Consider the following 57,671-nt stretch of genomic DNA (forward strand, 5'->3'; position numbering starts at 1 on the left):
ACAGAAGCAGCAGGTGGGCAAGTCGCTCGAAAGACACACAGGTCAGTCATGAGTCGGGCCACACCCGCCGCCTCTGTCACCAGCCCATCATCTTTGGACCGGCCCATCCACCCTCACAGTCATGAGTGGGGCGCCGGGGTGGAGCCGGTGGGGCGGATGGTGCGGGTGTTACGGGAGGGGGCCGCCCGCGGCGATCGCGGAGAGCTTCGCGAACTCCTCGGCGTCCAGGCTCGCGCCACCGACCAGCGCTCCGTCCACATCGGACTGCGCGACGATCTCTCCCACGTTCGACGACTTCACCGAGCCGCCGTAGAGGATCCGGATCCCGCCGGCGACCTCGTCGCCGTACAGGTCCCGCAGGGTCTCGCGCAGTGCGGCGCAGACCTCCTGGGCGTCCGAGGCGCCGGCGACCTTGCCGGTGCCGATCGCCCAGACCGGCTCGTAGGCGAGCACGAGCCCCGCGGCCTGATCCGCGGTGACCTTCTTCAGCGCCGCGCGGAGCTGGTCGGTGCAGTGCTGCACGTGCGTGCCGGCCTCGCGGACCTCCAGACCCTCGCCGACGCACAGGATCGGGGTGATCCCGTGCTTCAGCGCGGCGAGCACCTTCCTGTTGACGACGGCGTCGTCCTCGCCGTGGATCTCCCGGCGCTCCGAGTGCCCGACGGCCACGTAGCGGCAGCCCAGCTTGGCCAGCATCGACCCGGACACGTCACCGGTGTAGGCACCGGAGTCGTGCGGGGACAGGTCCTGCGCGCCGTGGACGATCCGCAGCTTGTCCCCGTCGATCAGGGTCTGGACGCTGCGGATGTCGGTGAACGGCGGCAGGACCGCGACCTCGACCTTGTCGAAGTACTTGCCGGGCAACGAGAAGGCGAGCTTCTGCACCACCGCGATGGCCTCGAGGTGGTTGAGGTTCATCTTCCAGTTACCGGCGATCAGCGGCATGCGCGCCATCAGGCGTCACCTTCCAGCACCGCGACGCCGGGGAGCGTCGCACCTTCCAGGAACTCGAGCGAGGCGCCGCCGCCGGTGGAGATGTGCGAGAAGCCGTCCTCGGCGATCCCCAACGCCCGCACCGCGGCGGCGGAGTCACCCCCGCCGACGACGGAGAACGCGTCCCCGTCCGCGATGGCCTGCGCCACCCCGCGGGTACCTGACGCGAACGGGGCCATCTCGAACACGCCCATCGGGCCGTTCCAGAAGATCGTCTTCGCGGCGCCGATCTTCTCGGCGAACTCGGAGACCGCCACCGGGCCGATGTCGAGGCCCAGCCAGCCGTCCTCGATCTCCTGGACCGGGACCGTCTTCGTGTTCGCGTCCGCGGCGAACGCGTCGGCGACCACCACGTCGGCCGGCAGGACGATCTTGCCGGACTCCAGGAGCTTGCGGCAGGTGTCGACCTGGTCCTGTTCGAGCAGCGACGAGCCGACACCGAGGCCCTGCGCGGCGAGGAAGGTGAAGCACATCCCGCCGCCGACCAGCAGCGTGTCGACGGTCGGCAGCAGCGCCTCGATCACGGCCAGCTTGTCCGAGACCTTGGAGCCGCCGAGCACGACCGCGTACGGCCGCTCCGGCGAACCGGTCAGGGTCCGGAGCACCTCGACCTCGGACAGCACCAGCCCGCCGGCGTAGGCCGGGAGCTTCTGCGCGATGTCGTAGACCGAGGCCTGCTCGCGGTGGACCACGCCGAAGCCGTCGGAGACGAACGCGCCGTTCTCCCCGGCCAGCGCCGCGAGCTCCGTCGCGAACGCGTCCCGCTCGCCGGCGTCCTTGCTGGTCTCCCGCGGGTCGAAGCGGATGTTCTCCAGCAGCAGGACGTCGCCGTCGGCGAGCCCGGCGACGGCCACGCCGTCCCCGTGCTCGGCCAGGGACACCGTCGTGCCGACGAGCTCGCCGAGGCGGGCCGCGACAGGAGCGAGCGAGAACTTCGCGTTGTCCTGGTCCGGCTTCGGCCGCCCCAGGTGAGCCATGACGACGACCCGTGCCCCGGCGTCGCGCAGGGTCTGGATCGTCGGCACCGAGGCCCGGATGCGGCCGTCGTCGGTGATCTTCTCGCCGTCGAGGGGAACGTTCAGGTCGGAGCGGACCAGCACGGTCCGCCCCCGCACGCCCTCGGCGACGAGGTCGTCGAGGGTCCTCACAGCTTCGACGCCACCAGCGCGGTGATGTCGACCAGGCGGTTCGAGTAGCCCCACTCGTTGTCGTACCAGCCGACGATCTTGACCTGGTTGCCGATGACCTTGGTCAGGCCCGAGTCGAAGATGCACGAGTGCGGGTCGGTCACGATGTCGGAGGAGACGATCGGGTCCTCGGTGTACTTCAGGACACCGGCCAGCGGGCCCTCGGCGGCCGCCTTCATCGCGGCGTCGATCTGCTCCTTGGTGACCTCGTCGCGGACCTCGACGGTCAGGTCGGTAGCCGAGCCGGTGGGGATCGGCACCCGCAGCGCGTAGCCGTCGAGCTTGCCCTTGAGGTGCGGCATGACCAGCGAGATCGCCTTGGCGGCGCCGGTCGAGGTCGGGACGATGTTCAGCGCGGCGGCGCGGGCCCGGCGCAGGTCCTTGTGCGGGCCGTCCTGCAGGTTCTGGTCCGCGGTGTAGGCGTGGATCGTGGTCATCAGACCCTTCTCGATCCCGGCTAGGTCGTCGAGCACCTTCGCCATCGGCGCGAGGCAGTTCGTGGTGCACGACGCGTTCGAGACGATGTTCTGCGAACCGTCGTAGTCGGCGTCGTTGACGCCCTTGACGATGGTGATGTCCTCGTCGCTCGCCGGGGCGGAGATGACGACCTTCTTGGCGCCCGCGTCGAGGTGCTTGGACGCGGCGTCACGCTTGGTGAACAGGCCGGTGGACTCGACGACGACGTCGACGCCCAGATCCTTCCACGGCAGCTCGGCGGGGTCGCGGACGGCGAGGCCCTTGAAGCCCTTGCCGTCGACGACGATCTCGTCGCCGGACGTGGTGACCTCGTAGGGCAGCCGGCCGAGGATCGAGTCGTACTTCAGCAGGTGCGCCAGCGTCGCGTTGTCGGTGATGTCGTTCACCGCGACGATCTCGATGTCCGTGGTGCCGGCGGCGCGCTGGGCGTCCACCGCCCGCCAGAAGTTCCGGCCGATGCGGCCGAACCCGTTGACTCCTACGCGGACCGTCACTGTGCCTCCAGGGCTCGTCGTGCGTGTCGTCTCGTCCCACGCCGTCCCATGTCCCGGCGGCGGGGGTGGCAGGTCGAGCGCGGCGGGTCCGGGGACCGGTCCGCGCCGCGTGCCGTGCTCGGCCGCCACCCTATCGGCGACGCCCGGGCTCGCACCCGCCACGCGGTGCGTGACCTGCGCCGCGCTCGCACGCGGGTCTGCTCCGGCGGCTGGGCGCCGGTCAGGGCAGGCGCAGGATGCGGCGCCAGGCCGGGCGGGTGTCGGCGACGTCCGCGGCGGCGCGCTCGTTGTCGGTGAACCCGACGACCGGCTCCCGGGACGGGGTCGCGAGCGCGCGCCGGACGAAGCCCGATGCGGCGGTCATCGCCGCGGCGACGCCGTCGACCCCGGGACCGGCGGTGATCGTCGCGCCGGCCGGGATGCCGAAGCGAGCGGCTGCAGCCGGCGCGTCCGGGCGCTCGGCCACCGCGACGGGCGCGGCACCGTCGGCCGGCGCGTCCGTCGCGGCGGCGGTTCCCACCGGTGCTGTCACGCGAGCGGCGGGGATGGTCCCGGTCGTGACGTCGACCAGTGCGAACTCCCAGTCGTAGGTCGTGCGCTGGTGCTCGATGCGCTCCCGCAGCGCGGTGGTGTCCCCGACGCCGGCCTCGCCGACCAGCAGCACGACGACGCGCTCGGGCCGCTCGGACTCCGGGCGGCCGGCGAGCTCCTCACCGACCGCGTCCAGCAGCCGGGTCGCCCCGATCCGCAGGTCCGGGCCGGTCCGGGTACGCAGCCGGTCGGGCAGCATGGCGACGGCGGCGCTCGGCACGACCTGCACCGCGGGCGGGTGCGAGCCGTCGGACAGCGAGCGGGTCAGGTCGTCCCCGGTGGAGACGACGACCGACAGGCCGTCGGTGGGCTGCGCGTCGAGCAGCTCCACCAGGCCCGCGCGGATCGCGGGGAGCACCGGACGCAGGGTGCTGGATCGATCGAGATGGACGGCGAGGAGCGTCGAACCCGGCTTGGTCACGGCGGCGATCATGCACCACCGCCGATCCGCGCATGCTCCGGGGTGTGATCGCCGGGATCAGCTGCCCTCTTCCTCCAGCATGTCCGCGGTCACCGCGGACTCGGTGTCGGGAATGCCCAGCTCGGCAGCCTTCTTGTCGGCCGTCTGGAGCAGGCGACGGATCCGGCCGGCGACCGCGTCCTTGGTCATGGGGGGATCGGCGAGCTGGCCCAGCTCCTCCAAGGAGGCCTGGGTGTGCTCGGCGCGGAGCTTTCCGGCGGCGCGGAGGTGGTCGGGGACGTCGTCGCCGAGGATCTCCAGGGCGCGGCTGACCCTCGCCGACGCGGCCACCGCCGCGCGGGCGGAGCGGCGCAGGTTCGCGTCGTCGAAGTTCGCGAGCCGGTTCGCGGTGGCCCGGACCTCGCGGCGCATCCGCCGCTCCTCCCAGGACAGCACGCTCTGGTGCGCGCCCATCCGGGTCAGCAGGGCGCCGATGGCGTCGCCGTCGCGGACCACGACCCGGTCGGCACCGCGGACCTCCCGCGCCTTCGCCGCGACCCCGAGCCGACGCGCCGCGCCGACCAGGGCCAACGCGGCCTCCGGGCCGGGGCAGGTGACCTCCAGCGCGGAGCTGCGGCCGGGCTCGGTCAGCGACCCGTGGGCCAGGAACGCGCCGCGCCAGGCGGCCTCGGCGTCGGCCAGGTCACCGGAGACGACGGGCGGTGGCAGGCCCCGCACCGGACGGCCGCGGTTGTCCAGCAGGCCGGTCTGGCGGGCCAGCCCCTCGCCGTCGCGGATCACCCGGATCACGTACCGGGCACCGCGGCGCAACCCACCGGCGGTGATGACGTGCGCGTCGGCGGTGTGCCCGTAGAGCTCGTGGATCTCGCGGCGCAGCCGGCGGGCCACCGAGCCGGTGTCCACCTCGGCCTCGATCACGACGCGGCCACCGACGATGTGCAGCCCGCCCGCGAAGCGCAGCAGCGACGCGACCTCGGCGCGCCGCGACGACTGCTTCGTGACGGTCAGCCGGCTCAGCTCGTCCTTCACCGTGGCGGTCATGGCCATTGCGGGCTCCTTCCACGCGGCGAGCTGTCTCGTTCCGTCACTGCTCCGCCGTACGCCCCATTCGGCTCGTCCCCCGGCGCGACGGCGTCGAACACCTCGCGCAGGGCGCCGGCGAGGGCGTCCGGGTCGTGCCTCGGGGTCGCGGCGCAGGCGTCGGCGACCTCGGCCAACCACACCCGTCCGCCGGGAGCCAGCAGATCGGCCGCGGCCGCGTGCAGGCGGTCCGGCAGGCTGACCGACCCCACGTCGGCCAGGACGGCGTGCGCCCGCAGCGAGGGCGCGTGTCCGGACAGTACTTCAAGGTGCTGCTCCGGGGAGAAGCCGGCCGTCTCCCCCGGCTCGGGGGCGAGGTTGAGCAGCACGACCCGGGCCGCCGACGTCGTCAGCAACGCGTCGCGCAGACCCGGGACGAGCAGGTGCGGCAGCACGCTGGTGAACCACGACCCGGGCCCGAGCAGGACGACATCCGCGTCGAGCACGGCGCGGACGGCCTCGTCGCAGGCCGGCGGGTCCGGGGGACGCAACCACACCCGGTGCACCCGGCCCGGGGTCGAGGCCACCGCGACCTGGCCCCGGATGCGGTGCAGACCGGCCACGCCGTCGAGCGCCACCTCGGCCTCGATCTCCAGCGGGACCCGGGCCATCGGCAGCACCCGGCCGTCGCAGCCGAGCAACCCGCCGATCGTCTCGAGTGCGCTGACCGGGTCGTTCTCGCGTTCGAGCAGCGCGGCGAGCAGCAGGTTGCCCACCGCGTGCCCGGCCAGGGCGCCGGTGCCGCCGAAGCGGTGCTGGACCAGTCCCGACCAGAACCGGCCCCGCTCGTCGTCGGCGGCCAGTGCGGCGAGCGCCATCCTCAGGTCGCCGGGCGGTAGCAGGCCGAGCTCGCGGCGCAGCCGGCCGGACGAGCCGCCGTCGTCGGCGACCGTGACGACGGCGGTGATCCCGGCGACGTCCGGGCAGCGCCGCAGCGCCGTCAGCGTCGCGTGCAGACCGTGCCCGCCGCCGAGGGCGACGACACGGAGCCCACCGCTCACTCGCGACCCATGTCGCGGTGCTCGACGTTGACCTGGATGCCGGGCCGGTCGGCCAGGCGCCGCCCGATCTCCTCGGAGATCGCCACGGAGCGGTGCTTGCCGCCGGTGCAGCCGACCGCGACGGTCAGGTAGCGCTTGCCCTCGCGCCGGTAGCCGGCACCGACCAGGTCGAGCAGCTCCAGGTAGCGGTCGACGAACTCGGCGGCGCCGGTCTGGGACAGCACATAGTCGCTGACCTCGCGGTCGCGGCCGGTGTGCTCGCGCAGCTCCGGGATCCAGTGCGGGTTCGGCAGGAACCGCACGTCGACGACGAGGTCGGAGTCCAGCGGCAGGCCGTACTTGTAGCCGAAGGACAGCACCGTGATCCGGGTGGCGGCGTGCGCGCTCTCCCCCGCGAACGACGCCTCGATCCGGGCCCGCAGGTCGTGCACGGACAGGTTCGAGGTGTCGACGACGAGGTCGGCGTCCTCACGCAGCGGGCGCAGCACCTCGCGCTCGGCGTTCAGCCCGTCGGTGATCCGGCCGGTGCCCTGCAGCGGGTGCGAGCGGCGGTTGTTCTCGAACCGGCGGACCAGCACCGCGTCCGAGGCCTCCAGGAACAGCAGCCGGGGCCGGTAGCCGCGCCCGTCGAGATCCTTGAGAACGGCACCGAGGTCGTCGGTGAAGGCGCGGCTGCGGACGTCCATCACCACCGCGATCCGGGTGACCTCGCCGCGGGCCCGCGAGCCCAGCTCGACCATGGTCGCGATCAGCTCGGGCGGCAGGTTGTCGACCACGAACCAGCCCAGGTCCTCCAGCACCTTCGCGGCGGTGCTGCGGCCGGCCCCGGACAGGCCGCTGACCACGGCGACCTCGATCCCCGGGCCGCCGCCCTCCTCGGTCACATCGGCCGTCATGCCTGCCGTCCCCCCTCGTTCCCGTCCCCGCCGTGCAGCGCGGCCACCACCGTCTCGGCCGTGCGCTTCCCGAAGCCGGGCAGTCCGGCGATCTCCTCGATCCCGGCGGCGCGCAACTTGCGCACCGACCCGAAGTGCTTGAGCAGGGCCTGCTTGCGCGCCGGGCCGAGCCCGGGCACCCCGTCCAGCGCCGAGACGGTCATGCCCTGCGAACGACGCTGCCGGTGATAGGTGATGGCGAACCGGTGGGCCTCGTCCCGAACCCGCTGGAGGAGGTACAGACCTTCACTCGTCCGGGACAGGATGACCGGGTCGTCGTCGTCGGGCAGCCAGACCTCCTCGAGGCGCTTGGCCAGCCCGCAGACCGCGACGTCGGTGATGCCCAGCTCGGTGAGCTCGGCGGCGGCCGCGTCGACCTGTGGCTTGGCGCCGTCGACGACGAGGAGGTTCGGCGGGTAGGCGAACTTCTTCGGCCGGCCGGTCTCCGGGTCGATGCCGGTGCGGACGGTGTCCCCGGGCTCCACCTCGCCGGACCCCGCCGTGGGCTCCGGCTCGTCGGCCGTCTCGGCCAGGTAGCGCCGGAACCGTCGCCGCACCACCTCGGCGATCGACGCGACGTCGCCCTGATCGGAGGCGTCCTTGATCTCGAAGCGCCGGTACTCGGACTTGCGCGCCAGGCCGTCCTCGAACACGACCAGCGAGGCGACCACGTTGGTGCCCTGCACGTGACTGACGTCGATGCACTCGATCCGCAGCGGGGCCTGGTCGAGCTCCAGGTTCTCCTGCAGCTCCTGCAGGGCCGCCGATCGGGCGGTGAGGTCCCCGGCGCGGCGCAGCTTGTGCTGGGCGAAGGCCTCCTTCGCGTTGCGCGCGACGGTCTCGGCCAGCGCCTTCTTGTCGCCGCGCTGCGGCACCCGCAGCCCGACCTTCGACCCGCGCAGCCCGGTCAGCCAGCGCTCCAGCGCGGGCGCCTCGGCCGGCAGCACCGGGACGAGGATCTCCTTCGGCACCGGCTGGGTGGCGTCGTCGGCGGACCCTGCCAGGGCGTGCTGCTCGCCGTAGAACTGCGAGACGAAACGCTCGACGAGCTGCTCGGTGTCGGTCGGCTCGACCTTGTCGACCACCCAGCCGCGCTGGCCGCGGACCCGGCCGCCGCGGACGTGGAAGACCTGCACCGCGGCCTCCAGCTCGTCCTCGGCGAAGGCGACGACGTCGGCGTCGGTCCCGTCCCCCAGCACGACGGCCTGCTTCTCCAGCGCCCGGCGCAGCGCCCCGAGGTCGTCGCGCATCCGGGCCGCGCGCTCGAACTCCAGGTTCTCCGACGCCTCGGCCATCTCCCGCTCGAGCCGCTTGACCATCCGGTCGGTGCGGCCGGAGAGGAAGTCGGAGAAGCCCTCGACGATGTCGCGGTGCTCGTCGGCGTCGACCTTCCCGACGCACGGCGCCGAACACTTGTCGATGTAGCCGAGCAGGCACGGGCGGCCGATCTGGCCGTGCCGCTTGAACACCCCGGCCGAGCAGGTCCGGGCCGGGAACACCCGCAACAACAGGTCGAGGGTCTCCCGGATGGCCCAGGCGTGCGCGTACGGGCCGAAGTAGCGGACGCCCTTGCGGCGCGGGCCGCGGTAGACGTGCAGCCGCGGGTACTCCTCGTTCATCGTCACCGCGAGCACCGGATAGGTCTTGTCGTCCCGGTAGCGGACGTTGAACCGCGGGTCGTACTCCTTGATCCAGTTGTACTCGAGCTGGAGCGCCTCGACCTCGGTCCCGACGACGGTCCACTCCACCTTCGCGGCGGTGGTGACCATCTGCCGGGTCCGCGGGTGCAGGCCGGACAGGTCGGCGAAGTAGGAGTTGAGCCGCTGGCGCAGGCTCTTGGCCTTGCCGACGTAGATCACCCGGCCGCGGGCGTCGGAGAACCGGTAGACGCCGGGCGACTCCGGGATCGTCCCGGTCGCCGGACGGTAGGTGCTCGGGTCGGCCATGGTGGGTTCCAGGGTAGTTCCGCCCCCCGACACCCGGCGCCCGGGACCCGCGCCCGCCGGTCGTCACGACCGGGTGTAGGACGGGCGCGGCACCGATTCTGTCGGGGCCGTCCGGTAGACCATGCCTCGAACGCGAGTTCGATCCGCCCGCGACCCGAGGAGACCCCGATGAGCACCGAGACCCCCGCGCCCCCGGTGGCCGGCCAGGAACGGACCCTGGACCGGATCCGCAAGCTGCTCGCCAAGGCCGAACGCGCCGGCACCCCGGACGAGGCGGAGATCTACACCGCCAAGGCGGTCGAGATGATGGCCCGGCACGGGGTGGACGAGGTGCTGCTCGCTGCCTCCGGCCCGCCCCGGAACGACCCGGTCGGTGGCGTGCGGATCGAGATCGAGGACCCGTACAGCGGCGCGAAGGCCCGGCTGCTGGGCTGGACGGCCGCGGCGCTGCGCTGCCGGTGGGTGATGCACGACGTGCGGGGCACCCGGGTGGGGGCGGTGACGGTGTTCGGGTTCGCCTCGGACCGGGAGCGGGTGGAGCTGCTCTACACCTCGCTGCTCCTGCAGGCCGCCCGACAGCTCACCCGGGTGCGTCCGGAGCATCCGGGCGAGTCCGTGACGGCCTACCGGCGGTCCTGGATCTACGGGTTCGCCTACCGGGTGCACGAGCGGCTGCGGCAGGCCGAGGAGGCGGCGGTGGCCGAGGCGCCCCCGGCGGGGACGACGTCGGCGGCGCTGGTGCTGGCCGACCGCGGCGACCGGGTCGACCGGGCCTACGCCGAGGAGTTCGGGGACCTGCGACGGGCGCGCCGGCCCCAGGTGTCGGGGACCGGCTACGGGCACGGGGCGGCGGCCGCCGACCGGGCCGATCTCGGCGGGCCCCGGCTCGACGGCCGGGAACGCCGGGAGCTGGACCACCGGTAGGACCGGGCCACCGGGTGGGGTGGGGCCGGGGCTACCGGCGGGGCCGCGCCACCGGGGCGCTCAGCCGGCTCAGCCGCCGGTGACGGCGGTGCGGTGCAGGTCTCGCAGCGTCCGGATCCCGCGGACGGCCAGCCCGCGGTCGACGGCCTGGACGGCGAGCACCGAGTGGTACTCGTCGTCGGGGAGCTCCAGGCGGGCCGAGGAGGCGCCGTCCGGGAACGAGATGCCCAGGACCTCGGTCCACGGGAACCAGCGGCTGGTCAGCACGTTGCGGACCTCGATGCCGTGCGCGTCGGCCCGGACCCGCGGGCGGGCCATCAGCAGCAGACCGCCGGCGACGAAGGCGCCGATCACCATCATCGACACCTGGTCGGCCGGCCGGAAGATCACTCCGGTGTCCTCGGAGGGCATGAGGTAGGCGACGATCGCGAAGAAGACCATGATCCCGACCGCGCAGACCCACGCGGTGATCGTGATCGCCCGGGGGCGCAGCGTGACCGCGTCCGGGCCGGGGCCGGTCGGCGGGTGCTCCCGCTGCGGCGTCGAGGCACCCCCGGACCGCGCCGATGTCCCGCCCGGCCGCGTCGCGTCCTGCTGGGTCGCGTCCTGCTGGGTCGCGTTCGGCTGCGTCGCGTTCTGCTGCTCGGTCACGGGGTGCTCCTCTCGCTCGCGCCGGCGCGCAGCTCGCGCAGCACCAGCGCCGATTCCAGGGCGGCGGTACAGGCCTCGGTGCCCTTGTCCTCGGGCGCGCCCGGGGCACCCGAGCGGTCGATCGCCTGCTGCACGGTCTCGGTGGTCAGCACGCCGTTGCCGACCGGGGTGGCCTCGTCGAGCGCCACCCGGGTCAGCCCGGCCGTGACCGCGTCGCACACGTACTCGAAGTGCGGGGTGCCGCCGCGCACCACCACACCCAGGGCCACTACGGCGTCGTGCGTGCGGGCCAGCTCCTGGGCCACCACGGGAAGCTCCACGGTGCCGGGGACGCGGACGACCGTCGGCTCGGCACCGGCCGCGCGGGCGGTCGCGACCGCCCGGTCCAGCAGGGCGTCGACGATCTCGGCGTGCCACCGCGCGGCCACCACGCCGACCCGCAGTCCGCTCGCGTCCAGCTCCCCGGCCCCCTCGGGCCGCCCCTCACCGCTCATGGGTGCGATTCTCGCCCGTCCCGGCCGCGCGCGGGCGGCCGGGGTGGGCGGATCGGCGACCTGGTCCCCTCAGACGCCCGGGTCGGCGACGCCCCCCAGGTCGGGCAGGTCGTGACCCATCCGGTCCCGCTTGGTCTGCAGGTACCGCAGGTTGTGCGGGGTGGCCCGGACCGGCATCCCCTCGCGGCCGGTGATGCGCAGGCCGTAGCCCTCCAGCCCGGCCCGCTTGTCCGGATTGTTGGTGAGCAGCCGCATCGACCGCACCCCGAGGTCGACCAGGATCTGCGCGCCGATGCCGTAGTCACGGGCGTCGGCGGGCAGGCCCATGGCCAGGTTCGCGTCGACCGTGTCGGCGCCCGCCTCCTGCAGCTGGTAGGCCTGCAGCTTGTGCATCAGGCCGATCCCCCGGCCCTCGTGCCCGCGCATGTAGAGCACGATGCCGCGGCCCTCCTTGGCGACCGCCTCGAGCGCCGCGTCGAGCTGCGGCCCGCAGTCGCAGCGCAGCGAGCCCATCACGTCACCGGTGAGGCACTCGGAGTGCACCCGGACCAGGACGTCCTCGCCGTCGTCGGCGGGGGTCCCGACCTCGCCCATGACCATCGCGATGTGCTCGACGCCGTCGAGCAGCGAGTCGTAGCCGTAGGCCAGGAAGTCACCGTGGCCGGTCGGGATCCGGGCGGCGGCCATCCGCTCGACGTGCTTCTCGTAGCGCCGCCGGTAGGCGATGAGGTCGGCGATGGTGATCAGTGTGAGGTCGTGGTCGGCGGCGAAGACCGCGAGCTCGTCACCGCGGGCCATGTCGCCCTCGACCTTCTCCGAGACGATCTCGCAGAGCGCGCCGGCCGCGGGCAGGCCGGCCATCCGGGCCAGGTCGACGGCGGCCTCGGTGTGTCCGGGACGGCGCAACACCCCGCCCTCGCGGGCCTGCAGCGGGAGCACGTGCCCGGGCCGGATCAGGTCCCCCGCGAGGGTGTCCGGCTCGGCCAGCAGCCGGATCGTGTGCGCCCGGTCGACCGCGGAGATGCCGGTGCTGATGCCCTCCTTGGCGTCCACGGTGACCGTGTACGCGGTGCGGAAGGAGTCCCGGTTCGTGTGGTGCATCGGCGGCAGGTCCAGCCGCTCGCACGCCTCCTCGGTGATCGCCACGCAGACGTAGCCCGAGGTGTAGCGCACGGTGAACGCCAGCAGCTCGGGCGTCGCCTTGGACGCGGCGAAGATGAGGTCGCCCTCGTTCTCCCGGTCCTCGTCGTCCATCACGACGACCGCCTTGCCCTCGGCGAGGTCGGCGATGGCCTTCTCGATCTGGGCGAACCGGTGCGCCCGCTCGCTCGGGCTCATCGCGGTGTGCGGGTTCTCCGGCAGCTTGCCGGGCTCGGACGGCTCGCTCACCGGGCGTCCCCTTCCTGTGCCGACCCGGGGAGGTACCCCGCGGTCATTCGTTCCACGTACTTGGCGATCACGTCGACCTCCAGATTGACCGGGTCGCCCGGTCGGCGCGCGCCGAGGGTCGTGTCGGCGAGCGTCGTGGGGATCAGCGCGACGCCGAAACCGTCCGGGTACCGGGCGGCGACGGTCAGCGACACCCCGTCGACGGCGATCGACCCCTTCTCCACCACGTACCGGTCCAGCTCGGCGGGCAGCGCGAACCGCACCTCGTCGCTGCGTTCGCCGGGGGTGCGGGAGACCAGCGTGCCCACACCGTCGACGTGCCCCTGCACGATGTGCCCGTCGAGCCGCCCGCCGGCGGGTACCGCTCGCTCCAGGTTCACCGCCGACCCACCACCGACTGCTCCCAACGAGGTCCGTTTCATGGTCTCGGGCACGAGCTCGAGAGTGAGGACATCCGCGCCCTCATGATCGACTACGGCGGTGAGGCAGCAGCCGTTCACCGCGATCGACTCGCCGTGCCGGACCTCTGCGGCCAGCGCGGCGCGCACGGTCAGCACCACGACGTCGCCGTCGGACCGGACGTCGGCGATCTCGCCGACCTCCTCCACGATGCCGGTGAACATTCCTGTCGCCTCCTGCTACCCGACCGGCGTGCCCGGTCCGTGCTGTGTATCCGATCCGTGCTGTGTATCCGATCCGTGCTGTGTATCCGATCCGTGCCGTGTCTCCGGCCCGTCCTGTGTGACCGGTCGCGCGTCGAGCACGACGTCCGCGCCGGCGCGCCGCACCTCGTCCACGTGCAACCGCACGATGTCGGCGATCGTTCCCACCCCCGCCTCCCCCAGCGCGTGCGGCCCGGCCCCGAGCAGGGCCGGCGCCAGGTGCACCAGCACCCGGTCGACGGCACCGGCGGCAACGAACGCACCCGCGAGAGTCGGGCCGCCCTCGAGCAGTACGTCCACCGCGCCACGGCGGGCGAGGTCGTCGAGCACCTCGTCCGGGTCCCGCGTACGCAGGTGCACCGTCCCGGCGCAGTCGGTGTCGGTGAGCCGGGCACCGGGCGGGATGTCGCGGTGTCCGACGACCACGCGCAGCGGCTGGTGGCCGAGCAGGGTGCCGTCCGGCCGGCGCGCGGTCAGCGCCGGGTCGTCGGCGAGGACGGTACCCGTACCGGCGACGATCGCGTCCATCCTGCGTCGCAGGTCGTGCACCTCGGCGCGGGCGGTCTCCCCGGTGATCCAGCGGCTGGTCCCGTCCGCGGCGGCGACCCGGCCGTCCAGCGTCGTGGCGACCTTCCAGGTCACGTGGGGGCGGCCGGTGTGCTGGCGGTGCAGCCAGCCGCGCAGCGGACCGCGGGCCACCTCCTCCGCGAGTGTGCCGAGTGTCACCTCCACCCCGGCCGCGCGCAGGCGCGCCAGACCGCCGCCGGCCCGCGGGGTCGGGTCGGCGACCGCGGCGTGCACCCGGACCACCCCGGCCGCCAGCAGTGCGTCCACGCAGGGCGGGGTGCGGCCGTGGTGGTTGCACGGCTCGAGGGTGACGACGACCGTCCCGCCCGCGGCCCGGTCACCCGCGTCGGCCAGCGCCGCGACCTCCGCGTGCGCGCCCCCGGGCGGCGCGGTCGCGCCGACGCCGACGATCCGGCCGTCCCGGTCCAGCACCACGGCGCCGACCGACGGGTTGGGACTGGTGGTGCCGTGCACGACGTCGGAGGCCGCCAGGGCGCGGCGCATCGCCTCCGCCACCGTGACCGTCGTGCCCACCGCGCGCCGGCCGCCTCAGCCGTTCCAGCGGTGCGGGTTCGCCCGGGTCACGGTGTCCCGCAGGGCGGCGACGGCGCGTCCGGGGTCCTCGGCTCCGTAGACGGCCGAGCCGGCGACGAAGCAGTCGACGCCGGCCTCGGCGGCCTGGGAGATGGTGTCGGCGTTGATACCGCCGTCGATCTCGACGATCAGCTTCAGGTGCCCGGTGTCGACCAGCCGGCGCGCGGTGCGGACCTTGTCCAGCACCTCGGGGATGAAGCTCTGCCCGCCGAAACCGGGCTCGACGCTCATCACCAGCAGCGTGTCGTACTCGCGCAGCAGCTCGACATAGGGCTCGAGCGGGGTGTTCGGCTTGACCGAGAGACCGGCCAGCGACCCGGCGGCGCGCAGGTTGCGGGCCAGCATCACCGGGTCCTTCGCCGCCTCGACGTGCACCGTGACGTTGTGCGCGCCGGCCTCGGCGTATCCGGGGGCCCACCGGTCCGGGTCGGAGATCATGAGGTGGCAGTCGAGCGGGATGTCGGTGGCGGCGCGCAGGCTCTCCACCACCGGCAGGCCGAGGGTCAGGTTCGGGACGAAGTGCGCGTCCATGACGTCGACGTGCAGCCAGTCCGCCCCTGACGGCCCGCCGGCCGCGTCACCGCCCGGATCACCGGCGACGGCGGCGGCCTCGTCCGCGAGGCGCGCGAAGTCGGCCGAGAGGATGCTGGGCGCGATCATCGGGTGCACGAGGGGCAGGCTATCCCCGCCGACGGAGCGTGGCGGCACCCCGTGCCCGAGTCCGGTGTCACACCGGCAGGCCTCCGGGCGGACCGCTCCGGCGTCGCCGGCAGCGCCGATCCCGCACCCCGGCAACGGGCCCGCACGGCCTTCAGCCGGTGCGGGACCACCGTCCGGGGTGCGACGGCCCGCGTCGGGTGTGACGGGTGCGGGCTCGGGCGGCGGGTTGCGACGGCGACGGCCGCTACGCGGGGTCGGCGGGGCGGCGCAGGATCGCGAGGTACATCGCGTCGGTGCCGTGCCGGTGCGGCCACAGCTGGACGGCCGGGCCGTCCCCGAGCGCCGGGACGCCGTCGGGCAGGCAGGCCCGCGCGTCGAGCTGCTCGACCGGCCCGGCCGGCCCCGGGCGGTCCGCGCGTCCGACGATCCGGCCGACCACACCCGCGGTCTCCGACACGTGTGGCGAGCAGGTGACGTAGGCGACGACACCGCCGGGCCGGACGTGCCGCAGCGCGGCGACCAGCAGCTCACGCTGGAGCCGGGTCAGCGCCGCGGTGTCCTCGGGCTTGCGCCGCCACCGCGCCTCGGGCCGCCGGCGCAGCGCACCGAGCCCGGTGCAGGGGGCGTCGACGAGCACCCGGTCGAACCCGCCGTCGGGCAGCGGGGCCTCCCGGCCGTCGGCGACGTGCACCGTGACGGGCAGCTCCCCCACCGCGTTCCGGACCAGCCCGGCCCGGGACTCGCTCACCTCGACCGCGTCGAGGGTCCCGCCGACGGCCGAGACCAGCCCGCCGAGCAGCGCGGACTTCCCGCCCGGGCCGGCGCACAGGTCGAGCCACCGGCCTCCGTCGTCGCCGATCAGCTCGGCGCGTGTGAGCGCGGCGGCCACGAGCTGGCTGCCCTCGTCCTGCACGATCGCGAGGCCCTCGGCGACGGCGTCGAGCTCGCCGACGTCGCCGCTGCCCGGCTCCAGGTGCACCCCGTACGGCGAGTACGGCGCCTCCTCGCCGCCGGTGGCCAGCGCCAGTTCCTCGGCGGTGATCTCCCCCGGGCGGGCGAGCAGGTGCACCTGCGGACGGGCGTCGTCGGCGGCGAGCGCGGCGGTCAGTTCCTCGCCGGTCTCGCCGAGTGCGTCGGCGAAGGCCTGCGCGATCCAGCGCGGGTGGGAGTGGCGGAGCGCGGCGGCGCCGACCGGGTCCTCGGTCGCGTCCGGGGCGAGCCGGTCGAGCCACTCGGCCTCGTCGTGCTCGGAGATCCGGCGCAGGACGGCGTTGACGAAGCCCGCCGACTGCGAGCCGTGGTCGGCCCGCACGAGCTCCACGCAGGTGGAGACGGCGGCGTGCGACGGCACCCGGGTGCGCAGCAGCTGGTAGGCGCCCAGACGCAGTGCGTCGAGCAGCGGGTGCTCGATCTTGCTCAGCGGGCGGTCGGTGCAGGCGTCGATGACGGCGTCGAGCAGGCCCTGCGCGCGCAGCGTGCCGTAGCCGAGCTCGGTGGCCAGGGCGGCGTCGCGGTCCCGGAGCCGGTACCGGCGCAGGATCCCGGGCAGCGCGAGGTTGGCGTAGGCGTCGCGCTCGCGGACGGCGGTCAGCAGGTCGTACGCCGCCTGCCGGGACGGATCGGTCGCCGGCGGGCGGCCGGGGCCGACGCGGCCACGCGGCGGGCCGGCGTTGCGCGGTCCGGCGGTGCGCTCGCGGCGGCCGCCGTCACGGTCCTCGCGGCGCGGGCCGCGGCCGGTCTCCTGGCGCGGGCCGCGGCCGGTCTCCTGGCGCGGGCCGCGGCCGGTCTCCTGGCGCGGGCCGCGGCCGGTGTCCCGGTCGCGGCGGGGCCGGTCGCCGCGGTCGGGGCGGTCGCCACGGTCGGGGCGGTCGGCGCGGAACCCGCGGTCGCGGTCGGTCCGGTCGCGATCGCCGCCGTCGCGGCGCGGGCCGCCGCGCACCACGTCGCCGCCGGAACGGGAGTGGCTGGGCCGCCGGTCGTCGCGGTCCCGGCGGTCGTCGCCGCGCCCGCGATCGTCCCTGGGGCGGGAGTCGCGGCCCCGGTCGTCGCCGCCACGCTGGTCACGTCCGCGGTCGTCTCCCCGGCCACGGTCGCGGTCGTCCCGGCCACGGAAGCCGCCACCACGGTCGTCCCGGCCGCGCGAACCACCGCCACGGTCGTCACGCCCGCGGAACCCGCCACCGCGATCGTCACGCCCGCGGAACCCGCCACCGCGATCGTCACGCCCGTGGAACCCGCCACCGCGATCGTCGCGGTCGCGGGAACCGCGCCCGCCGGCGGAGCCACCGCGCGCACCGGGGCCACCCCGGCCGGGGCCGCCGGAGCGGCCGCGGTCTCCGTCCGGGCGTCCACCGCCCCAGCCGGAGCCGGTACGGCCCTCGCGTCCGCGTCCCTCGTCGCCCGGTCGGTCCCCGGAGCCCTGCTCGCTCACGTCGTCTCCTCGGCGACCGGCACGCGCCGGCCGTCCTCGCTCGTCATCGGTCCCACCGCGGGCGGAACCGCCGCCCGCAGAGTGGTCACGTCAGCTGCTCGCCCGGCTCGATCCGCGCCCCGCGGGCCCAGTCCGACGCCGCCATCAGGCGCTTGCCCACCGGCTTCACCTCGCCCAGCTCCACCGGGACCGTCGCCGTGCCCACCAGTACCCGCTTGCGCTCGACGGCCAGCTCACCGGGGGCCAGCTCGAACTCGCCGGTCCGCACCGGCCGCACCGGGCCGAGGCCGAGCCGGTCGTCACGGAACCCGCACCAGGCCCCCGGCTCGGGGGTCACCGAGCGGATCAGCCGGTCGATCGCGGCGGCCGGCGACCCGAGGTCGACCCGGGCGTCGGCCGTGGTCACCTTCGGCGCCAGCGAGACGCCGTCGGCGGGCTGCGGCACGGCCTGCACCGTCCCGTCCTCGATGCCGTCGAGGGTCGCGGCCAGCAACGCCGCCCCGGACTCGGCCAGCCGGCCGAGCAGCGCGCCCGCGGTGTCCCCCGCGCCGACCTGCTCGGTGACGACGCCGAACGTCGGACCGGTGTCCATCCCCTCCTCCAGCCGGAAGGTGGTGGCGCCGGTGACGTCGTCGCCGTGCCGGATCGCAGCCTGCACCGGTGCGGCGCCCCGCCAGGCGGGCAGCAGCGAGAAGTGCAGGTTCACCCAGCCGTGCGCGGGCACGTCGAGCACCGGACGCGGCAGCAGCGCGCCGTAGGCGACGACCGGGGCGCAGTCCGGCGCGAGCTCGCGCAGGGCCTTCTCGAACTCTTCTCCGGACGGCTTCGCCGGGGTCAGGACGGGGATCCCGGCCTCGTCGGCCAGTGCCCCGACCGGGGACCGGGTCAGCTTCCGTCCCCGCCCGGACGGCGCGTCGGGCCGGGTCAGCACCGCCACGACGTCGTGCCGGCCGGACTCCAGCAGCCTCCGCAGCGACGGGACGGCGGGCTCGGGGGTCCCGGCGAAGACCAGCCTCATCGGAGCTTGCCGAACATCGGGTGCGGGCTGACCTTCACCATGGGCTCGGGCTCGCCGAACCACTCCGCGGACCGGATCTCGCGCATGGCCTGCTTGCGGGTCTCGGCGTCGAGCCGGTCGACGAACAACACGCCGTCGAGATGGTCGGTCTCGTGCTGGATGCAGCGGGCCAGCAGCTCGGAGCCCTCGATCTCCTTCGGCTCGCCGTGCATGTCCCAGCCGCGGGCCACGACCGACAGCTTCCGCCGGCAGTCCCAGCCCAGGCCCGGGATCGACAGGCAGCCCTCGGGTCCGATCTGATCCTCCTCGCCCACCGCCTCCCAGGTGGGGTTGACCAGGTGCCCGGTGAAGCCGTCGCAGTCGTAGACGAACACCCGCATGCCCACACCGATCTGCGGTGCGGCCAGCCCGGCGCCGCCCTCGTCGTGCATGGTGTCGGTGAGGTCGGCGACCAGCTTGCGGAGCTCGGCGTCGAAGTCGGTGACCTCGGTGGCGCGGGTGCGGAGGACGGGGTCGCCGAACAGCCGGACGGGCTGGATGGGCACGGGTCTCCTCGCAGACGTCGGGACGGTGGAACGGCCGACGGTCGGGGCCGCGGCAGCAGCTCACCATTCTGCCACTCCGCACCGCCGTGGCCGGTCGCCGGTAAAGCGTCCGGCAGACGCGCGCGGCTTCGGTGAACGCGCTCCCGATCGGGCGCGCGTTCTCCGATCCGGATCGCGTACCGGTCCGGTGGGGTGCGACGGACGGCGGGCGGTCAGTCGATCTCGTCGGGGTCGAGGCAGATCCGGACCGGGTCGGTCGCCTTGCGGGCGGTCCGCAGGGCCTGCGCGTCGTGCAGGGCGGCGGCCAGCCGGCGTCCGGCCGCGCGGGGTACCCGCAGCAGCGCGCGTTCCCGGATCGCGTCCCGGTCCACGCCCGGCCGGTCCGGCGGATCGATCTCGACCGGCCCCAGCAGCTCGACGCCCTCGGGCGGTTCCCTCTCGGTGCCGACGCGCGTTCCGCGTCCGCTGCTCTCGGTGCCGATGCCCGTTCCGCGTCCGCTGCTCTCGGTGCCGAGCACGACATCGCAGATCTCGGCGACGGCGGCGGGTGAGCCCTCCACCGCGGCCATCCGCATCGCCGGCGGGAACCCCACCTCGGCGCGGGCGGCGAGCTCCTGCTCGGCGTGCCAGGCCGGGTCCCACCGGACCAGCGCCTGCACCGTCGGGATCGCGGCCTCGGCGATCACCACGACCCGGCCGCCCTCGGTGTGCGGCACGACCCCCGCGGCGGCGGCGAACCAGCGCCGCAGGGTCTCCTCGGCCACCCGCAGGTCGGGCCGGGACAGCATCGCCCAGCCGTCCAGCAGCAGCGCGGCGCCGTAGCCGCCCTCGACGACCGGCTCCGCCCCCGGCGTCGCGACGACGAGCGCCGGCCCGGGCTCGACGGCGTCGAGCACCTTGGCGCCGCCCCCGGAGCTCCGCACGGGCACCCCGGGGAACGCCCGCCCCAGCTCCTCGGCGGTCCGCCCGGCCCCGACGACGCCGGCCCGCAGCCGCCGCGAACCGCAGCCGCCACACCGGAACCCGGGTTCGGCCCGTCCGCACCAGCGGCAGGCCGGGAGGGTCGCCGACTCGCCGGACGCGGCGCCACGCGGGAGCCCCAGCGGCCCGGCACAGTGCCGGCACCGGGACGCCTCCCGGCACGACGCGCACGCCAGGAACGGCAGGTAACCGGCGCGCGGGACCTGCACCAGGACCGGGCGCCCGGCCTTCAATGCCTCCCGGGCCGCCTCGAACGCCACGCCCGGCACCCGGGCGGCGCGGGCCGACGGGTCCCGGACCAGCTGGCTGTCGCTCTCGCCGATCGCGGTCACCCGCGGCGCGCGGGCGCGCACGGTCGCCCGGTCGGCGACCACCGGGCTGGCCCAGCCGGACTCCACCAGCACCTGGGCCTCCGCGGTCCGGGCGAACCCGCCGACCAGCAGCGCGGCGCCTTCGCGATGGGCACGCAGCATCAGCACGTCCCGGACCTGCGGGTAAGGCGCGCGGGGTTCGGAGTGCGAGTCGTCGCCGTCGTCCCAGACGGCGAGCAGCCCGAGCGCACCGAGCGGCGCGAACGCCGCCGACCGGGTCCCGACGACCACCCGGGCACTCCCCCGCCGCACCGCCAGCCAGCGGCGGTAGCGCTCGGCCGGTCCGAGGTCCGCGGTCAGCGCGACGACGGCGTCCGGCCCGAGCAGCGCGGCGCACGCGGCGTGCAGCCGGTCGACGTCGCGCTGGTCGGGCACCACCAGCAGCGCGGACCGCCCGGCGGTCCGGGTCGCGGCGGCGGCCTCGGCCAGCCGCTCCGGCCAGCGCTCGCCGGGCAGTGCCTGCCAGACCGCGTGCGCGGCACGACCGCCCGCGAGCGCGTCGAGCAGCGCGGTGCCCCGCGGGTAGGCCGACCAGCCGGTGCGGTCCGGCGCCGTGGGGGTCTCCGCTGCCCGCTCGCGCGGGGTCTCCGACTCGACCCGGGCGTGCCGGGCCGGCACGGCCAGGCGCAGGACGTCGGCCATCACACCCGCGTACCGGTCGGCGACGGCGCGGGCGAGCCCGGCCACCTCCGGTGTCAGGACGGGCTCGGCGGAGACCACCTTCTCCACCCAGGCGAGCTTGCCGCCGTGCGCGGAGTCGTCGGCCCGCTCGAGCAGGAACCCGTCGACCATCCGCCCGGCGAATCGCACCCGCACCCGCGCGCCGGCCACCGCGGCCTCGTCGAGGTGCCCGGGCACCCGGTAGTCGAAGGGCCGGTCCAGGTGCGGCAGCGGGACGTCGACGACGACCCGAGCCACCGGCAGCACCGCGGCGGGCTTCCACTCGCCGCGGTCCCGGGGCGCGCGCCGGGGACGCGGCGCGGCGCGGGGGGCGGAGGTGGTCACGCCCAGGGTCTATCAGACGGCACCGACACCGCCCCGCGCCGAGGTACCGACACCCTCGGCTCCACGCGCCGATCACCCGCCGAGATGCAGACCCGGGTCGTCCGGAGATCAGGACCCGACCCTGAGCCGCATCTCGACGGGGAAAAGCGCCGCGGCACACGGACGTCGAGCGAACGCCGATGGCCGGGCACGTCGCGGAGGACGTACCCGGCCATCAGTGGGTCGAGCGGGAGGATCAGCCTCCGGCGAGGGACTTCAGCGCGTCCGCCCGGGAGGTGTCCTCCCAGGGCAGGTCGACGTCGGTCCGGCCGAAGTGACCGTAGGCGGCGGTCGGCGCGTAGATCGGCCGCAGCAGCTTGAGGTCGCGGATGATCGCGGCCGGGCGGAGGTCGAAGACCTCCTCGATCGCGGCCTGGATCTTCGCCGGGTCGACGTTCTCGGTGCCGAACGTCTCGACGAACAGGCCCACCGGGGCCGCCTTGCCGATCGCGTAGGCGACCTGGACCTCGATGCGGGTGGCCAGGCCGGCGGCGACGGCGTTCTTCGCGACCCAGCGCATGGCGTACGCCGCGGAGCGGTCGACCTTCGACGGGTCCTTGCCGGAGAAGGCGCCGCCACCGTGGCGGGCCATCCCGCCGTAGGTGTCGACGATGATCTTCCGGCCGGTCAGGCCGGCGTCACCCATCGGGCCGCCGAGGACGAAGCGGCCGGTCGGGTTGACCAGCAGCCGCGGCTCGGACGGGTTCCAGCCCAGCGCCTCGACCTCGGGGGTCACGACGTGCTTGAGGATGTCCGGGGCGAGCATGCCGTCGAGGTCGACGTCTGCGGCGTGCTGGGTGGACAGCACGACGGTGTCGAGGCGGGCCGGCTTGTCGCCGTCGTAGTCGATGGTGACCTGGGTCTTCCCGTCGGGCCGCAGGTACGGCAGCGTGCCGTTCTTGCGGACCTCGGTCAGCCGCCGGGCCAGCCGGTGCGACAGGGCGATCGGCAGCGGCATGAGCTCGGGGGTGTCGTCGCAGGCGTAGCCGAACATCAGGCCCTGGTCGCCGGCGCCCTGCTTGGCGATCTCGTCCTCGGCGGACTCGACGCGCTTCTCGTAGGCGGTGTCGACGCCCTGCGCGATGTCCGGGGACTGGGCGCCGATGGCGATGTTGACGCCGCAGGACTCGCCGTCGAAGCCCTTGGCCGACGAGTCGTAGCCGATCTCGAGGATCCGGTCGCGGACGATCTTGGGGATCTCCACGTACGCGTTCGTCGTGACCTCGCCGGCGACGTGCACCTGACCGGTGGTGACCATCGTCTCGACGGCGACGCGGCTGCTCGGATCCTGCTCGAGCATCGCGTCGAGGATCGAGTCGCTGATCGCGTCACAGATCTTGTCGGGATGACCTTCGGTCACCGATTCGCTCGTGAACAGGCGGCGGCTCGTGTTCGACACGCGCTGATTCTCCATCCGATCGCTTGTACTGCAGGCACTGGCTCGACTGCCCGCCGCGGTCGTACTGACCGCGGCCCGTCAGGGCGCCCCGGAGGGCCGGAGCGACCTCTTCGAAGCACCCTAGTGCAGATCGCCGCTCCGTCGGGAGTAGCGGAGGGCGCAACTCACACACGGAGCGTCACGTTCGTTGAGTTTGCGACTACTCAGTGTCGCTGGATGGGGTGATTGTGCCGTCCGATCGCGAATCGGGCCCGGCACCGCTCGTTGATCCGGTCGACGCCCCCGCCGACGGCCCGTGCGGCACCCCGCCCGGTCCCGGTTCCGCCCGCTCACCAGGGGCGTCGCGGCCCCGCGCCGCTGCCGGTTCGGAGGTTGTGCCCATGGGTTCGAAGCCACGACGGATCGTCGCCGTCGCCGGTGCGCTGGCCGTCGCCGGGCTCGCCGCCACCGGTGTGATCGCCGGCACTGCGACGGCCGCCGGGACCGCAACCTGCACCGCGAACGTCAACGTGCGGTCCGAGGCGAGCGCCTCCGCGCCGATCGTCGGCGTCTGCGAGCGCGGCGACAACACCTCGGCCGGGGCGGAACGGGACGGTTTCGTCGAGCTGGTCGAGTACGGCGGGTGGGCGTCGGCGGAGTACGTGGCGACCCGCACCCCGTCGCCGCAGCGCACACCCGGCCCCGGGAGCGCGGACGACTCGCTCACCGCACCGCGCAGCGGCGACCCGGCCGAGCCGGTGTCGCGGTCGACGTCGTACGGGGCCTCGCCCGAGGCCGCTCCGGCGTCGGCGTCGGTGACCACCACGGCCGTCGAACCCACCCGCAGCCCGGCCGACCGCTCCGCCTCGACCGGTCCGGCGCAGACTGCCACCCCGGCCCCGTCCACCGGCTGACCCCGTTCCGCCGGCCCCGCCCGACCCCCGTCGGAGGGGCCCGGATCACCCCGAGACCCCCCACTCATGACGCTTCAGTTCGGTATGGCCGGACCAAAGCGTCATGAGTGGGGGGTTCGGGAGGGGGCGAGGCGGGCGGGCGGATCAGGTCAGGCGGGGGGTGACCGCGTCCCAGATGCGGGAGGCGAGCAGCGCCTTGGAGCCCATCGGCAGCTCGTCCTCGGCACCGTCGCGGGCGAGCAGCCACCCGGCGTTGTCCGGGGTGCCGAAGGCCTTCCCGTCCCCCACCGCGTTGACGACGAGCAGGTCGCAGCCCTTGCGCGCGAGCTTGGCCCGGCCGTGGTGCAGCACGTCGCCGGTCGCGTCGCCGGTCTCGGCGGCGAACCCGACGATCACCTGGCCGTCCCGGAGCGGGTCGCGAACCAGTCCGGCGAGGATGTCCGGGTTCTGGGTCAGCCGGAGCGCGGGCGGTTCGTGGTCCCCGCGCTTGATCTTGTCGGTGGCCGTGTCGACCGGCCGGAAGTCGGCGACGGCGGCGGCCATCACGACGGCGTCGGCGTCCTCGGCGGCCGAGCGGACCGCGGCCTCCATCGCCACCGCGGTCGGCGCGCGGACGACGTCGACGGCCGCCGGGTCACCGAGGTCCTCGGTGTGCCCGGCGACGAGGGTGACCCGCGCGCCACGCTGGGCGGCTACCCGGGCGAGCGCGTAGCCCTGCTTCCCCGACGAGCGGTTCCCGAGGAAGCGGACCGGGTCGAGGGCCTCGCGGGTACCGCCCGCGCTGACCACGACGTGCCGGCCCGCCAGATCGCGGGGCAGCGCGTCCGGGCGTTCCAGCAGCAGCCGGGCGAGGTCGGCGATCTCCGCCGGGTCGGGCAGCCGTCCCCGGCCGGTGTCGGAGCCGGTCAGCCGGCCGGACGCGGGCTCGAGGACGATGGTGCCGCGCGAGCGCAGCAGCGCCACGTTGTCCCGGGTGGCGGGGTGCTCCCACATCTCGGTGTGCATCGCGGGGGCGAGCAGCACCGGGCACCGGGCGGTGAGCAGGGCTGCGGTGAGCAGGTCGTCGGACCGGCCGTGCGCGAGGCGGGCCATCAGGTCCGCGGTGGCCGGCGCGACGACGACGAGGTCGGCCCGCTGCCCGAGCGCGACGTGCGGGACCTCGTGCACGTCGGAGAAGACCCCGGTGGCGACGGGCCGCCCGGACAGGGCCTCGAAGGTCGCGGCGCCGACGAACTCCAGCGCGGACGCGGTCGGGATCACCCGGACCGCGTGCCCGGTCTCGGTGAACCGGCGGAGCAGCTCGGCGCTCTTGTAGGCCGCGATGCCGCCCGAGACACCGAGCAGAATCTCGGGAGGCACTCCGGTGGTCCTACTCGCCCTCGGTGTGCTCGAGCATCCCGGACTGGATCTCGCGCATGGCGATCGACAGCGGCTTCTCGCGCGGGCCGGGCTCGACCAGCGGCCCGACGTACTCGAGCAGGCCCTCGCCGAGCTGCGAGTAGTAGTCGTTGATCTGCCGGGCGCGCTTGGCCGCGTAGATCACCAGCGCGTACTTCGAGCTGACCTGGCCGAGCAGGTCGTCGATCGGCGGGTAGGTGATGCCCTCGGGGGCGGTGGTGCCGGTGGGCGTGCTCACTAAGTCACTCCTGGGAAGACGGTGGTGCGGCGGCGCCGGACGGGCGCGTCACGCAACCGCCAATGTTACCAATCGCCGGATGACGGCCTGCAGGTCGTCGTTGACCACGATCTGGTCGAACTCGTCGCGGGCGTCCATCTCCTCGATGGCGGTGGCCAGGCGACGGGCCCGCTGCTCGGGGGTGTCGGTGCCGCGGTCGGTGAGCCGGCGGGCCAGCTCCTCCATCGACGGCGGCGCGACGAACACGGTGACCGCCTCGGGCATCACCCGCTTCACCGAGCGGGCCCCCTGCAGGTCCACCTCCACCAGCACCGGCCGGCCGGCCGCGAGAGCCCGCTCCACGGGTTCGCGGGGCGTGCCGGACCGCTGCAGACCGCCGTGCACCTCGGCCCACTCGAGCAGCTCGCCGCGCGCGATCAGCGCGTCGAAGCCCGCCCGGTCGACGAAGCGGTAGTCGCGGCCGTCCACCTCGCCCGGCCGCGCGGGCCGGGTCGTGGCGGACACGCTGAACAACAGGTCCGGCAACGCCTCGCGCAGTCCCGCGACCACGCTGCTCTTCCCCACGCCGGACGGCCCGGCCAGCACGAGCAGGCGCCCGCGCGGGGCGCCGCTCGCCTGGTGCCCGGGGGTCACGGTCGACATGTCGGAGGAGGTTCCGGTCACGGGACGCGCCCGATCAGCTGCTGGGGTAGCGCTCGAGGAGCGCCTTGCGCTGACGGTCGCCCAGGCCGCGCAGGCGGCGGCTCGAAGCGATCTCCAGCTCCTCCATGATCTGCTGGGCGCGGACCTTGCCGACGTTCGGCAGGGCCTCCAGGAGCGCGGAGACCTTCATCTTGCCGAGCACCTCGTCGGTCTCGGCCTTCTTCAGCACCTCCTCGAGGGTGGTGCCCCCGCGCTTGAGGCGGTCCTTCAGCTCGGCCCGGGCCCGGCGCGCGGCCGCGGCCTTCTCCAGCGCGGCGGCGCGCTGTTCCTCGGTCAGCTGGGGAAGGGCCACGGTTGGTTCCTCCGTAGTTCGAAGTCGTGCACAGTCGTCCGCACCGCCGGTGACGGCGGCGGTCGAGTGGTGGGTCACACCGACCCGTCCGGGGGACGTCCCCGGATCCGCGATGGAACGTACCCACGCACTCCACGGAGGCGTCAATGGGGGTCCCACCTCCGCTTTCGCGGCCATCCGGGTGATCACCGGCACGTCGGGCCCCGGCGTGTCGCGCTACCGCCCGGCTCCCCTCGGAGGCAGGTCGGCGCAACGGTGCACCCGAGCGGACGAACCCGGACTCCGGCGCATGCGCCCGGTAGCCGTCCGGGAGCGCCCGATCACCCGACGTGACAATGATCGCGGACCGAGTGCGACGACCCGGTCGCCCACCGCCGTCCGGTGATCGTCCGGCTCACGGCGGTCGCACCGGTTCCGCGTTCCCGCACCCCGGGAGCGGTCGGCGCACCGACTGCAGCCGCTGCGAGAACCACGCCGGGGTGCGACGCGGGCAGACACGGGGTGCGCGGGCCGCCACGCGGTGCGCGAACGGCCACGGGACCCGGGGGCGACCGCGGCCGCAGACCGTCGGGCGCCGGACGCCGGGGCGTAGGTCAGGACAGCACGCGGATCTGGAACGGGTAGTCGTAGGACCGGTCGTTCGACGCACGCACGGCGCCCTTGATGTGACACCACGCGGACACCACGAACAGCAGGATCATCAGCGGGATGCCGACGAGCGCGCCGATCACGGTGACGATCAGCAGCCAGCTGACCAGGTACAGCACCCAGAACGACAGGTTGAAGTTGAACGCCCCGGCGGCGGCCCGGCGCGCGAACGGGTCGTCCTTCTTCACCAGCCACACCAGCAGCGGGCCGAGCAGGCTCAGGAACCCCGCGCTCACCAGGGCGGCGATCGGCGCCGACAGGTGGGCGAGGATCGCGGCGACACGGCTGCTCTCGGGTGGCCGGGAGGTGGGCTGGGTGGGGTACGGCTGCGACATCGATCCCTCTCCTGATCTGCGTCCGCTCGACCGGGGCGGTCGGTGTGACCGACCCGGTCCGGTGGGCACGGGAGGATAGCGCCGTCACGTGCTCCCCCGTCGGACGACGCGGAGCCGAGTCGATCACTCGATCGGCTCGGCCGCCTGCGTCGACGGCCGGGGCCGGCGGTGCGGCGGCGGTGTGCTGCCTAGTGCGACCCGGCGTGCGCCGCGACCAGCTCGTCGGCCAGGGTGCGGGCCGCGTCGCGCAGGGCCGCGGGGTCCGGGCCCGCGGCGAGCACGGCGCGGGCCGCCACCGGCAGCACCGGTCCGTCCGTCCCGGCGAACCGGGACACCACGTCGGCCGGGGTCGCGCCCTGCGCGCCCAGCCCGGGCACCAGGACCGGGCCGTGCAGCCCGGACAGGTCGAGCCCGTGGTCCGCGGTCGCGCCGACCACCACGCCGACGTCCCCGCAGGGTTCCGTGCCCGCGTTGCGCGCCCCGGCGGCGTCGACGACGGCCTGCGCCACCGACCGCCCGTCGAGCGCCGCCAGCTGGACCGACGCGCCCTCCGGGTTCGACGTCCGGGCCAGCACGAACACCCCGCGCCCGGCCTCGGTCGCGGCGGCCAGCGCCGGCTCCAGCGAGTCGAAGCCCAGGTACGGCGACAGGGTCAGCGCGTCCGCGCCGAGCGGGGCGCCCACCCGGAGGTAGGCGTCCGCGTAGCCGTCCATCGTGGACCCGATGTCGCCGCGCTTGGCGTCCAGCAGGGTCAGCGTGCCCGACCCGGCGAACCCGGCCAGCAGCCGTTCCAGGACCGCGACCCCGCCCGCGCCGTGCCGCTCGAAGAACGCCGACTGCGGCTTCACCGCCGCGACCGCGCCGGCGAACCCGGCCAGGCAGGCGTCGGCGAAGCGGCCCAGCCCGTCGGCGTCGTCGGTGAGGCCCCAGGACGCCAGCAGCGCCGGGTGCGGATCGATCCCCGCACACAGCGGCCCGTGCTCGCCGACCGCGGCGAGCAGCCGCGACGAGAACGTGCTCACGAGCCGGATCCGGCGGCCCGCAGCGCGGCGTGCGCCTGCTGCAGCGACCGCACCCCGAGCCCGCCGGCGGCCAGCGCCTCGATGCCCTGCACGGCGGCCGCGGCGCCCTGCACCGTGGTGATGCACGGGACCCCGCGGGAGACCGCGGCGGAGCGGATCTCGTAGCCGTCGACCCGCGGACCGGGGTTCCCGACCGGGGTGTTGACGATCAGGTCGACCTCTCCCGCCAGGATCGTGTCCACGATGGTCGGGGTCTCCGGACCGGAACCCTCGCTGTGCTTGCGCGCCACCGTCACGGTGATCCCGTTGCGGCGCAGCATCTCCGCCGTGCCCTCGGTGGCGAGGATCTGGAAGCCCATGTCGGCCAGCCGGCGGATCGGGAAGACCATCGCGCGCTTGTCCCGGTCGGCGAGCGAGACGAACACGGTGCCGGACGTCGGCAGCGACCCGTAGGCGGCGGCCTGCGACTTGGCGAAGGCCGGGCCGAACGCGGAGTCGAAGCCCATCACCTCGCCGGTGGACTTCATCTCCGGGCCGAGCAGCGGGTCGACGCCCTGGCCGGCGGTGTTGCGGAACCGGTTGAACGGCAGCACCGCCTCCTTGACCGCGACCGGCGAGTCGGCCGGCAGCGCGCCGCCGTCGCCGGTGGCCGGGAGCAGCCCTTCGGTGCGCAGCTCGGCGATGGTGGCACCGAGCATGATCCGGGCGGCGGCCTTGGCGAGTGGCACCGACGTCGCCTTGGACACGAACGGCACCGTCCGCGACGCCCGCGGGTTGGCCTCCAGCACGTAGAGCACGTCGCCGTGCAGCGCGTACTGGACGTTGAGCAGGCCGCGGACGCCGACGCCGTGCGCGATCGCCGCCGTCGCCTCCCGGACCTTGGTCAGGACCGAGGAGCCGAGCGTGATCGGCGGCAGCGTGCAGGACGAGTCGCCGGAGTGCACCCCGGCCTCCTCGATGTGCTCCATCACGCCGCCGAGGTAGACGTCCTCGCCGTCGCAGAGCGCGTCGACGTCGATCTCCACGGCGTCGTCGAGGAACTTGTCGACCAGCACCGGGCGGTCCGGGGAGATCGTGGTGGCGCGGGCGATGTAGCCGGCCAGCGTCGCCTCGTCGTAGACGATCTCCATGCCGCGCCCGCCGAGCACGTAGGAGGGCCGCACCAGCACCGGGTAGCCGATCCGCGAGGCGATCTCGCGGGCGCCGTCGAAGCTGGTCGCCATGCCGAACTCGGGCGCCGGCAGGCTGGCCTTGTGCAGCACCTCGCCGAAGGCTCCGCGGTCTTCGGCCAGGTCGATCGCGGCCGCGGAGGTCCCGACGACCGGTACCCCGGCGTCGGTCAGCCGCTGCGCCAGCCCGAGCGGGGTCTGCCCGCCGAGCTGGACGATCACGCCGGCGACCGTGCCGGACTCCTGCTCGGCGTGCACGACCTCCAGGACGTCCTCGAAGGTCAGCGGCTCGAAGTAGAGGCGGTCGGCGGTGTCGTAGTCGGTGGACACCGTCTCCGGGTTGCAGTTGACCATCACGGTCTCGAACCCGGACCCGCGCAGCGCCATCACCGCGTGCACGCAGGAGTAGTCGAACTCGATGCCCTGCCCGATCCGGTTCGGCCCGGAACCGAGGATGAGCACCTTGGGCTTCGACGTCTGCGGCGCGATCTCCGACTCCGCCGACGGGTCGGTCTCGTAGGCCGAGTAGTGGTAGGGGGTCGTCGCGGCGAACTCGGCGGCGCAGGTGTCGACGGTCTTGTAGACCGGCCGGATGCCGAGCCGGTGGCGCAGCGCGCGCACGCCGTCCTCACCCGCGAACTCGGGCCGCACGACGGCGAGCTGCCGGTCGGACAGCCCGTAGCGCTTGGCCTTGCGCAGCAGGGTCGCGTCGAGCACCGGCGCGGCCTCGAGCTCGGCGCGGATCTCGCCGAGCAGCGCGATCTGGTCGACGAACCACGGGTCGATGCCGGAGGACTTCGCGACGTCGTCGACCGACTGCCCGGACCGCAGCGCGCGCTCGACCTCGTAGATGCGGCCGTCGACCGGGGTGGCGTACTCGGGCTCGCCGGACGGGTCCGGCCGGGTCCAGAACCCGGCGCGGTCGGTCTCCATCGAGCGCAGCGCCTTGCCCAGCGCCTCCGCGAACGACCGCCCGAGCGCCATGGCCTCGCCGACCGACTTCATCGTCGTCGTCAGCTCGGGGTCGGCGCCGGGGAACTTCTCGAAGGCGAACCGCGGGATCTTGACCGCGACGTAGTCCAGCGACGGCTCGAACGCGGCGATCGTCTCGCCGGTGATGTCGTTGCGGATCTCGTCGAGGGTGTAGCCGACGGCGAGCCGGGCGGCGATCTTGGCGATCGGGAAGCCGGTGGCCTTCGACGCCAGCGCGCTCGACCGGGACACCCGCGGGTTCATCTCGATCACGACCAGGCGCCCGGTCTCCGGGTGGATCGCGAACTGGATGTTGCAACCGCCGGTGTCGACGCCGACCGCGCGCAGCACCGCGATGCCGACGTCGCGCATGTGCTGGTACTCGCGGTCGGTGAGCGTCATCGCCGGCGCGACGGTGATCGAGTCGCCGGTGTGCACGCCCATCGGGTCGAGGTTCTCGATCGAGCAGATCACCACCACGTTGTCCGCGTGGTCGCGCATCAGCTCGAGCTCGTACTCCTTCCAGCCGAGCACCGACTCCTCGATGAGGACCTCGGTGACCGGGGACGCGGCCAGCCCGGCGCCGGCCAGGCGCTCCAGCTCCTCGGCGGTGTGCGCCAGACCGGAGCCGAGCCCACCCATGGTGAACGACGGCCGGATGACGACCGGCAGGCCCAGCTCGGCGGTGGCCTCGCGGACCTCCTCCATCGAGTGGCAGACCTTCGACTGCGGCACGTCGCCACCGATCGCGGTGACGATGTCCTTGAACTTGAGCCGGTCCTCGCCGCGCTCGATGGCGTCGACGTCGGCGCCGATCAGCTCGACGCCGTAGCGCTCCAGGACGCCGTTCTCGTGCAGCGCGATCGCGGTGTTCAGCGCGGTCTGCCCGCCGAGGGTGGCAAGGATGGCGTCCGGGCGCTCGGCGGCGATGACCTTCTCGACGAACTCCGGGGTGATCGGCTCGACGTAGGTGGCGTCGGCGAACTCCGGGTCGGTCATGATCGTCGCCGGGTTGGAGTTGACCAGCGAGACCCGGATGCCCTCGGCCTGCAGCACCCGGCAGGCCTGGGTGCCGGAGTAGTCGAACTCGCAGGCCTGGCCGATGACGATCGGTCCGGAGCCGATCACCATCACATGCTTGATGTCGTCGCGGCGGGGCATCAGTGGTCCTCCTGCCCGGGCCGGGGCTGATCGGTCTCGGTCTGGTTCTGTGCGGTGTCCCGGGCCGGCGGCCACGGGCGGTCGTCGACGGGTCCGGCGCGGCCGGAGACCGGGTCGGCGTCCCCGTCGCCGGGGTGGGCGGGCGGGCCATCGGCGGCGGTGCCCGGCGCGGCCGGCTCGGCGGTGCCGGCCCCGGGGCGGGCCGGGTGCTCACCGTCCCGGCGACGGGGGCCCTCGTCGCCGTCGCGGCGGAGCGCGTTCTCGATGTCGGAGAACGGGGCGGTCAGCGGGTCGGGGGTGCCGGGGCGGCCGACGGCCGGCATCCGGCTGGTCGGCGGCTCCGCACCCGGGTTCCCGTCGGGCCGCGCCGGGGAGCCGGCCACCGGACGGGCCGGGCCGGCGGATGCGGAGCCCGCTGCGCCACCGACCCGCGGGACGCCGCCCGGCGGGGTGTCGGCCGAGGCGGCGCTGTCGGACGCGCGCCCGCCGGCCGGTGTGACGGGCAGCATGGTCGTCACGTCCGCGTCCGGGGTGCGGACCGGCTCCTCCGGCGACGTCGGCCGGATCGGTGCCGCCGCACCGGCCGCCGTGGCCGGCGGGGCCGGGTTCAGCTCGACCGAGGGCCCGGCCGTCGCCGACGGCGGGGTGGACGCCCCGGGCTGTCGGGTGTGCTCCGGGGCGGCACCCGACGGGGCAAGAGCCGACGGGCCCGGCTCGTCCGCCGTGTCCGCGTCGGGGGCGCCGGGGAGGTCCTCGGGGGCCGGGTACGGGACCGGCGCGGCGCCCTCCGGACGGCGACCGGCGGCACCGCCGTAGCCCACCGGGTTGTCCGCCATCAGCGCCGCGAAGCGGTCAAACAGGTCCGCGGCGTCGTGCGGGCCGGCCGCGGCCTCCGGGTGGTACTGGACGCTGAAGGCCGGGAAGTCGATCCCCGCCATGCCCTCCACGCAGCCGTCGTTGGGGCAGGTGTGGGTGATCGTCGCGCGACCGTAGGGGGTGTCGAACTCCTCCCCCGCCTCGCCCGCGACGGCGAAGCCGTGGTTCTGCGAGGTGATCGCGACCCGGCCGGTGGCGTGCTCGACGACCGGGATGTTGATCCCCCGGTGGCCGTAGCGCAGCTTGTAGGTCGACCGGCCCAGCGCCCGGCCGAGAATCTGGTTGCCGAAGCAGATCCCGAACAGCGGGATGCCGCGCTCCAGGACCTGCTTCGCCAGCGCGACCGGGCCGTCCGCGGTCGCCGGGTCGCCCGGCCCGTTGGCCAGGAAGAAGCCGTCCGGGCGCAGCGCGTCGATGTCGGCCATCGTCGAGCCGGCCGGCAGCACGTGCACCTCGATGCCGCGCGCGGCCATCATCCGCGGGGTGTTGAACTTGATCCCGACGTCCAGCGCGGCGACCACGAACCGCCGCTCCCCCGCCGCCGGCACCACGTAGGGCTCGGCGGTGGTGACGGCGCCGTAGAGGTCGGCGCCCTCCATCTGCGGGCTCGCCTGCACCCGCTCGACCAGCACGTCGTCGTCGGCCAGCGCGTTGCCGGAGAACACCCCGGCGCGCATGGCGCCGCGCTCGCGCAGGTGCCGCACGGCGGCCCGGGTGTCGATCCCGGCGATGCCGACGATCCCCTGGGCGCGCAGCGCGCCCTCCAGCGAGCCGGTAGCCCGCCAGTTCGACGACCGGCGGGCCGGGTCGCGCACGACGTAACCGGCGACCTGGATCCGGGCGGACTCGTCGTCCTCGGTGTTCCAGCCGGTGTTGCCGATCTGCGGCGCGGTCTGCAACACGATCTGCCGGTGGTACGACGGGTCGGTCAGCGTCTCCTGGTAGCCGGTCATGCCGGTGGTGAACACGGCCTCGCCGAGCGTCTCCCCGGTGGCGCCGTAGGCCTCGCCGCGGAAGATCCGTCCGTCCTCGAGCACCAGCAGCGCAGCGTTCCCACTCATCCGACAACCTTCCCGTCCCGCGCGGTGATCCGTCCGCGCAGCACCGTCGCGACCACCGAACCGGGCAGTCGCATTCCCTCGTACGGCGTGTTCGCCGCCTTGCTCGCCAGGGTCGCGCCCCGGACCGTCCAGACCGCATCCGGGTCGACGAGCGCGAACGTCGCCGGCTCACCCTCGGCGATCGGCCGCCCCTGGTCGGCCAGCCGGCCGATCTGGGCCGGCCGCTCGGACATCACCCGGGCGACGCCGTGCCAGTCCAGCAGGCCCGGCGCGACCATGGTCTCGATCAGCACCGACAGCGCCGTCTGCAGCCCGAGCATCCCCGGCTTCGCGGCCTGCCACTCGGTGTCCTTGTACTGCGCGGCGTGCGGCGCGTGGTCGGTCGCGACGACGTCGACGACGCCCTCGGCCAGCGCCTCGCGCATCGCGCGGGTGTCGTCCGCGGTGCGCAGCGGCGGGTTGACCTTGTTGACCGGGTCGTAGCCGGTCAGCCGGCCGTCGGTCAGCAGCAGGTGGTGCGGGGTGACCTCGGCCGAGACCTGGACGCCCTGCGCCTTCGCGGCGCGGAGCACGTCGATCGTACGCGCGGTCGAGATGTGGCAGACGTGCAGCGCGGCGCCCGCCTCCCGGGCCAGCGCGCAGTCCCGGGCGACGATCGTCTCCTCGGCGGTCGCGGGCCAGCCGGCCAGCCCGAGCCGGGCGGCGACCGCGCCCTCGTGGGCCTGCGCTCCGCCGGTGAGCCGGTGGTCCTCGGCGTGCTGGGCGATCACCGCGTCGAGCGCGGAGGCGTACTCGAGTGCCCGGCGCATGATCAGCGGGTCGTTCACGCAGCGGCCGTCGTCGGAGAACATCCGGACGGCCGCGCGGGACTGGGCCATCGTGCCGAGCTCCGCCAGGCGCTCGCCGCCAAGCCCGACGGTGACGGCGCCGACCGGGTGCACGTCGACCAGGCCGACCTCGTCGCCGCGGCGCTTCACGTGCTCGACGACGACGGCGGAGTCGGCGACCGGGTCGGTGTTCGGCATCGCGAAGATCGCGGTGAACCCGCCGAGCGCGGCGGCGCGCGATCCGGTCTCGATCGTCTCGGACTCCTGGCCGCCGGGCTCGCGCAGGTGCACGTGCAGGTCGACGAAGCCGGGCAGCAGGACGGCGCCGTCGGCGTCGAGCACCTCGGCGTCGTCGGGGGCGGTGAGGCCGGTGCCGATGGTCTCGACGACGCCGTCGACGACCAGGACGTCGGTCTTGTCGTCGCCGTAGGGGCGGGCGTTGGTGATCAGTAGCCGAGTCACTGGGGGGCTCCCGCGAGCAGGTGGTAGAGGACGGCCATCCGCACGTGCACGCCGTTGCGCACCTGGGACAGCACCGCGGAGTTGGCGGCGTCGGCGACCGCCGGGGCGATCTCCATGCCGCGGACCATCGGGCCCGGGTGCAGCACGACGGCGTGCTCGGGCAGGCGCGCAGCGCGGTCCTCGGAGAGCCCGAAGCCGATCGCGTACTCGCGGGCCGAGGGGAAGAAGCCGCCGTGCATCCGCTCGGCCTGCACGCGCAGCATCATCACCGCGTCGGCGCCGGGCAGCTCGGCGTCGAGGGCGTGCGAGACCCGGCACGGCCACTGGTCGACGCCGGTGGGCAGCAGCGTCGGCGGCGCGACGAGCACCACCTCGGCGCCGAGGGTGGCCAGCAGCAGCACGTTGGAGCGCGCGACCCGGCTGTGCAGCACGTCGCCGACGATCACGATGCGGCGCCCGGCGATCCGGCCGAGCTTGTCGCGCAGGGTCGCGGCGTCGAGCAGCGCCTGGGTGGGGTGCTCGTGCGTGCCGTCGCCGGCGTTGACGATCGCGGTCGGCGTGCCGGTGACCCCGGAGTCGGCGTCCACCCAGTGCGCCAGCCGGTGCGCCGCGCCGGAAGCCGGGTGCCGGACGACCACGCAGTCCGCGCCCATCGACGACAGCGTCAGCGCGGTGTCGCGCAGCGACTCGCCCTTGGACACCGACGAGCCGGACGCGGACACGTTCACGGTGTCCGCGCTCATCCACTTGCCGGCGATCTCGAACGAGACCCGGGTGCGGGTGGAGTTCTCGTAGAACATGGTGATCACGGTGCGGCCGCGCAGCGTGGGGAGCTTACGGACCTCACGGCCGAGCAGCGCCTCGCGCAGCCGGTCGGAGGTGTCAAGCAGCGCGGTGGCCTCGCCGGCGTCGAGGTCGGCCACGGAGAGCAGGTGCTTCATTCGCCCTCCTCCGATCCGTGGGCGATGCGGACCCCGTCGACCCCGTCGATCTCGGTGAGCGACACCAGGATCTGCTCCGAGCGCGAGGTGGGGACGTTCTTGCCCACGTAGTCGGCGCGGATCGGCAGCTCCCGGTGCCCGCGGTCGACCAGGACGGCGAGCTGCACGATCCGCGGCCGGCCCTCGTCGCGCAGCGCGTCCAGGGCGGCGCGGGTGGTGCGCCCGGACATCAGGACGTCGTCGACGAGGACGACCAGCTTGTCGTCGACGCCGGTCTCGGGCACCGCGGTGGACTCCAGCGCGCGGGCCGGGCCACGCCGCAGGTCGTCGCGGTAGAGGGTGGCGTCCACCGACCCCACCGCGGGGGCGACGCCGGCGAACTCGGTGATCGCTGCGGCGAGCCGGGTGGCCAGGTGCACACCGCGGGTCGGGATGCCGAGCAGGACGAGGTCGTCGGCGGTGTCCGGACCGAAGGCGGTCTTCTCGATGATCTGGTGCGCGATGCGCGCGAGGGTGCGGGTGACGTCGGCGGCGCTGAGCAGCTCCCGGGTGGGAGCCTCCGCACCGACGTCCCCGCGGCGGTTCTGCGCCACGAGGAGTTGCTCCTTCCCCGCCTCACGGGACGGGTCTTAAAGGACGGCCGTGCTGGTCGTTCCCCGTCAACCTAGCAACCGCGCCGATGTGATCCAGGTCCGGCCGGACCTGCGCCCCTCACCCGCTCGTGGTCACGTTCCCGTTACGATGCGCGGTGGCCGGACCGTCCGGAATCGGCCGTCATGCGATACCCGGTTGCCCCTACGCGGGATCGACGGAATGCCAGGTCCGGCCCGCACCGGAGCTCGCGCTACCGCAGTCGAGGGACACGGACTGCCCCGTTCGTGTGGCAAACCGCTCGTCAACCCCCCGAGCAGGGCATCGAGCTTGACCACGCCGGACCGGACCCGGAGGATTACTCTCCGTATCAATCAGGGAACGTGCAGCAGTACGGTCGACGAGTGCGGGACCGGTTCGCCGGGCACGCCCGGGCCGTATCGGAACGACCGCCCCGCCGGGGCGAGGAGACCGTGAGTACCGGCGCAGGTGCCGGTGATCGCCACGCGGCACGGACCGTCAGGAACGAGGGGATCGATGGGCGACTACGCCAAGGCGCTCGGGGGGAAGCTCCGGGCGATCCGGCAACAGCAGGGACTGTCGCTGCACGGGGTCGAGCAGAAGTCGGGCGGCCGCTGGAAGGCGGTCGTCGTGGGCTCCTACGAGCGCGGGGACCGCGCGGTCACCGTGCAGAAGCTGGCCGAGCTGGCCGACTTCTACGGCGTCCCGGTGGCCGAGCTCCTCCCCGAGGGACGCATCCCGTCCGGCAGCGAGCCCGCTACCAAGATCGTGATCAACCTGGAGCGGTTGCAGCAGCTCCCCGCGGACAAGGTGGGCCCGCTGGCCCGCTACGCCGCGGCCATCCAGAGCCAGCGTGGTGACTACAACGGCAAGGTGCTGTCGATCCGCGCCGAGGACCTGCGCTCGCTCGCGATCATCTACGACATGTCCCCGGGTGAGCTGACCGACCAGCTCATCGAGTGGGGTGTGCTGCCTCCCGAGGCACGGCCCGGGACGCCGGTGGCCTGAGGTCCACCACCCACATCGGCACCGGTCGCGTCCCAGGGGAAGGGTGACGCGCCCGGTGCCGGTCACTCTCGTGGACTGCGCCGGCAGCCATCTCCCGGTCGTCCGAGGGCGCCGGACGTCGAGTTGCCGCCGAGGAGTTCGACGACGCGCGCGTCATGACGAGCACCGGCCACGAACCCGGCGACGAGTTCGGATCGTCGACCTCTTCCGGACCGTGAGCCGCATCTCGGCGCGGAACCACCCGCGAGCGGGCTGGACGGCGCGCGGCCAGGTTGGTGACCGTCGCGCCGAGTAGTGCCCCGACCAGGGCGCGATTGTTCGCGTCCGGTGGCGCCGTGGTCGAGTCGAGCAGGTCGAGCAGCGCGCCCGCGCGCTCGTGGTCCTCGATGTCGACGACGAGCCACTCGTCAAGCCCCAGCAGGTGCCCGACGTGCCACCAGTAGCGGTGGAGACGGGCCTGCCGGGACGCGGCGGGTGGAGCTCAGTCCGTTCGCGCGCCGTCGCCCTGGCCTGCCGGGCCGTTGCCGACGGCGACCGGGTACCGGTCGCTCCCGATGATCTCGCTCAGCACCCGGACGAGCACCATCCGGTCGTCCTGCGAGATCCGTTCGAGCAGTTTCTCGTTGATGGCGTACGCCTCATGGGAGGCCTTGGTGTAGGCGGACCGGCCCGCGCTGGTCAGGTTCACGACGTTGCGGCGGCCGTCGAGCTCGTCGCGCTCGCGGACGACGAACCCGTGGCGGGCGAGGCGGGTCACGATCTGGGCGACCGTGGTGCGGTCGAGCGACGACCGCTCACCCAGCGTCGTCTGATCGAGCCCGTCCTCGTGGGCGAGCGCATGGAGCACCGCGAACTGCGGGGATGTCAACCCGTTCATGCCGAAGGCCGAGCTCCAGAGCGACGCGTGGACCTGCTGGGACACGCGAATCAGGTGGCCCACCATCTGTCCGAGTTCGAAATCATTGGGTTCACGCGTATTCACCACGATGAGCTTCTCTCTTCGCATCGCCGACCGCTGCTGTGCGACTCCTCTGTCAGCGGGTTCTCAGTGTACTGCACACGCGGAATCAACGCTTTTCGGGTGCGGGGAACCGCCGATACCGGCGACGACGGCCCGACGGCACGGCGGTCGGCGACCGGAACGTCCCGGCTCATCCGCCCGACCGGCGACGCACCCCTTCGCGACACCCGCTCCCCGTCCTCGCGCTCGCGTCGCCGTTGACACACCCCCCGGGGACTGCCAGAGTCATTTCTATCAGTGTACTGACGGATGATTTCGTCAGCTTCAGGAAAGCGGGTGATCAACAGTGAATCAGATCCGTGCCGCGGTGGCTCGTTCTCCGCGCTCTCCCCTGCAGATGTCGTCCCTACGACTGGAGGATCCGCGACCGAACGAGTTGCTGATCGAGGTGCGGGCGGCCGGGATCTGCCACTCGGATCTGTCCGGCCGAGACAGTCTCTACCCCTTTCCGCTCCCCGGCGTGCTGGGCCACGAGGGCGTGGGGATCGTGCGCGCCGTGGGGTCCGACGTCACCGCGGCGCGGGTCGGTGATCGCGTCGTGATGAGCCAGGCGTTCTGCGGCAGCTGCCGGGCGTGCCGCAAGGGCACGGTGTCGGCCTGCCCGAACACGATGGGGCTCGCCCTGAACGGGGTGCGCGCGGACGGGTCGCCGACCCTCCTGGACGAGTCCGGGACCCCGGTCTCGGGCGGGTACCTCGGGCAGTCGTCCTGGGCCACCCATGCCCTCGTCCGCGAACCCAACCTCGCCGTCCTCCCCGACGGGAGCATCCCGTGGACGGTCGCGGCGCCACTGGCGTGCGGGGTCCAGACCGGGGCGGGGGCAGTGCTCAACGTGCTCCGGCCGGAGCCGACCAGCTCCGTCGTCGTCCACGGCGCCGGGACCGTCGGGCTCAGTGCCGTGATGGCCGCCCGGCACATCGGCTGCGAGACGATCGTCGTGGTGGACGTGCTCCCGGCCCGGCTGGAGCTCGCCCGGGAACTGGGCGCGAGCCACGTCGTGGACGCGTCGTCGACCGACGCCGTCGCGGCGGTCCGCGATGTCACGGGCGGTGGAGCCGACTTCTCGGTCGAAGCCAGCGGTGCCCGCGCGGCCGGTGCACCGTGCGTGGACAGCCTCCACGGCCAGGGCACCTGCATCCTGCTCGGGACACCTCCCTTCGGCACCACGATCGAGCTCGACTGGATCGGGATCGTGAGCGGCCGGACCGTCCTGGGCGCGCCGTTCGGCGGCGCCACCCCGACCGTGACCATCGGGAAGCTCCTGCAGATGCGCGACGCCGGTGAGCTGCCGGTCGAGAAGCTCGTCCGGACCTATCCGTTCGCCGACCTCGAGCAGGCGCTCGCCGACATGGAGTCCGGGGCCACGATCAAGCCGGTCCTGCTCATGGACTGAGCACACCGACCCGGGGACACAGGGTTCCCGGGTGTTCGCACCACCGGTCGGTCCACGCTCGCGGCGACCGGGCCGGCGTCGCGCCCTCGTCCGCGACACCGGAACCGGGTACGCCGCCGCGCGCTGCCCCCTCCCCCGCGGGCGACGAGCCGGAAGAGGCCCCTGTGATCGTCCACGACCAGATCTTCTACGGCGGGGCGTGGAACCCGCCCTCGCCGCACGCCGGTGTGATCGACGTGGTCTCCCCCAGCACGGAGGAGGCCATCGGCCGCGTTCCCGACCCCGCCGAAGCCGGACGTCGACGCGGCGGCCGCCGCCGCTCGCCGTGCTTTCGACGACCCATGGGGCTGGGCCGGATGGCCGCCCGAGCGCCGGGCCGGGGCCATGGAACGACTCGCCGACGTGCTGGAGCGCCACCACGAGGAGTTCGGCCGCCTGGTCAGCGCACAGAACGGCATGCCGAGCAGGCAGAGCGCCGCCGGAGAGGCCTGGTCCGGTCCGGCGATGCTGCGCTACTACGCGGGCCTCGCGCGGACCGGACACATCGAGGAGACGCGGCCCGCGGGCGGACGTCCGGTGATCGTCCGCGCCGAACCCGCGGGGGTCGTGGCGGCCGTGATCCCGTGGAACTTCCCGCTCGGCATCACGTTCATGAAGCTCGCGCCCGCACTGGCGGCCGGCGGATCAGGAACAGCGGCTACGGCCGGGCCCTCGGTCCCGAGGGGCTGCGTACCTACCAGTCCCTCAAGTCGGTGTTCCCCTCGCCGGCAGGCGCGTAGTGCCACGCGCCGTGCGCGTGGGGCCGGACCGGCGGACGACGCGCACGGCGTGGCTCGGACCCACGACGCTCGCGACGGTCCTGACGGTGCCGGTCATCGCCGCCGGGTGCGCCGCCGCCGGCACACCCGGCGGCGCCCCAGCGTCATCCGTGATCGCGGGTGCCTGCGACGACGGCCGGGGCGGCGGATGGCGGAGCGTCGCTGTCGAGTTCGACGGCCGGAGCCACGACGTCGACGTCCTCGTACCCGGCACGCCTGCGGACGCCCGGCCGGGGCTGGTCCTCGACCTGCACGCGAGCCGGATGAACGGCGCCGAGCAGGCGGCGATCTCCGGACGGGAACGGGTGGCGGGCGAGCACGGGGTCGTCGTCGCCACCCCGACGGGAGCGGTGCGCTCCCCCGACCCGACACCTCCGCTCGAGGGCGGGAGCTGGTCGTGGCACGTCCCGGGCGTACCGGTCCTCGGGGACCAGGAGATCCCGCCCGGCACCCGTGACGACGTCGACTTCCTCGCCGAGATGATCACCGTCCCCGAACGGCGTGCCTGCGTCGACCCCGCCCGGGTCTACGCGACCGGATACTCGGGAGGCGCCCGCATGGCGTCGGCCCTGGCCTGCGAGATCCCGGAGCGGATCGCGGCCGTCGCACCGGTGGCGGGCCTGCGCGCCGGGGCCGCCGAGCCGGGCGACCTCGCGGAACCGGACGCCGCCACGTGCCGGCCCGGCTCCCCGGTCTCGATCTCCGCGTTCCACGGGGCCCTCGACGAGGTCAATCCTTACGGGGGCGACGACGATCCGCGGTGGGGCTACTCCTTCCCGGCGGCGCTGGAGCGGTGGGCCCGCGTCAACGGCTGTTCCCCCACGGCACGGGAGACCCCGGTCGACGAGTCGATCACCCTGGTCAGCCACGACGACTGTGCCGGTGGAGCTGTGGTGCAGCTCCACCGGATCACGTCCGACGGACGCACCTGGCCGGGGTCGGCCCGAGTGGCGTGCGACGGGTGCGGCGGGCAGACCGGGCGCCTCGACGCCACCGAGGTGATGGCGGAGTTCTTCGACGCCCTGCGCTGAGCGTCCTCCGCGACGGGCCGGCAGGTGTGGCCGCTCCTGCGGCGACACACCCACCCGCCCGTCGCGGAGACGGTCGGCGTGTCCGGGTACCTCGCAGGTCAGTTGTCGACGAGGGTCGGGGCGTCCCCGTCCGTCCGGGCGGTCGCCGTGTGCGACCGGGGGCGCGTCGACCAGGTGGTGAGCAGGCCGATCACCGCGATGCCGACGAACAGGAACCCCGGTGCGTACCGCGTCCCCGACACCTCGGCGCTCAGCGACGACAGGAACGGCCCGAAGCCGGAGCCCATCACCGAGCCGATCCCGAAGCCGATGGCCGCCCCGGTGTAGCGCACGTGCGTCGGGAACAGGGCGGTGAACGCCCCGAAGGCGGGGATGGAGACGGTCGCGGCGATGCAGACGAAGAGCACGTAGGTGATCGGCGCCAGCACACCGAGACGGTCGGCGTTGCCGATGACGTAGAGCAGGGGGAACACCGCGGCCGCGCTCGCGCAGAACATGACCAGCTGCACGCGGTACCTGCCGAACCGGTCGACCGTCCTGCCCATCAGGAGCTGGCACGGCATGGCACAGAACATCGCGATCGACGCGTACCGTGCGGCCTCGCCGGCCGACCGGCCGCCGGCGAACTGCATGTCGAGCGGGATGTAGCTCAACGCGAACAGCCCGATGAACATCACCGCCGTCGCCAGACCGATCACCTGCAGCAGCGCCCGCCGATGGTGCTTCAGCACCTCGGCCACCGGTGTCGCGGCGGTCGTGTCGCGTCTGCGCGCGAGGTTCCCGAACTCGGGCGACTCGTGCAGCCGCCGGCGCAGCACCACCACGAGGACCGTGAGAGGCAGCGACAGCAGGAGCGGGATCCGCCAGCCCCAGGCACCCATCAGGTCGTCGGCGACGAACAGGGTGACGATCCCGACGACCCCCGGTGCCAGTGCCCCGCCGAGCGCGTTGCCGAACGGCACGATCGCGCTGAGGAACCCGTAGTTCTTCTGCGAGCTGTGCTCGGTGACGAACGTCGCGGCACCCATGAGCTCGCCACCGACGGAGAAGCCCTGCACGAACCGCAGGAGGACGAGCAGGATCGGGGCCATGATCCCGATCGAGTCGTAGGTCGGCAGCAGGCCCATGAGGAACGTCGCCGTCCCCATGATCGTGATCGTGACGACCAGCGTGAACCGCCGTCCGTAACGGTCTCCCATCCGGCCGAAATAGATCCCGCCGAGCGGTCGTGCCAGGAATCCCGCTCCGAGTGCGAGCAGTGCGGCCAGAATGCCGATCGCGCGGTTCTCGGCCGGGAAGAACAGGGGCGCGATGAAGACGACCAGGTACGCGTAGACCGCGAAGTCGTAGCCCTCGATGGCGGTCCCGAGAAGACCGGCGACGCTCGCTCTGCGGGTCGACTGGCGTGTTGTGGGTGAGGTGTCCCTCGCCGAGGTGGACATGGCAGGTCAGCTCCTCGCCGGCGACGTATCGCCTGGTCAGAAGAAATGGGTGAGCGGGCGGGGCCGTGAGCGGAAGACGGTCAGTGACGTGCTGCGATGTGGCCGGCCACGATGCGGCCGAACACGGTTCCCTTGCCCAGGGAGGTCCCCGTCATGTAGGCCGCGCCGTGGAAACCGCCGGTGACCTCGCCGATGGCGTAGAGCCCGTCGATCACGTTCCCGTCGACGTCGAGGACCTCCGCCCGCGGAGTGATGGTCAGCCCGCAGTAGGTCGTCGTCATGAGGGTCTTGGCGGGGTAGGCGAAGAAGGGGGGCTCGTCGATCCGGCGCAGGTCGCCCTGCCCGTTGCACAGCCGGGTCCGACCGACGACGTCGGCGCGTTCCCCGTCGACGGCGGCGTTGTAGGCGTCGATCGACGCCACCAGCCCCGCGCCGTCGATCCCGGCCTCCTCGGCCAGCGCCGGCAGGGTCTCCGCCCGGTGGACGTGGCCGATCTCCTCGAGCGTGTCGATGTCCTTGAGCGGGACGCCGCGACGCGACAGCGCCCGCACCCCGGCGTCGAACACCTGGAAGCCGAGCCCCTCGGGTTGCGCGAGCACCGCGCGGCCGAGGGTCTTGTAGTCCAGCGACTCGTCGACGAACCGACGGCCCTGCCGGTTGACGATCACCGCGCCGGAGTAGTAGGCGCTGAGGAGCTCGTGGACCCGGTCGCCCGTGTCCGGGTGCGAGCCGTAGGTGCCGGACACGAACGCCATGTCCGCCATCCCGGCACCCAGCCTCCACGCCATGAGCAGGCCGTCTCCGGTGTTCCCCGGGCCGCCGTGCGGGATGGCCCGCAGCTGCTCGGGAGCGAAAGTGCGCAACAGCCGGCTGCTCCGTGAGAAGCCCCCGGTCGCGAGCACCACCGCGCGCCTGCCGACGTAGCACCGCTCGCCCTGCCCGGTGGCGACGACGACCGCGCCGACGCGGCCGTCGGCGCCCCGCACGAGTCGTCGCGCCCGATGGTTCAGGCGGGTCGCACCGCCGAGCTCCCCGAAAACGGTGTGCAGGCGGGCGAGCACGGCACGGATGTCGGTGAGCACCCCACGCGGCACCGACATGCCCGCGCTGATCCCGAGCTCGCCGAAGCGGACGCCGAGGCCGGTCAACCACTCGTAGGCGTCGCGCTGATGGAGGAGGTAGGCCTCGACCAGCTCGCCGTCGTTGTGGTGCTGCCCGACCTCGAGCAGGTCGTCGCGGAACGCCCCGTGCGAGTCGTCGACCCCGGCAGCGGCCTGTTCGCCCGTTCCGGAGAAGGCGAACCAGCCACCGCTCATGGCGGACGACCCGCCGACCTCCTCGGTCTTCTCCAGCAGCACGACGGTCATCCCGGCCTGGACCGCCGAGGTCGCGGCGGTCAGGCCGGCGATTCCGGAACCGACGACCACGACATCGAACTCGTCAGCGAACACAACCACACCCCTTTGTGTGCAGAGAGCCGGTCCGGCCGCCGGTGTCGTCGACGATGCCGTGCCGCGACCAATCATCAGTACACTGACGGAAAATTAGCCGTTCCTCCGGGGAGTGTCAACAGAGCGGGGAGCCCTCGCCGTGACCCGGCGAGCACCGGCCGCCCCCGCCAGGCCGCACGATCACCTGGTTGACAGCTGGCAGGACGCCCGACTAGATTATTAATCAGTGTACTGATTAACTGCTGGATCCATCGCCACGGCATCGTCGTCACACCCCGCCGCGGCAGCGGATGCACCGCCCGCCGGAGCCGAACCGCGGCAGCCGCCGGGTCCGTGGCCCCGGCACACGTTCCCACACCGCGCGGCGTCACGGTCGGAGTCGATCGGCGCCGGGCCGGCGCGACATCGAGGAGGATGTTGGCAGTGATCGACACCCAGTTCGAGGGCCGTGTCGCCCTCGTCACCGGGGCCGGGAGCGGGGTGGGTCATGATCAGGCGACCCGCCTGGCGCGCCTCGGCGCGAACGTCGTGCTGAACGACGTCCGGACCACACACGGCCGCAGACCGGAGGAGTGCACGGCCGGCGAGGTCGCCTCGGCCCTCGTCATGGAAGGGCTGACGGCCGTCGCCGACACCGGTGACATCGGCGACGAGGACTACGCCGTCGGCCTCGTCGAGCGGACGGTCGATCGGTTCGGCCGTATCGACATCCTCATCAACAACGCCGGTATCGTCGGTCGGGGCACCTCGCACGACACCGGCACCGGCCACCTGCGGGACGTGTTCGCGGTCAACTTCCTGGGCGCCTTCTGGACACAGCGCACCGCGCTGGGGCACATGCGCGAGCGGGACTACGGGCGGATCGTGAACACCTCGTCGGCCGCCGCGGCGTTCGGCGGTCCCGGCGTCTTCCCCTACATGGCGAGCAAGGCCGCCATGCTGGCCATGAGCAGGTCCGCCGCGCTGGACAACCGCGATCGCGACATCCGCGTCAACACCCTGTGCCCGGTCGCCCGGACGATGATCGATCCCGACTACTTCGACTCCCGGCCGCACGTCGACCAGGACAGCGTCCACCCGAAGTGGGTCACCCCCGTCGCGCTGTACCTGGCCAGCAGCGCCTGCGCCCTCAACGGTCAGACGCTGAGCGCCGGCGCCGGCGTCTGGGCCCGGGTCTTCACCGCCAAGACCCGCGGGGTGACGCCGACCGGACCGGACCTCGCCGACGTCGTCGACGCCTTCGACGCCATCTACGACGCCGGGGACTTCCGGATCCTCTCCTCCATCCAGGAGCAGTACGACTCCTGAGCCCACGACCGGACCCGACACCACCGACCCCAGGAGATTGCGGATGAACGCCACCACCACCGAGCTCGACCGGGCATCGATCGCCGATCGGCTGGCGACGCTCGAGGCCGAGCGCGACTGCAAGGAGCTGCTCGCGCGCTACGGGCTCTACGCGGACCACGGGCTCTACGCCGAGTGGGTCGACCTGTTCACCGACGACGGCATCATGGACTTCACCTTCTTCGACGACTCCGACTACTTCGACGAGAAGATGCGGCCGCGCACCACCGACCCGACGACGCTGGACCTGCCGCTGCGCAACGTCCGCTTCGTCGGCCGGACCCAGCTTCAGGACTGCATCCGGGCGGATCGGCACGAGCGGTTCGCGGGCAAGGCCCAGCACCACATGGACGGCCAGCCGTCGGTCTTCGTCCAGCACGACGAGGACCACGCCGTGATCATCAGCAACTCGATCGTCTACTGCCGGTCGGTCGGCAGCACCGCGCCGTCGATCCAGTACCAGAACCACTGCGTGAACCGGTGGTCGTTCCGCCGGGTCGACGGCCACTGGCGCATCGCGGAGAACGTCCGGCGCGTGATGGGCAGCGGCGACGTCGCCGACATCCTGAGCTCGCTGCCTCCGCTGCCGGGTTCCTCCGCCACCGCTTGAGCCACCGACGACACCGCGCCCGGGCCGGCCGGGCGCCCCGACCGACACGAGAAGGAGCCGTCGCGTGCAGGACAACGACACCACTCCCAGCTGGGGCCCGATCATCGAGTACCCCGAGTTCCCGACCTCGGACTGCTACCCCTGCGAGGCCGAGTTCGATCTCATGGGCAACATCTGGACCGCCCAGATGAACGGCAACAAGATGGCCCGGATCAACCCGGACACGCTCGAGATCACCGAGGTCCCGCTGCCGAACAAGACGGCCGCACCGGGGCCGATGGAGCGGGGTCCGGACGGCAACATCTGGTACGGCCAGGTCCACGGCAACGCCATCGGTCGCATCGACACGAAGACCCTGGAGATCACCAACTTCCACTTCCCGTGGGACGGCCTGTTCGACGTCGGCCCCGAGGGCAAGGGGGTGCACACCTTCGGCATCTCCGTGCCGTTCGACATGACCTTCGGCAGGGACGGGCATCTCTGGTTCGTGATGGCCGGGACGAACGCCATCGGCCGGCTCGACATGAACGACTTCACCTTCACGAAGTGGGACCTCGAGACCCCGCGGTCGGGACTGTTCTGCATGCAGCCGGGTCCGGGTGACACGGTCGCGTTCAGCACCGTCAACAGCAACGAGATCGGCTTGATGAACGTCTTCACCGAGGAGCTCACGCTCTACCAGGTGCCGACGCCGCGGGCGATGGTCGGCGGCCTCACCCGGTCCCCCGACGGGAAGATCCTCTGGTTCACCGAGGGTGTCGGCCAGAAGATCGGGACGCTCGACCCGGAGACCGGGAAGATCGAGGAGTTCGAGCTGGGCGGCGGACCGGACCTCGATCCCGGAACGCTGCGGTTCGGCAGCGACGGCATGATCTATTTCGTGAGCGGGATGTACCGCAACGGCGACCGGGTCGGCCGCTTCGACCCCGTCACGAAGACGGCGACCTACCTCAGGACCCCGACGCCCGACTCGGCGCCGTGCGACCTGACCGCCGAGATGCCCGGCCGCATCGTCTTCGGGATGTTCAAGGCGAACCGGCTCGCCTACTTCGACATCCCCACGTCGCCCCAGGGCTGACACGACGGCGAGGGGGAGCCGGCCGCGCGCCGGCTCCCCCTCGCCTCCGTCCGGCTCAAGACCGGCGGCCCGGGCCGTGGGGTCAGCGCGCGGGCACCGCGCGAACCGGAAGCTCCCGCGGCCCGAACACGAAGGAATCGAGCTTGAACACGACCTCGTCGGGGCGGACGCTCCGCACGCGGTTCGGCATGTTCAGCATGACCTCGAAGGCGACCCGGAGCTCGCCCCGGGCGAACTGCTGACCGAGACACTGGTGGATGCCGTAACCGAACGCGACGTGGGACGACGCGTTCTGCCGGCGGATGTCGAAACGTCCGGCGTCGGCGAACTGGTGCGGATCGTGGTTCGCCGACTGGACCGCCGCGATGAGCGGACTGCCCTCCGGGATGACCGTCCCACCCAGCTCGATCTCGTCGACCGCGACCCGCAGCACCTGGTACTGGACGATGCTCGTGTAGCGCAGGAGCTCTTCGATCGCCCCCGGGATCAGTCCCGGGTCGGCGCTCAGCTCGGCGACCAGCTCGTCGTGATCGAAGATCAGGAGCTGGCTCAGTGCCAGTGCGTTGGTCGACGTCTCGTGGCCCGCGATCAGCATGAGGTGCACCAACGACACCACCTCGTCGAGCTCCACCCCGGCCGTCCCGGCCGCGACCACGAGCTTGCTGATCACGTCGTCGCCGGTGCTCCCCACCCGCGACCTGACGACGCTCTCCACGTAGTCCCGCAGCTCGTCCTCCGCCGAGGTCACCGCTTCCCCGGCCACCGAATGGCTCGTCGTGATCGCGGTGCGTTCCTCGAAGAAGTCGTGCCGTTCGTCGTACGGAATACCGAGGCTGAGGCAGATGAGTTCCGAGGGAACGGCGAGTGCGAAGTCGCGGACGAACTCCGCATCGCCGTCCTTGGCGAGCATCTCCTGATACCGCCTGGTGATGACGGCCTCCATCTGCGGCCGGAGCTTCGCGACGCGGGACACGGTGAAATGCCCGGCGAGGAGCCGGCGGATCGTCGCGTGCTGTGGTGGATCCATGTGGAGCAGCGATCGCTGACGGAGGACGCCGTGCGACTCGCTGAGGACCGGGAACCCCGAGTTCCTGCGGTCGACGCTCACCCGATCGTCGCTCAGCAGCTTCCGGAGATCGTCGTAGCGGTTGACCAGGTACGCCTCCTGGCCACTCCTCAGCCGAACCCTGGTGACGGGGTTCGCGTCCCGCAGCACGGCGTACTCGGCCGGCGGCAACAGCGAGTTCCCGCGGAAGAAGGGGAATTCCATGAGTGAGGTCATGCCTTGACGAACCCTTCTACGGCGTGGCAGGTCACCACGATGCGTGCAGATTGCTGAACTCGCGCCCGACCGTCCATCTCACGGAGACGGAGTCGGGATCGGTCAGGCGCACCCCCGGCATCCGGGTGAGGACCTCCTCGAGGACGATGCGCATCTCCAGGCGGGCGAGCGGGGCACCGACGCAGCGATGCACGCCGGCGCCGAAGGCGAGGTGCTTCTGCACGTTGGTCCGATCGAGCCGGAAATCCTCTGGAGACTCGAACACGGCGTCGTCCCGGTTGGCGGCCCCGAAGAGGAGCATCACCCGGTCGCCTTCGGACATGTCGACCCCGCGCATCGTCGCGGTCCCGGCGAGGGTCCGGGCCAGCCCCAGCAGGGGCGCCTCCAGCCTCAACGCCTCCTCCACGGCGATCTCCGCCCGGGACGGGTCGGCTACGAGCTGGTCACGGACGCGGGTGTCCTTCAGTACCTGGTAGAGCATCCCGCCGATACCACCGACGGTCGTCTCGTGACCGGCTCCGAGGATGAGGAACGCCAGGCCGACGGCGTCCTCGTGCGGAACGGGACTCCCGTCGATCGTGAGCTGCGCGATGTCGGTCAGCATGTCCGCCCGAGGTGCGGTGCGCCGATCACCGATGTGTGCCGACAGGTAGTCCGCGATCTCCCGGTAGACCGGGGCGGCGGCTTCCGAGTCGCCGACCTGGGCATGGGCGATCAGCGTGGTCTCCCGTTCGCGGAACCACTCCCAGTCCTGCTCGGGAAGGCCGAGCACGAGCGCGATGACGGTGGGCGGGACCGGCGCCGCCAGAATCGCGCCGAGGTCGCCCTCACCATCGGCGAGGACCCGGTCGATGCAGTCCGCGACGATCGTCCGGACCTGGTCTTCCAAGCCCTGCACCCGTTTCGCCGAGAACCACCCCTGCATCGGCTTGCGGTACTTCCGATGCTCGGGATCGTCCTGTTCGATGCAGATGACGGGCGGCTGGGGGATGGCCGGGATGTTGATCGGCCCGGCACTGCTGAAGACCTCGGGTGCCAGGCACGCCTCGTGTACGTCGCTGTGGGTGGACAGGACCCAGAAGCCGCCGAAGTCGGTGCTCCTGGCCACCGGGCACGTCGAGCGGAGTGTATCGAAATAGGCGCCGGGGTCTTTTGCGACCTCGGGTTCGACGAGACGGAATCGTCGTCCCGGAAAGGGCGTCCCGGCAGCTTCGGTCATCATGGATCCTCTCCGACGAGGGCATGGTTCCATCGACAAATGCCGAGATCGTCTCGCGACCTCAATGCGGGATGTCGACTGTCAGCTGATCAAATGTTCAGTGTGCTGACTGTTTGTGACAGTAACTCCGGTAATGCTTTCTGTCAATGCTGTCACACCGATCGGGCCGCCCCATTCATCGGCGTGCGGGTGGACGTGCGCCGGAGCTCCGACTAGCGACGCGGCGTCATGGCGGCCACGGGTCCGGCCACCGGCCGCATGGTCCAGCTCGCGACCAGCCCGAGTACCACGACCGCGACGAACAGCACGGCGGCCGCGTACCGATTCCCGGCGAGATCTGCGCTGTAGGACGACAGGAACGGGCCGAAGCCGGCCCCGATGGATGATCCGATTCCGAAGCCCAGCGCGGATCCCGTGTAGCGGACGCGGGTCGGGAACAGCGCGGTGAAGGCGCCGAACGCGGGGATGAACGTGCATCCGGCGACGCAGTAGAACACCACGTACACCAGCACCGAGGCGGCGACCGGCAGGCCGGGGTCGGAGATCGTGTACATGGTCGGGACGACCACGCAGGCGCTGGCCGCGAACAGCACGACCTGCAGCCGGAAGCGGCCGAACCGGTCGACCAGCCGTCCCGTCACGAGCTGGCAGGGCATCAGGCAGAACGAGGCGACCGCGGCGATCCGGGCCGCCTCGCCGGGGCTCCTCCCCGCGGTCGACTGCATGTCGAGGGTGAGGTAGGAGACCGCGAACAACCCGACGAACATGACCGATGCCGACAGCACGACCACCTGCAGCAGGGCCGCGCGATGATGCGCCAGCACCTCACGGACCGGCGATCCCGTCGTGACGTCCTGCCGCTCGGCGAGCTTCTCGAACTCCGGGGAGTCCGACAGCCGGGTCCGCAGCACCAGGACCAGGACGGTCAGCGGGAGCGACAGCAGGAGCGGGACGCGCCATCCCCACTCCCCCATGGCCTGGTCCGCGATGAGCAGGGTGACGACCCCGACCACTCCGGGCGCCAGCGCTCCGCCGAGCGAGTTGCCGAAGGGGACGATGGCGCTCAGCACACCGTGGTTGCGTCCCGTCCCGTGCTCGGTCACGTAGGTCGCGGCACCCATGAGCTCACCGCCGACCGAGAACCCCTGGACGATCCGCAGCAGGACCAGCAGGACGGGCGCCCACACACCGATCGACTCGTAGGTGGGCAGCGCCCCCATCAGGAACGTGGCGCTCCCCATCATCGTGATGGTCACGACGAGCGCGAACCGCCGTCCCCGCCGGTCGCCGAGCCGGCCGAAGAACAGTCCGCCGAGCGGTCGCGCGAGGTAGCCCGCGCCCAGCGCGAGCAGGCCGGCGAGGATGCCCACGGTCCGGTTCTCGGCCGGGAAGAACAGCGGCGCGATGAAGACGACCAGGTAGGCGTAGACGGCGAAGTCGTACCCCTCGATGGCGGTGCCGAGCAGTCCGGCAGTGCCGGCCTTGCGCACCGACTGGCGTCGGGGTCCGGCATGTTCGTCGGGAGTGGACAGCATCGGCCGCTCCGTCCTCTCTGATCGGGTGTCTAGGGCGTGTCCTGTAATTCGGTGGTGCGGGTCCAGAGCACGATCGCGGCGATGACGAGCCCGGCCCGGTAGTAGGCAGCGCGTTTGACATAGCGGGTGGCGAGGTCCCGGAACTGCTTGAGCCGGTTGAAGCAGCGTTCGACGACGTTGCGGTCGGCGTAGAGGCCGGGATCGAACGAGGGTGGACGCCCACCACGACTGCCTCGGGACTGGCGGTGTTTCACCTGGTCGGCGCGCTGCGGGCTGGTGAAAGCGATCCCGCGCTCGCGCAGCGCTCGCCGTGTCGATGGGTGGGAGTAGGCCTTGTCGGCCAAGACCCGGTCCGGGCGCTTACGCGGCCGGCCGGGGCCGTCGCGGTGGACGTGGACCTGGTCGAGCAGCGGGAGCAGTTGCGGGTTGTCCCCGGCCTGGCCCGGAGTGCAGATGATCGACATCGGCAGACCGCGACCGTCGACGGCGAGGTGGATCTTGCTGGTCAGTCCGCCGCGGGAGCGTCCGAGGGCTTCGCCGTCGACGGCGAGGGCTTCGACCCAGGCGGTGGCGCAGCCCCCTTTTTCCGGGCCCCGGCGGAGTGTTGATGGGCCCGGACGTTGCTGGAGTCGATGCTGAAGGTCCACTCCACCGCGCCGATGGAGTCGTCTTTGACCACGACCTGGTCCAGGACGGTCTCCCAGGTGCCGTCCGCGGTCCAGATCCGCAGCCGTTCGTGCGCGGTCTTCCAGGGCCCGTAGCGCTCGGGCAGGTCCCGCCACGGAGCACCGGTGCGCAGCTTCCACAGGATCGCGTTGATCACCTGTCGGTGATCACGCCACTGCCGCCCCCGACCGCCGTTGGCCGGGAGCAGCGGCTCGATCTGCGCCCAGGCCCTGTCGGTCAACTCGCCTCTGCCGACCACCTGAAGATCATCCCGGCCCGAGCCTTAGATCATTTGCAGGACACGCCCTAGCGGGCGGTCCAGGTGTCGCGGCCGTTGAGCAGGGCCTGCAGGTCCGCGTCCGGGCGGGCGTCGGTCGCCGCCTGGACCTGGGCGCAGGCCGCGTCGTCGTAGGTGGTCCGCGGTGCGTTGCGGAAGATTCCGGTGACGGTGTGGTTGAGGTCCTGGTCCGAGAGCCGGGACAGCGCGAAGGCGAGCTCGTGGTCGGTCTCGTCGTGGGTGACGATCTGCGACTCGTCGACCGAGGAGGACTCGACGACGGCGAGCCCGAATCCCTTCTGGACGACGACCCGGTGCTCGAGTCCCGGGGTGCCCGGGATCGCCGCGAACCGGATGACAACGCGGTCGCGCTGGACCACTGCCGGCCTCACGCGAGTCGGAACGCGTCACGCGCGTCCGGGTTGGTGTCGATCCACACGACCTTGGAGCGTGTGTACTCCTTCATCACTTCCAGACCGTTCTCGCTGCCGAGCCCGCTGTCCTTCCAGCCCCCGAACGGCGCGGCGGCGGACACCCGGCGGTAGCAGTTGACCCACACGGTGCCCGCCTCCAGCGCGTCGACCATCCGCCGGGTGCGCCCGAGATCGGTGGTCCAGACGGCGGCGGCGAGGCCGTAGGGCGTGTCGTTGGCCATCGCGATCGCGTCGTCCTCGGAGTCGAACGGCATGAGGCCCGCGACCGGACCGAAGATCTCCTCCGTCGCGATCTCCATCGTGGGCCGGACGTCGGCGAAGACGGTGGGGGCGACGTGGAACCCGGTCGACGTCGGCGCGGTCGCCGGCCGGTCCCCGCCGGTGACCAGCCGCGCCCCCTCGGCGACGGCGGTCCGGATCCGTCCCAGCACCGACTCGTACTGCCGGGACCAGGTCAGGGCCCCCATCTCGGACTCCCAGTCGAACGGGTCCCCGAACCGCACCGCCTGCGCCCGCGCGGTGAGCCGGTCGAGGACCTCGTCGTGGACGGAGCGGTGGACGAGGACGCGCGATCCCGCGGTACACATCTGCCCGCCGGCGGCGAAACAGCCCGAGACGACGCCGTTGACCGCGAGGTCGATGTCGGCGTCCGGAAAGATGATGTTCGGCGACTTTCCGCCGAGCTCCAGCGAGACCCTGGTCAGGTTGTCGGCGGCGGCGTGCATGACGCTGCGCCCGGTCGCCGTCGACCCGGTGAACGCGACCTTGTCGACCCCCGGGTGGGCGGCGAGTGCCGCTCCCGCATCGCGCCCCCCCGGGACGACGTTGACGACCCCCGGTGGGACTCCCGCCTCCGCCAGCAGCGTCGCGAACTCCAGCGTCGACACCGGGGCGACCTCGGACGGCTTGATGACGACGGTGTTCCCGGCCGCCAGCGCCGGGCACAGCTTCCAGAGCATCAGCAGGATCGGTGAGTTCCACGGAGTGATGGCCGCGACCACTCCCACCGGCTCGGGCACGCTGTAGGTGAAGGTGTCCCGCATGGGAACCGGGATCGTGCTGCCGCGGTGGCTCTCGGCGACACCGGCGTAGTAGTAGCACCACGAGCTGAACGCGCGGGCGAGCCCGACCGCCTCGCGGACGACCTTCCCGGTGTCCAGCATCTCGTGGACCGCCAGCCGCTCGACCACGTCCGGCCGGGCCAGCACGTCCCCGAGCCGGCGCAGCACCGCCGCGCGCTCGGCGGCCCCGGTCCGCCGCCATCCACCGTCGAAGGCCCGCCGGGCGGCCGCGACGGCGACGTCGACGTCCACGGCCCGGCCCCGTGCCACCTCGGCCCACGGGCGTCCCGTGGTGGGGTCGACCGAGTGAAAGGTCCCGCCGTCCCGCGCGTCGACCCATACCCCGTCGATGAACAGCCCGTAGGACGCGAGGCCGTCGTACGGGTTGCGCAGCGTCGGCCGCTCGAGCGTGCCGGTCATGACCGTTGCCTCTCCATCGTGTGCTGCGGGTCGATCGCGACCACGCGCGCCTGCACCGCCGCGCCGATCTCCTCCCCGCTGAGCCCGAGTCCGCGCAGGACGTCGTGTGTGTGCTCGCCCACCCGGGGCACGTCACCGATCCGGTGCCCGTTGTCCGCGACCGGGGTGCGGGGCAACGGGGTGCCGGACGACGTCGTCCCCCACACCTGCAGCGCGTCGAGCTGGACGTCGGTCGCGAGGTCCTCGATCGGCCGGACGACCGAGGCCGGCACCGTCGCGGCCACGAGCCGATCGAGAAGGGTGTCGGCGGGGACCGCCGTGGTGGCGGCCTCGATACCGGCGATCAGCTCTGCCCGGTGTGCCAGGCGGGCCTCGTTCGTGGCGAACCGGACGTCGTCGGTCAGCTCCGGCACGCCGAGTGCCCGCGCCGCCCGCCGCCACATGGCGTCGCTGTTGACACCGATCATGACCATCCGGTCCGCGGCCCGGACCGCCTGGTAGGGGGCGAAGTTGTGCTGGGCCGTCCCGAGCCGACGGGGTGCGACGCCCGCCGACCTGGCCGACACCAGATGGTGCATGAGGAAACCGATCGCCGTCCCGAGCATCGTCGTCTCGACGCGACGGCCCCGACCGTCGCGTTCCCGCTGGAGGAGCGCGGCCACCACGGCGAGCGCGGCCCAGGTTCCGGTGCCGACGTCGACCACCGCGCCCCCGACCCGGGCCGGATCACCGTCGGGGTGTCCGGTCAGGTCCATGAGGCCGGAGTAGGCCTGGACGACGGCGTCGAAGCCGGGCACCCCACCCATCGGGCCGACGTCGCCGAAGGCGTTGACACTGCAGTACACGAGACGGTCGTTCACCGCGCGGAGGTCGTCCCAGCCGAGGCCGAGCGCCGCCGCCTTCCCCGGCCGCATGCTCTCGACGAACACGTCGGCCCCGCCCACGAGCCGCCGGATCAGGCGCAGCCCCTCCGGACTCTTGGCGTCGACCACGACGGACTGCTTGGTCCGGTTGAACGCCGAGAACACCGCGGAGAAGCCGTCCGGATCCTGCGGGTGCCACTCCCTCGAGATGTCACCACCCGGCGGTTCGATCTTGATGACCCGCGCGCCGAGGTCGGCCAGCACGAGCGTCGCCGAAGGCCCGGCGATGTTCACCGTGAGGTCGACGACGGTGATCCCGTCGAGTGGTCGTTCCGCCCCCGTGCGGTCGCCCATCGCGCGCTCAGCCCGTCGTGGAGCGGGTGAACGTGCCGGGCGAGCGCGTGCCGATCACGTCGGCCGGCCACTGCCGCGCGGGCCACTTGACCTTCCCGCCCGACGTCGTGGCCGGGTAGCCGTAGTCCTGCCCGATCGGGACGTCGATGACGTACACCGTGCCGGAGGCGACGCCGCGCTTCACCGCGTCGTCGAGCTGCCCGGCGTCCTCGACCCGTTCGCCGTCGGCGCCGTAGGCGCGGGCCAGGGCGACGAAGTCCGGGTTGTTGAGCGCCGTCCAGGACGGCTGGCCGTACAGGTTGGTCATGAACCCCTTGTTCGCGCCCAGCGCCGAGTCGTTGAAGACCACGACGGTGACCGGGATGTTCTCTCGCAGCGCGAAGGCGATCTCGTTGTGCGCGTAACCGAATCCACCGTCACCGACGCCCACCACGACCTGGGACTGCGGCCGGGCCAGCTTGACCCCGAGCGCCATCGGGAAGCCGGCGCCGAGGACGCCGGCGCCCGCCGTGGTCACCAGCCGCCGGGACCGTTCCGCCGCCGCCCCCTGGAACACCCAGCCCGTGTTGTTCCCGGCGTCGGACACGATGTAGTCCGTCGGATCCAACGCGGACTCGATGGCCGAGACCACGCGCCACGGGCTGATCGGGCTGTCCTCGACCAGCGCCCGCTCGCGCGTGCCGGCCACCCACTTCTCCTTGGCCTCCCGGACAGCGGCGAAGTGGGCACGGTCCCGGTACGGGGTCGGGACGAACCCGGGGTCCTGCCCGACCGCCTCGACGAGCTGCCGCAGTACCGTCCGCGCATCGGCGACCACTCCGATCTCGGGGTAGTAGAAGTTGCCCAGCTGCGCGGGGTCGGTGTCGACGTGGATCAGGCGTCCCGGCATGTCGGCGGTGTAGGACTGGGCGTACCCCCATTCCGAGAGGCGGGAGCCGACGGCCAGCACGACGTCGGCGTCGGCGATCCAGTCGTTCGCGCAACGCCAGCCGATCGGACCGCTCGTACCGAGCGCCAGGGGATGGGATTCGGGGAGGATCCCCTGGGAGGTGAAGGTCGTGGTGACCGGGATGCCGAGCAGTTCGGCGAGCCGCGCGACCTCCTCGTCCGCACCGGACCAGACCGCGCCGCCTCCGACGATCATGACCGGGCGGCGCGCCCCGACGAGCAGGCGTGCCGCCGCGCGGATCTGCTCGGGATCCGCCCCGGACCGGTTGACCGGCGCGGACCAGCCCGTCGGGACGGTCGTCTCGGCGGTGTCGACCGTGAGGTCGAACGGGATGTCCACGAAGGTCGGGCCGGCGGGTGCGCCGTGCGCACGGTGGGCGGCCCGGCTGATCGTCTCCGGCAGCTTGTCCGGGCGTTCCACCCTGGTCGAGTAGCGGGTCATCGGCGTCAAAACGTCGACGTTGGGCATCTCCTGCATCGACTCGCGTCCCTGGAAGGAGCCGTCGACGTTGAATCCCAGGTGCACCGACGGGATCCGGGAGAACATCCCCTCGTAGAGGGCTGCCGGGATCAGCAGCGTCCCGCAGGTGTGCCAGAGACCGGCGGCGGCTGCACGGCCCTTCACGATGTTGTAGCCGTTGATCACGTGCGCGCCGCCGAGCTCGGTGGCGGGGTACATGGTCCGCATCCCCGGCCGCTCCCGGGTGGCATCGGCCAGTTCCTGTGTGGTGTGTCCGATGTAGCCGATCAGCAGGTCGGTACCCACTGCTTCCAGGGTGTCCAGGATTGCGTCGGCGCCGCGCATGAGCGTCATGGGCCCGTCCCTTTCGATCCGGTGATCGCGCCGCGACCGGTCGGGACGACCGGGACCGGGCGATCGGAGAGTGGTGTTCGTGGTGAGGGCGCCGGTCAGTGCCCCTGCCAGACCGGTTCGCGCCGCTCGGTGAAC

At 73.0% G+C, this 57,671-nt stretch carries 48 protein-coding genes and 3 pseudogenes (1 of these 51 running past the window's edge); 9 read left to right on the forward strand and 42 right to left on the reverse strand.

Translation table 11 applies throughout. From position 1 onward, the window contains the following. Positions 1 to 168: 168 nt before the first annotated feature. The 8 genes from tpiA to uvrC form a co-directional block, all read right to left on the reverse strand. Positions 169 to 954, reverse strand: coding sequence for a triose-phosphate isomerase (tpiA, locus tag WIS52_RS04370; RefSeq protein ID WP_349296798.1), 786 nt, complete (start codon positions 952 to 954; stop codon positions 169 to 171). After that, positions 954 to 2,141 carry a phosphoglycerate kinase gene (locus WIS52_RS04375; protein ID WP_349296799.1) on the reverse strand — a complete coding sequence of 396 codons (1,188 nt, stop codon included), beginning with the start codon at positions 2,139 to 2,141 and terminating at the stop codon, positions 954 to 956. Before WIS52_RS04375 ends, tpiA begins: the two co-directional genes overlap by 1 nt. Further along, complete coding sequence (gene gap, locus WIS52_RS04380; protein WP_349296800.1) at positions 2,138 to 3,151, reverse strand: type I glyceraldehyde-3-phosphate dehydrogenase; 1,014 nt, start codon at positions 3,149 to 3,151, stop codon at positions 2,138 to 2,140. Before gap ends, WIS52_RS04375 begins: the two co-directional genes overlap by 4 nt. Positions 3,152 to 3,371: 220 nt before the next feature. Continuing rightward, entirely contained in the window at positions 3,372 to 4,163 is a 792-nt protein-coding gene (locus WIS52_RS04385; protein WP_349296801.1) for a hypothetical protein, read from the reverse strand. Positions 4,164 to 4,220: 57 nt separating this feature from the next. After that, a complete protein-coding gene (whiA, locus tag WIS52_RS04390; protein WP_349296802.1) occupies positions 4,221 to 5,210 on the reverse strand; it encodes a DNA-binding protein WhiA in 990 nt (329 codons plus the stop codon). Beyond that, positions 5,201 to 6,244, reverse strand: coding sequence for a gluconeogenesis factor YvcK family protein (locus tag WIS52_RS04395; protein WP_349296803.1), 1,044 nt, complete (start codon positions 6,242 to 6,244; stop codon positions 5,201 to 5,203). The genes whiA and WIS52_RS04395 overlap by 10 nt, the downstream gene beginning before the upstream one ends. After that, positions 6,241 to 7,140 (reverse strand): RNase adapter RapZ, encoded by a 900-nt coding sequence (rapZ, locus tag WIS52_RS04400; protein WP_349296804.1) that lies wholly within the window; start codon positions 7,138 to 7,140, stop codon positions 6,241 to 6,243. Before rapZ ends, WIS52_RS04395 begins: the two co-directional genes overlap by 4 nt. Beyond that, positions 7,137 to 9,125 carry an excinuclease ABC subunit UvrC gene (gene uvrC, locus WIS52_RS04405; RefSeq protein ID WP_349296805.1) on the reverse strand — a complete coding sequence of 663 codons (1,989 nt, stop codon included), beginning with the start codon at positions 9,123 to 9,125 and terminating at the stop codon, positions 7,137 to 7,139. Before uvrC ends, rapZ begins: the two co-directional genes overlap by 4 nt. 168 nt (positions 9,126 to 9,293) lie before the next feature. On the opposite strand from uvrC, the gene WIS52_RS04410 reads away from it, so the two are divergent. Continuing rightward, on the forward strand, positions 9,294 to 10,049 hold the full coding sequence (locus tag WIS52_RS04410) for a DUF2786 domain-containing protein (protein WP_349296806.1): 756 nt from the start codon (positions 9,294 to 9,296) through the stop codon (positions 10,047 to 10,049). A 69-nt stretch (positions 10,050 to 10,118) separates the two neighbouring features. On the opposite strand, the gene WIS52_RS04415 is transcribed toward WIS52_RS04410, so the two are convergent. From WIS52_RS04415 to metK, 11 genes and pseudogenes are all read right to left on the reverse strand, one after another. Next, positions 10,119 to 10,541, reverse strand: coding sequence for a PH domain-containing protein (locus WIS52_RS04415; protein WP_379612366.1), 423 nt, complete (start codon positions 10,539 to 10,541; stop codon positions 10,119 to 10,121). A gap of 155 nt (positions 10,542 to 10,696) precedes the next feature. Beyond that, positions 10,697 to 11,194, reverse strand: a complete 498-nt coding sequence (ribH, locus tag WIS52_RS04420; protein ID WP_349296808.1) for a 6,7-dimethyl-8-ribityllumazine synthase — start codon at positions 11,192 to 11,194, stop codon at positions 10,697 to 10,699. A 69-nt stretch (positions 11,195 to 11,263) separates the two neighbouring features. Then, entirely contained in the window at positions 11,264 to 12,532 is a 1,269-nt protein-coding gene (locus WIS52_RS04425; RefSeq protein ID WP_349297360.1) for a bifunctional 3,4-dihydroxy-2-butanone-4-phosphate synthase/GTP cyclohydrolase II, read from the reverse strand. Between the two features lie 47 nt (positions 12,533 to 12,579). Continuing rightward, positions 12,580 to 13,206, reverse strand: a complete 627-nt coding sequence (locus WIS52_RS04430) for a riboflavin synthase (RefSeq protein ID WP_349296809.1) — start codon at positions 13,204 to 13,206, stop codon at positions 12,580 to 12,582. 15 nt (positions 13,207 to 13,221) lie between these two features. Beyond that, positions 13,222 to 14,316, reverse strand: coding sequence for a bifunctional diaminohydroxyphosphoribosylaminopyrimidine deaminase/5-amino-6-(5-phosphoribosylamino)uracil reductase RibD (gene ribD / locus WIS52_RS04435; RefSeq protein WP_349297361.1), 1,095 nt, complete (start codon positions 14,314 to 14,316; stop codon positions 13,222 to 13,224). A gap of 45 nt (positions 14,317 to 14,361) precedes the next feature. Continuing rightward, positions 14,362 to 15,066: a ribulose-phosphate 3-epimerase gene (gene rpe / locus WIS52_RS04440; RefSeq protein ID WP_349297362.1), complete on the reverse strand. Its 705-nt coding sequence runs from the start codon at positions 15,064 to 15,066 to the stop codon at positions 14,362 to 14,364. Positions 15,067 to 15,310: 244 nt separating this feature from the next. Next, a pseudogene (locus WIS52_RS04445) lies at positions 15,311 to 16,765 on the reverse strand (RsmB/NOP family class I SAM-dependent RNA methyltransferase); the annotation flags it as partial. A gap of 817 nt (positions 16,766 to 17,582) precedes the next feature. Next, positions 17,583 to 18,515 carry a methionyl-tRNA formyltransferase gene (fmt, locus tag WIS52_RS04450; RefSeq protein ID WP_349296810.1) on the reverse strand — a complete coding sequence of 311 codons (933 nt, stop codon included), beginning with the start codon at positions 18,513 to 18,515 and terminating at the stop codon, positions 17,583 to 17,585. Continuing rightward, on the reverse strand, positions 18,512 to 19,060 hold the full coding sequence (gene def, locus WIS52_RS04455; protein WP_349296811.1) for a peptide deformylase: 549 nt from the start codon (positions 19,058 to 19,060) through the stop codon (positions 18,512 to 18,514). Before def ends, fmt begins: the two co-directional genes overlap by 4 nt. A gap of 212 nt (positions 19,061 to 19,272) precedes the next feature. Further along, entirely contained in the window at positions 19,273 to 21,417 is a 2,145-nt protein-coding gene (locus WIS52_RS04460; RefSeq protein ID WP_349296812.1) for a primosomal protein N', read from the reverse strand. A gap of 235 nt (positions 21,418 to 21,652) precedes the next feature. After that, complete coding sequence (metK, locus tag WIS52_RS04465; protein WP_349296813.1) at positions 21,653 to 22,870, reverse strand: methionine adenosyltransferase; 1,218 nt, start codon at positions 22,868 to 22,870, stop codon at positions 21,653 to 21,655. 365 nt (positions 22,871 to 23,235) lie between these two features. Between metK and WIS52_RS04470 the strand changes: the two genes are divergently transcribed. Further along, positions 23,236 to 23,748, forward strand: a complete 513-nt coding sequence (locus WIS52_RS04470; protein WP_349296814.1) for an SH3 domain-containing protein — start codon at positions 23,236 to 23,238, stop codon at positions 23,746 to 23,748. A gap of 144 nt (positions 23,749 to 23,892) precedes the next feature. Here WIS52_RS04470 and coaBC read toward each other — a convergent pair whose 3' ends face one another. The 11 genes and pseudogenes from coaBC to pyrR form a co-directional block, all read right to left on the reverse strand. Continuing rightward, positions 23,893 to 25,107, reverse strand: a complete 1,215-nt coding sequence (coaBC, locus tag WIS52_RS04475) for a bifunctional phosphopantothenoylcysteine decarboxylase/phosphopantothenate--cysteine ligase CoaBC (RefSeq protein WP_349296815.1) — start codon at positions 25,105 to 25,107, stop codon at positions 23,893 to 23,895. A gap of 10 nt (positions 25,108 to 25,117) precedes the next feature. After that, on the reverse strand, positions 25,118 to 25,384 hold the full coding sequence (gene rpoZ / locus WIS52_RS04480) for a DNA-directed RNA polymerase subunit omega (RefSeq protein ID WP_344028351.1): 267 nt from the start codon (positions 25,382 to 25,384) through the stop codon (positions 25,118 to 25,120). Between the two features lie 48 nt (positions 25,385 to 25,432). Continuing rightward, positions 25,433 to 26,026 (reverse strand): guanylate kinase, encoded by a 594-nt coding sequence (gene gmk / locus WIS52_RS04485; RefSeq protein ID WP_349296816.1) that lies wholly within the window; start codon positions 26,024 to 26,026, stop codon positions 25,433 to 25,435. 34 nt (positions 26,027 to 26,060) lie between these two features. Then, positions 26,061 to 26,378, reverse strand: coding sequence for an integration host factor, actinobacterial type (mihF, locus tag WIS52_RS04490; protein WP_349296817.1), 318 nt, complete (start codon positions 26,376 to 26,378; stop codon positions 26,061 to 26,063). Between the two features lie 593 nt (positions 26,379 to 26,971). Next, positions 26,972 to 27,361, reverse strand: coding sequence for a DUF4870 domain-containing protein (locus tag WIS52_RS04495; RefSeq protein ID WP_349296818.1), 390 nt, complete (start codon positions 27,359 to 27,361; stop codon positions 26,972 to 26,974). A 188-nt stretch (positions 27,362 to 27,549) separates the two neighbouring features. Next, positions 27,550 to 28,383, reverse strand: coding sequence for an orotidine-5'-phosphate decarboxylase (gene pyrF, locus WIS52_RS04500; RefSeq protein ID WP_349296819.1), 834 nt, complete (start codon positions 28,381 to 28,383; stop codon positions 27,550 to 27,552). After that, complete coding sequence (carB, locus tag WIS52_RS04505; protein ID WP_349296820.1) at positions 28,380 to 31,685, reverse strand: carbamoyl-phosphate synthase large subunit; 3,306 nt, start codon at positions 31,683 to 31,685, stop codon at positions 28,380 to 28,382. The genes pyrF and carB overlap by 4 nt, the downstream gene beginning before the upstream one ends. 833 nt (positions 31,686 to 32,518) lie before the next feature. Further along, positions 32,519 to 33,622, reverse strand: a pseudogene (gene carA / locus WIS52_RS04510) (glutamine-hydrolyzing carbamoyl-phosphate synthase small subunit); the annotation flags it as partial. Further along, a complete protein-coding gene (locus WIS52_RS04515; protein ID WP_349296821.1) occupies positions 33,619 to 34,911 on the reverse strand; it encodes a dihydroorotase in 1,293 nt (430 codons plus the stop codon). The pseudogene carA and the gene WIS52_RS04515, both read right to left, overlap by 4 nt. Further along, complete coding sequence (locus tag WIS52_RS04520) at positions 34,908 to 35,852, reverse strand: aspartate carbamoyltransferase catalytic subunit (protein WP_349296822.1); 945 nt, start codon at positions 35,850 to 35,852, stop codon at positions 34,908 to 34,910. The genes WIS52_RS04515 and WIS52_RS04520 overlap by 4 nt, the downstream gene beginning before the upstream one ends. Next, positions 35,849 to 36,445: a bifunctional pyr operon transcriptional regulator/uracil phosphoribosyltransferase PyrR gene (gene pyrR, locus WIS52_RS04525; RefSeq protein ID WP_349296823.1), complete on the reverse strand. Its 597-nt coding sequence runs from the start codon at positions 36,443 to 36,445 to the stop codon at positions 35,849 to 35,851. The genes WIS52_RS04520 and pyrR overlap by 4 nt, the downstream gene beginning before the upstream one ends. A gap of 535 nt (positions 36,446 to 36,980) precedes the next feature. Here pyrR and bldD point away from each other — a divergent pair. Then, a complete protein-coding gene (gene bldD / locus WIS52_RS04530; RefSeq protein WP_349296824.1) occupies positions 36,981 to 37,472 on the forward strand; it encodes a transcriptional regulator BldD in 492 nt (163 codons plus the stop codon). A 481-nt stretch (positions 37,473 to 37,953) separates the two neighbouring features. On the opposite strand, the gene WIS52_RS04535 is transcribed toward bldD, so the two are convergent. After that, complete coding sequence (locus tag WIS52_RS04535) at positions 37,954 to 38,478, reverse strand: MarR family winged helix-turn-helix transcriptional regulator (protein WP_349296825.1); 525 nt, start codon at positions 38,476 to 38,478, stop codon at positions 37,954 to 37,956. Between the two features lie 352 nt (positions 38,479 to 38,830). Here WIS52_RS04535 and WIS52_RS04540 point away from each other — a divergent pair, with 352 nt between their 5' ends. From WIS52_RS04540 to WIS52_RS04545, 3 genes and pseudogenes are all read left to right on the forward strand, one after another. Continuing rightward, positions 38,831 to 39,886, forward strand: a complete 1,056-nt coding sequence (locus WIS52_RS04540) for an NAD(P)-dependent alcohol dehydrogenase (protein WP_349296826.1) — start codon at positions 38,831 to 38,833, stop codon at positions 39,884 to 39,886. A 258-nt stretch (positions 39,887 to 40,144) separates the two neighbouring features. After that, a pseudogene (locus WIS52_RS31655) lies at positions 40,145 to 40,555 on the forward strand (aldehyde dehydrogenase family protein); the annotation flags it as partial. A 196-nt stretch (positions 40,556 to 40,751) separates the two neighbouring features. Beyond that, positions 40,752 to 41,735 (forward strand): CE1 family esterase, encoded by a 984-nt coding sequence (locus tag WIS52_RS04545; protein WP_349296827.1) that lies wholly within the window; start codon positions 40,752 to 40,754, stop codon positions 41,733 to 41,735. Between the two features lie 98 nt (positions 41,736 to 41,833). Here the strand turns inward: WIS52_RS04545 and WIS52_RS04550 are convergent, their stop codons facing one another. Both WIS52_RS04550 and WIS52_RS04555 read right to left on the reverse strand, forming a co-directional pair. Continuing rightward, a complete protein-coding gene (locus WIS52_RS04550; protein ID WP_349296828.1) occupies positions 41,834 to 43,177 on the reverse strand; it encodes an MFS transporter in 1,344 nt (447 codons plus the stop codon). An 80-nt stretch (positions 43,178 to 43,257) separates the two neighbouring features. Next, entirely contained in the window at positions 43,258 to 44,634 is a 1,377-nt protein-coding gene (locus tag WIS52_RS04555) for an FAD-dependent oxidoreductase (protein ID WP_349296829.1), read from the reverse strand. Positions 44,635 to 45,051: 417 nt separating this feature from the next. Here WIS52_RS04555 and WIS52_RS04560 point away from each other — a divergent pair, with 417 nt between their 5' ends. The 3 genes from WIS52_RS04560 (at position 45,052) to WIS52_RS04570 (ending at position 47,663) form a co-directional block, all read left to right on the forward strand. After that, complete coding sequence (locus WIS52_RS04560; RefSeq protein ID WP_349296830.1) at positions 45,052 to 45,936, forward strand: SDR family NAD(P)-dependent oxidoreductase; 885 nt, start codon at positions 45,052 to 45,054, stop codon at positions 45,934 to 45,936. A gap of 43 nt (positions 45,937 to 45,979) precedes the next feature. Beyond that, positions 45,980 to 46,585, forward strand: coding sequence for a nuclear transport factor 2 family protein (locus tag WIS52_RS04565; RefSeq protein WP_349296831.1), 606 nt, complete (start codon positions 45,980 to 45,982; stop codon positions 46,583 to 46,585). A 64-nt stretch (positions 46,586 to 46,649) separates the two neighbouring features. Then, on the forward strand, positions 46,650 to 47,663 hold the full coding sequence (locus WIS52_RS04570; RefSeq protein ID WP_349296832.1) for a virginiamycin B lyase family protein: 1,014 nt from the start codon (positions 46,650 to 46,652) through the stop codon (positions 47,661 to 47,663). Positions 47,664 to 47,745: 82 nt separating this feature from the next. Here WIS52_RS04570 and WIS52_RS04575 read toward each other — a convergent pair whose 3' ends face one another. From WIS52_RS04575 to WIS52_RS04615, 9 genes are all read right to left on the reverse strand, one after another. Then, positions 47,746 to 48,933: a cytochrome P450 gene (locus tag WIS52_RS04575; protein ID WP_349296833.1), complete on the reverse strand. Its 1,188-nt coding sequence runs from the start codon at positions 48,931 to 48,933 to the stop codon at positions 47,746 to 47,748. 43 nt (positions 48,934 to 48,976) lie between these two features. Further along, a complete protein-coding gene (locus WIS52_RS04580) occupies positions 48,977 to 50,164 on the reverse strand; it encodes a cytochrome P450 (RefSeq protein WP_349296834.1) in 1,188 nt (395 codons plus the stop codon). Between the two features lie 212 nt (positions 50,165 to 50,376). Further along, complete coding sequence (locus tag WIS52_RS04585) at positions 50,377 to 51,699, reverse strand: MFS transporter (protein ID WP_349296835.1); 1,323 nt, start codon at positions 51,697 to 51,699, stop codon at positions 50,377 to 50,379. A gap of 29 nt (positions 51,700 to 51,728) precedes the next feature. Next, positions 51,729 to 52,624, reverse strand: a protein-coding gene (locus WIS52_RS04590; protein ID WP_349296836.1) for an IS5 family transposase whose coding sequence is annotated in 2 segments (ribosomal slippage) — positions 51,729 to 52,249 and positions 52,249 to 52,624 — 897 coding nt in all. Because the reading frame shifts where the segments join, the coding sequence is not laid out codon by codon here. A 47-nt stretch (positions 52,625 to 52,671) separates the two neighbouring features. After that, positions 52,672 to 53,022, reverse strand: a complete 351-nt coding sequence (locus tag WIS52_RS04595) for a hypothetical protein (protein WP_349296837.1) — start codon at positions 53,020 to 53,022, stop codon at positions 52,672 to 52,674. An 8-nt stretch (positions 53,023 to 53,030) separates the two neighbouring features. Continuing rightward, positions 53,031 to 54,557: an aldehyde dehydrogenase family protein gene (locus WIS52_RS04600; protein WP_349296838.1), complete on the reverse strand. Its 1,527-nt coding sequence runs from the start codon at positions 54,555 to 54,557 to the stop codon at positions 53,031 to 53,033. Next, complete coding sequence (locus tag WIS52_RS04605; protein WP_349296839.1) at positions 54,554 to 55,774, reverse strand: CaiB/BaiF CoA transferase family protein; 1,221 nt, start codon at positions 55,772 to 55,774, stop codon at positions 54,554 to 54,556. The genes WIS52_RS04600 and WIS52_RS04605 overlap by 4 nt, the downstream gene beginning before the upstream one ends. Before the next feature lie 7 nt (positions 55,775 to 55,781). After that, entirely contained in the window at positions 55,782 to 57,536 is a 1,755-nt protein-coding gene (locus tag WIS52_RS04610; RefSeq protein WP_349296840.1) for a thiamine pyrophosphate-binding protein, read from the reverse strand. 95 nt (positions 57,537 to 57,631) lie between these two features. After that, positions 57,632 to 57,671, reverse strand: the 3' portion of a protein-coding gene (locus WIS52_RS04615; RefSeq protein WP_349296841.1) for an enoyl-CoA hydratase/isomerase family protein. 734 nt of this gene lie beyond the right edge of the window; only the last 40 of its 774 coding nucleotides appear in the window; the start codon falls outside the window, past its right edge — the gene reads right to left on this strand; the stop codon is at positions 57,632 to 57,634.

Origin of the sequence: Pseudonocardia nematodicida, assembly GCF_040105385.1 — a bacterium.
In the GTDB taxonomy this organism is placed as follows: domain Bacteria; phylum Actinomycetota; class Actinomycetes; order Mycobacteriales; family Pseudonocardiaceae; genus Pseudonocardia; species Pseudonocardia nematodicida.

Excerpts from the sequence above, each read along its gene's own strand:
- tpiA (WP_349296798.1), bottom strand. The coding sequence starts at position 954 with ATGGCGCGCATGCCGCTGATCGCCGGTAACTGGAAGATGAACCTCAAC.
- whiA (WP_349296802.1), bottom strand. The coding sequence starts at position 5,210 with ATGGCCATGACCGCCACGGTGAAGGACGAGCTGAGCCGGCTGACCGTC.
- rapZ (WP_349296804.1), bottom strand. The coding sequence starts at position 7,140 with ATGACGGCCGATGTGACCGAGGAGGGCGGCGGCCCGGGGATCGAGGTC.
- uvrC (WP_349296805.1), bottom strand. The coding sequence starts at position 9,125 with ATGGCCGACCCGAGCACCTACCGTCCGGCGACCGGGACGATCCCGGAG.
- WIS52_RS04410 (WP_349296806.1), top strand. The coding sequence starts at position 9,294 with ATGAGCACCGAGACCCCCGCGCCCCCGGTGGCCGGCCAGGAACGGACC.
- ribH (WP_349296808.1), bottom strand. The coding sequence starts at position 11,194 with ATGAGCGGTGAGGGGCGGCCCGAGGGGGCCGGGGAGCTGGACGCGAGC.
- WIS52_RS04425 (WP_349297360.1), bottom strand. The coding sequence starts at position 12,532 with ATGAGCCCGAGCGAGCGGGCGCACCGGTTCGCCCAGATCGAGAAGGCC.
- WIS52_RS04430 (WP_349296809.1), bottom strand. The coding sequence starts at position 13,206 with ATGTTCACCGGCATCGTGGAGGAGGTCGGCGAGATCGCCGACGTCCGG.
- ribD (WP_349297361.1), bottom strand. The coding sequence starts at position 14,316 with ATGCGCCGCGCCCTGGCGGCCTCCGACGTCGTGCACGGCACCACCAGT.
- rpe (WP_349297362.1), bottom strand. The coding sequence starts at position 15,066 with ATGATCGCGCCCAGCATCCTCTCGGCCGACTTCGCGCGCCTCGCGGAC.
- fmt (WP_349296810.1), bottom strand. The coding sequence starts at position 18,515 with ATGAGGCTGGTCTTCGCCGGGACCCCCGAGCCCGCCGTCCCGTCGCTG.
- metK (WP_349296813.1), bottom strand. The coding sequence starts at position 22,870 with ATGGAGAATCAGCGCGTGTCGAACACGAGCCGCCGCCTGTTCACGAGC.
- WIS52_RS04470 (WP_349296814.1), top strand. The coding sequence starts at position 23,236 with ATGGGTTCGAAGCCACGACGGATCGTCGCCGTCGCCGGTGCGCTGGCC.
- gmk (WP_349296816.1), bottom strand. The coding sequence starts at position 26,026 with ATGTCGACCGTGACCCCCGGGCACCAGGCGAGCGGCGCCCCGCGCGGG.
- WIS52_RS04495 (WP_349296818.1), bottom strand. The coding sequence starts at position 27,361 with ATGTCGCAGCCGTACCCCACCCAGCCCACCTCCCGGCCACCCGAGAGC.
- carB (WP_349296820.1), bottom strand. The coding sequence starts at position 31,685 with ATGCCCCGCCGCGACGACATCAAGCATGTGATGGTGATCGGCTCCGGA.
- WIS52_RS04520 (WP_349296822.1), bottom strand. The coding sequence starts at position 35,852 with ATGAAGCACCTGCTCTCCGTGGCCGACCTCGACGCCGGCGAGGCCACC.
- bldD (WP_349296824.1), top strand. The coding sequence starts at position 36,981 with ATGGGCGACTACGCCAAGGCGCTCGGGGGGAAGCTCCGGGCGATCCGG.
- WIS52_RS04535 (WP_349296825.1), bottom strand. The coding sequence starts at position 38,478 with ATGCGAAGAGAGAAGCTCATCGTGGTGAATACGCGTGAACCCAATGAT.
- WIS52_RS04540 (WP_349296826.1), top strand. The coding sequence starts at position 38,831 with ATGTCGTCCCTACGACTGGAGGATCCGCGACCGAACGAGTTGCTGATC.
- WIS52_RS04550 (WP_349296828.1), bottom strand. The coding sequence starts at position 43,177 with ATGTCCACCTCGGCGAGGGACACCTCACCCACAACACGCCAGTCGACC.
- WIS52_RS04565 (WP_349296831.1), top strand. The coding sequence starts at position 45,980 with ATGAACGCCACCACCACCGAGCTCGACCGGGCATCGATCGCCGATCGG.
- WIS52_RS04575 (WP_349296833.1), bottom strand. The coding sequence starts at position 48,933 with ATGGAATTCCCCTTCTTCCGCGGGAACTCGCTGTTGCCGCCGGCCGAG.
- WIS52_RS04580 (WP_349296834.1), bottom strand. The coding sequence starts at position 50,164 with ATGACCGAAGCTGCCGGGACGCCCTTTCCGGGACGACGATTCCGTCTC.
- WIS52_RS04585 (WP_349296835.1), bottom strand. The coding sequence starts at position 51,699 with ATGCTGTCCACTCCCGACGAACATGCCGGACCCCGACGCCAGTCGGTG.
- WIS52_RS04600 (WP_349296838.1), bottom strand. The coding sequence starts at position 54,557 with ATGACCGGCACGCTCGAGCGGCCGACGCTGCGCAACCCGTACGACGGC.
- WIS52_RS04605 (WP_349296839.1), bottom strand. The coding sequence starts at position 55,774 with ATGGGCGACCGCACGGGGGCGGAACGACCACTCGACGGGATCACCGTC.
- WIS52_RS04610 (WP_349296840.1), bottom strand. The coding sequence starts at position 57,536 with ATGACGCTCATGCGCGGCGCCGACGCAATCCTGGACACCCTGGAAGCA.